This is a genomic window from Streptomyces sp. NPDC018045 (assembly GCF_044327445.1).
Taxonomy (GTDB): Bacteria; Actinomycetota; Actinomycetes; order Streptomycetales; family Streptomycetaceae; genus Streptomyces.
Genome location: NZ_JBIRFL010000029.1, coordinates 1 through 56,651 on the forward strand (window position 1 = coordinate 1; position 56,651 = coordinate 56,651).

General features: G+C 72.6%; 48 protein-coding genes, 1 pseudogene and 3 riboswitches (1 of these 52 running past the window's edge). Of the genes and pseudogenes, 31 read left to right on the top strand and 18 right to left on the bottom strand.

Annotated features, from left to right (window positions below):
- The first annotated feature begins 239 nt into the window (after positions 1–239).
- The 7 genes from ACH4EB_RS33695 to ACH4EB_RS33725 all read left to right on the top strand — a co-directional run bounded on the left by ACH4EB_RS33695 (position 240) and on the right by ACH4EB_RS33725 (position 7,157).
- Positions 240–1,001, top strand: a complete 762-nt coding sequence (locus ACH4EB_RS33695) for a TnsA-like heteromeric transposase endonuclease subunit (protein ID WP_398352057.1) — start codon at positions 240–242, stop codon at positions 999–1,001.
- A complete protein-coding gene (locus tag ACH4EB_RS33700) occupies positions 998–2,152 on the top strand; it encodes a Mu transposase C-terminal domain-containing protein (protein WP_398352058.1) in 1,155 nt (384 codons plus the stop codon). The genes ACH4EB_RS33695 and ACH4EB_RS33700 overlap by 4 nt, the downstream gene beginning before the upstream one ends.
- Before the next feature lie 202 nt (positions 2,153–2,354).
- Entirely contained in the window at positions 2,355–3,437 is a 1,083-nt protein-coding gene (locus ACH4EB_RS33705) for a TniB family NTP-binding protein (protein WP_398352060.1), read from the top strand.
- Positions 3,438–3,684: 247 nt separating this feature from the next.
- Positions 3,685–4,068, top strand: coding sequence for a hypothetical protein (locus ACH4EB_RS33710; RefSeq protein WP_398352061.1), 384 nt, complete (start codon positions 3,685–3,687; stop codon positions 4,066–4,068).
- A gap of 791 nt (positions 4,069–4,859) precedes the next feature.
- A complete protein-coding gene (locus tag ACH4EB_RS33715; protein WP_398352063.1) occupies positions 4,860–6,338 on the top strand; it encodes an MFS transporter in 1,479 nt (492 codons plus the stop codon).
- A gap of 151 nt (positions 6,339–6,489) precedes the next feature.
- Positions 6,490–6,822, top strand: coding sequence for a DUF6545 domain-containing protein (locus tag ACH4EB_RS33720; RefSeq protein ID WP_398352065.1), 333 nt, complete (start codon positions 6,490–6,492; stop codon positions 6,820–6,822).
- A gap of 146 nt (positions 6,823–6,968) precedes the next feature.
- The gene (locus ACH4EB_RS33725; RefSeq protein ID WP_398352066.1) at positions 6,969–7,157 is read left to right on the top strand and encodes a hypothetical protein; all 189 of its coding nucleotides are present in this window, start codon (positions 6,969–6,971) and stop codon (positions 7,155–7,157) included.
- Between the two features lie 382 nt (positions 7,158–7,539).
- Here the strand turns inward: ACH4EB_RS33725 and ACH4EB_RS33730 are convergent, their stop codons facing one another.
- Positions 7,540–8,214, bottom strand: coding sequence for a LysE family translocator (locus ACH4EB_RS33730; RefSeq protein WP_398352067.1), 675 nt, complete (start codon positions 8,212–8,214; stop codon positions 7,540–7,542).
- A 482-nt stretch (positions 8,215–8,696) separates the two neighbouring features.
- Here ACH4EB_RS33730 and ACH4EB_RS33735 point away from each other — a divergent pair, with 482 nt between their 5' ends.
- Positions 8,697–12,734 (top strand): HAMP domain-containing protein, encoded by a 4,038-nt coding sequence (locus ACH4EB_RS33735; RefSeq protein ID WP_398352069.1) that lies wholly within the window; start codon positions 8,697–8,699, stop codon positions 12,732–12,734.
- 78 nt (positions 12,735–12,812) lie between these two features.
- Complete coding sequence (locus tag ACH4EB_RS33740; RefSeq protein WP_398352071.1) at positions 12,813–15,233, top strand: SpoIIE family protein phosphatase; 2,421 nt, start codon at positions 12,813–12,815, stop codon at positions 15,231–15,233.
- 59 nt (positions 15,234–15,292) lie between these two features.
- On the opposite strand, the gene ACH4EB_RS33745 is transcribed toward ACH4EB_RS33740, so the two are convergent.
- The 4 genes from ACH4EB_RS33745 to ACH4EB_RS33760 form a co-directional block, all read right to left on the bottom strand.
- Complete coding sequence (locus ACH4EB_RS33745; protein ID WP_398352072.1) at positions 15,293–16,459, bottom strand: serine hydrolase domain-containing protein; 1,167 nt, start codon at positions 16,457–16,459, stop codon at positions 15,293–15,295.
- A 135-nt stretch (positions 16,460–16,594) separates the two neighbouring features.
- Positions 16,595–19,756: a BTAD domain-containing putative transcriptional regulator gene (locus ACH4EB_RS33750; RefSeq protein WP_398352133.1), complete on the bottom strand. Its 3,162-nt coding sequence runs from the start codon at positions 19,754–19,756 to the stop codon at positions 16,595–16,597.
- Between the two features lie 148 nt (positions 19,757–19,904).
- Positions 19,905–20,837 carry a bacteriocin fulvocin C-related protein gene (locus ACH4EB_RS33755; RefSeq protein ID WP_398352074.1) on the bottom strand — a complete coding sequence of 311 codons (933 nt, stop codon included), beginning with the start codon at positions 20,835–20,837 and terminating at the stop codon, positions 19,905–19,907.
- 82 nt (positions 20,838–20,919) lie between these two features.
- On the bottom strand, positions 20,920–22,251 hold the full coding sequence (locus ACH4EB_RS33760) for a cytochrome P450 (protein ID WP_398352075.1): 1,332 nt from the start codon (positions 22,249–22,251) through the stop codon (positions 20,920–20,922).
- Between the two features lie 468 nt (positions 22,252–22,719).
- Positions 22,720–22,939, top strand: a riboswitch (cobalamin riboswitch).
- A gap of 201 nt (positions 22,940–23,140) precedes the next feature.
- Between ACH4EB_RS33760 and ACH4EB_RS33765 the strand changes: the two genes are divergently transcribed.
- From ACH4EB_RS33765 to ACH4EB_RS33800, 8 genes are all read left to right on the top strand, one after another.
- Positions 23,141–24,031 (top strand): hypothetical protein, encoded by an 891-nt coding sequence (locus ACH4EB_RS33765; protein WP_398352077.1) that lies wholly within the window; start codon positions 23,141–23,143, stop codon positions 24,029–24,031.
- A complete protein-coding gene (locus tag ACH4EB_RS33770) occupies positions 24,028–25,050 on the top strand; it encodes a cysteine synthase family protein (protein WP_398352078.1) in 1,023 nt (340 codons plus the stop codon). Before ACH4EB_RS33765 ends, ACH4EB_RS33770 begins: the two co-directional genes overlap by 4 nt.
- Positions 25,047–26,396: an ATP-grasp domain-containing protein gene (locus ACH4EB_RS33775; RefSeq protein ID WP_398352079.1), complete on the top strand. Its 1,350-nt coding sequence runs from the start codon at positions 25,047–25,049 to the stop codon at positions 26,394–26,396. Before ACH4EB_RS33770 ends, ACH4EB_RS33775 begins: the two co-directional genes overlap by 4 nt.
- Complete coding sequence (locus tag ACH4EB_RS33780; RefSeq protein WP_398352080.1) at positions 26,389–27,672, top strand: MFS transporter; 1,284 nt, start codon at positions 26,389–26,391, stop codon at positions 27,670–27,672. Before ACH4EB_RS33775 ends, ACH4EB_RS33780 begins: the two co-directional genes overlap by 8 nt.
- Positions 27,641–28,390: a class I SAM-dependent methyltransferase gene (locus tag ACH4EB_RS33785; RefSeq protein WP_398352082.1), complete on the top strand. Its 750-nt coding sequence runs from the start codon at positions 27,641–27,643 to the stop codon at positions 28,388–28,390. Before ACH4EB_RS33780 ends, ACH4EB_RS33785 begins: the two co-directional genes overlap by 32 nt.
- 65 nt (positions 28,391–28,455) lie before the next feature.
- Positions 28,456–28,638, top strand: a riboswitch (cobalamin riboswitch).
- A gap of 29 nt (positions 28,639–28,667) precedes the next feature.
- The gene (locus tag ACH4EB_RS33790; RefSeq protein WP_398352083.1) at positions 28,668–29,711 is read left to right on the top strand and encodes an ABC transporter substrate-binding protein; all 1,044 of its coding nucleotides are present in this window, start codon (positions 28,668–28,670) and stop codon (positions 29,709–29,711) included.
- The gene (locus ACH4EB_RS33795) at positions 29,708–30,808 is read left to right on the top strand and encodes a FecCD family ABC transporter permease (protein ID WP_398352084.1); all 1,101 of its coding nucleotides are present in this window, start codon (positions 29,708–29,710) and stop codon (positions 30,806–30,808) included. The genes ACH4EB_RS33790 and ACH4EB_RS33795 overlap by 4 nt, the downstream gene beginning before the upstream one ends.
- Positions 30,805–31,623, top strand: coding sequence for an ABC transporter ATP-binding protein (locus tag ACH4EB_RS33800; protein ID WP_398352085.1), 819 nt, complete (start codon positions 30,805–30,807; stop codon positions 31,621–31,623). Before ACH4EB_RS33795 ends, ACH4EB_RS33800 begins: the two co-directional genes overlap by 4 nt.
- On the opposite strand, the gene ACH4EB_RS33805 is transcribed toward ACH4EB_RS33800, so the two are convergent.
- The 3 genes from ACH4EB_RS33805 to ACH4EB_RS33815 all read right to left on the bottom strand — a co-directional run bounded on the left by ACH4EB_RS33805 (position 31,608) and on the right by ACH4EB_RS33815 (position 33,612).
- On the bottom strand, positions 31,608–32,591 hold the full coding sequence (locus ACH4EB_RS33805; protein ID WP_398352087.1) for a ferric reductase-like transmembrane domain-containing protein: 984 nt from the start codon (positions 32,589–32,591) through the stop codon (positions 31,608–31,610). The genes ACH4EB_RS33800 and ACH4EB_RS33805 overlap by 16 nt on opposite strands.
- Positions 32,592–32,765: 174 nt before the next feature.
- Entirely contained in the window at positions 32,766–33,182 is a 417-nt protein-coding gene (locus tag ACH4EB_RS33810; protein ID WP_398352088.1) for a VOC family protein, read from the bottom strand.
- Positions 33,183–33,192: 10 nt separating this feature from the next.
- Entirely contained in the window at positions 33,193–33,612 is a 420-nt protein-coding gene (locus ACH4EB_RS33815; protein WP_398352090.1) for a helix-turn-helix transcriptional regulator, read from the bottom strand.
- Positions 33,613–34,057: 445 nt separating this feature from the next.
- On the opposite strand from ACH4EB_RS33815, the pseudogene ACH4EB_RS33820 reads away from it, so the two are divergent.
- Both ACH4EB_RS33820 and ACH4EB_RS33825 read left to right on the top strand, forming a co-directional pair.
- Positions 34,058–34,718, top strand: a pseudogene (locus tag ACH4EB_RS33820) (alpha/beta hydrolase family protein); the annotation flags it as partial.
- Between the two features lie 122 nt (positions 34,719–34,840).
- Positions 34,841–35,368: a Rieske (2Fe-2S) protein gene (locus ACH4EB_RS33825; protein ID WP_398352091.1), complete on the top strand. Its 528-nt coding sequence runs from the start codon at positions 34,841–34,843 to the stop codon at positions 35,366–35,368.
- Positions 35,369–35,470: 102 nt separating this feature from the next.
- Here the strand turns inward: ACH4EB_RS33825 and ACH4EB_RS33830 are convergent, their stop codons facing one another.
- Entirely contained in the window at positions 35,471–36,139 is a 669-nt protein-coding gene (locus tag ACH4EB_RS33830) for a cysteine hydrolase (protein ID WP_398352092.1), read from the bottom strand.
- Between the two features lie 146 nt (positions 36,140–36,285).
- Between ACH4EB_RS33830 and ACH4EB_RS33835 the strand changes: the two genes are divergently transcribed.
- The 3 genes from ACH4EB_RS33835 (at position 36,286) to ACH4EB_RS33845 (ending at position 40,130) form a co-directional block, all read left to right on the top strand.
- Positions 36,286–36,765 carry a pyridoxamine 5'-phosphate oxidase family protein gene (locus ACH4EB_RS33835; protein WP_398352094.1) on the top strand — a complete coding sequence of 160 codons (480 nt, stop codon included), beginning with the start codon at positions 36,286–36,288 and terminating at the stop codon, positions 36,763–36,765.
- A 172-nt stretch (positions 36,766–36,937) separates the two neighbouring features.
- Positions 36,938–38,392 carry an acyl-CoA synthetase gene (locus ACH4EB_RS33840; protein WP_398352096.1) on the top strand — a complete coding sequence of 485 codons (1,455 nt, stop codon included), beginning with the start codon at positions 36,938–36,940 and terminating at the stop codon, positions 38,390–38,392.
- 382 nt (positions 38,393–38,774) lie between these two features.
- The gene (locus tag ACH4EB_RS33845; RefSeq protein ID WP_398352098.1) at positions 38,775–40,130 is read left to right on the top strand and encodes a carboxyl transferase domain-containing protein; all 1,356 of its coding nucleotides are present in this window, start codon (positions 38,775–38,777) and stop codon (positions 40,128–40,130) included.
- Between the two features lie 19 nt (positions 40,131–40,149).
- On the opposite strand, the gene ACH4EB_RS33850 is transcribed toward ACH4EB_RS33845, so the two are convergent.
- Together ACH4EB_RS33850 and ACH4EB_RS33855 are read right to left on the bottom strand one after the other, a co-directional pair.
- Positions 40,150–40,377, bottom strand: a complete 228-nt coding sequence (locus ACH4EB_RS33850; RefSeq protein WP_398352099.1) for a hypothetical protein — start codon at positions 40,375–40,377, stop codon at positions 40,150–40,152.
- Between the two features lie 463 nt (positions 40,378–40,840).
- A complete protein-coding gene (locus ACH4EB_RS33855; RefSeq protein ID WP_398352101.1) occupies positions 40,841–41,749 on the bottom strand; it encodes a LysR family transcriptional regulator in 909 nt (302 codons plus the stop codon).
- A gap of 38 nt (positions 41,750–41,787) precedes the next feature.
- Here ACH4EB_RS33855 and ACH4EB_RS33860 point away from each other — a divergent pair, with 38 nt between their 5' ends.
- Positions 41,788–42,897, top strand: a complete 1,110-nt coding sequence (locus tag ACH4EB_RS33860) for a DMT family transporter (protein ID WP_398352103.1) — start codon at positions 41,788–41,790, stop codon at positions 42,895–42,897.
- Positions 42,898–43,338: 441 nt separating this feature from the next.
- Here ACH4EB_RS33860 and ACH4EB_RS33865 read toward each other — a convergent pair whose 3' ends face one another.
- Together ACH4EB_RS33865 and ACH4EB_RS33870 are read right to left on the bottom strand one after the other, a co-directional pair.
- Positions 43,339–43,914: a GNAT family N-acetyltransferase gene (locus ACH4EB_RS33865; protein WP_398352105.1), complete on the bottom strand. Its 576-nt coding sequence runs from the start codon at positions 43,912–43,914 to the stop codon at positions 43,339–43,341.
- A 173-nt stretch (positions 43,915–44,087) separates the two neighbouring features.
- The gene (locus ACH4EB_RS33870; protein ID WP_398352107.1) at positions 44,088–45,419 is read right to left on the bottom strand and encodes an aminotransferase class I/II-fold pyridoxal phosphate-dependent enzyme; all 1,332 of its coding nucleotides are present in this window, start codon (positions 45,417–45,419) and stop codon (positions 44,088–44,090) included.
- A 35-nt stretch (positions 45,420–45,454) separates the two neighbouring features.
- Between ACH4EB_RS33870 and ACH4EB_RS33875 the strand changes: the two genes are divergently transcribed.
- Entirely contained in the window at positions 45,455–46,129 is a 675-nt protein-coding gene (locus ACH4EB_RS33875) for a pyridoxamine 5'-phosphate oxidase family protein (RefSeq protein ID WP_398352108.1), read from the top strand.
- A gap of 11 nt (positions 46,130–46,140) precedes the next feature.
- A complete protein-coding gene (locus ACH4EB_RS33880) occupies positions 46,141–46,782 on the top strand; it encodes an FMN-binding negative transcriptional regulator (RefSeq protein ID WP_398352109.1) in 642 nt (213 codons plus the stop codon).
- A 98-nt stretch (positions 46,783–46,880) separates the two neighbouring features.
- Here ACH4EB_RS33880 and ACH4EB_RS33885 read toward each other — a convergent pair whose 3' ends face one another.
- The 3 genes from ACH4EB_RS33885 to ACH4EB_RS33895 form a co-directional block, all read right to left on the bottom strand.
- Complete coding sequence (locus ACH4EB_RS33885; protein ID WP_398352111.1) at positions 46,881–47,891, bottom strand: DMT family transporter; 1,011 nt, start codon at positions 47,889–47,891, stop codon at positions 46,881–46,883.
- Between the two features lie 689 nt (positions 47,892–48,580).
- Positions 48,581–49,108 (bottom strand): Clp protease N-terminal domain-containing protein, encoded by a 528-nt coding sequence (locus tag ACH4EB_RS33890; protein WP_398352112.1) that lies wholly within the window; start codon positions 49,106–49,108, stop codon positions 48,581–48,583.
- 382 nt (positions 49,109–49,490) lie between these two features.
- On the bottom strand, positions 49,491–50,093 hold the full coding sequence (locus tag ACH4EB_RS33895; protein ID WP_398352113.1) for a PadR family transcriptional regulator: 603 nt from the start codon (positions 50,091–50,093) through the stop codon (positions 49,491–49,493).
- Positions 50,094–50,434: 341 nt separating this feature from the next.
- Here ACH4EB_RS33895 and ACH4EB_RS33900 point away from each other — a divergent pair, with 341 nt between their 5' ends.
- The 3 genes from ACH4EB_RS33900 to ACH4EB_RS33910 all read left to right on the top strand — a co-directional run bounded on the left by ACH4EB_RS33900 (position 50,435) and on the right by ACH4EB_RS33910 (position 52,851).
- Positions 50,435–50,998: a hypothetical protein gene (locus ACH4EB_RS33900; protein ID WP_398352139.1), complete on the top strand. Its 564-nt coding sequence runs from the start codon at positions 50,435–50,437 to the stop codon at positions 50,996–50,998.
- Entirely contained in the window at positions 50,901–51,305 is a 405-nt protein-coding gene (locus tag ACH4EB_RS33905; RefSeq protein ID WP_398352114.1) for a GNAT family N-acetyltransferase, read from the top strand. Before ACH4EB_RS33900 ends, ACH4EB_RS33905 begins: the two co-directional genes overlap by 98 nt.
- Before the next feature lie 85 nt (positions 51,306–51,390).
- Entirely contained in the window at positions 51,391–52,851 is a 1,461-nt protein-coding gene (locus tag ACH4EB_RS33910) for an MFS transporter (RefSeq protein WP_398352134.1), read from the top strand.
- Positions 52,852–52,898: 47 nt separating this feature from the next.
- Here the strand turns inward: ACH4EB_RS33910 and ACH4EB_RS33915 are convergent, their stop codons facing one another.
- Entirely contained in the window at positions 52,899–53,246 is a 348-nt protein-coding gene (locus tag ACH4EB_RS33915; RefSeq protein WP_398352135.1) for a MerR family transcriptional regulator, read from the bottom strand.
- 162 nt (positions 53,247–53,408) lie between these two features.
- Between ACH4EB_RS33915 and ACH4EB_RS33920 the strand changes: the two genes are divergently transcribed.
- On the top strand, positions 53,409–54,212 hold the full coding sequence (locus ACH4EB_RS33920) for an aminotransferase class IV family protein (RefSeq protein ID WP_398352115.1): 804 nt from the start codon (positions 53,409–53,411) through the stop codon (positions 54,210–54,212).
- Positions 54,213–54,422: 210 nt separating this feature from the next.
- Positions 54,423–55,247 (top strand): PhzF family phenazine biosynthesis protein, encoded by an 825-nt coding sequence (locus ACH4EB_RS33925; protein ID WP_398352117.1) that lies wholly within the window; start codon positions 54,423–54,425, stop codon positions 55,245–55,247.
- A 132-nt stretch (positions 55,248–55,379) separates the two neighbouring features.
- Here the strand turns inward: ACH4EB_RS33925 and ACH4EB_RS33930 are convergent, their stop codons facing one another.
- Positions 55,380–56,147: a CPBP family intramembrane glutamic endopeptidase gene (locus tag ACH4EB_RS33930; RefSeq protein WP_398352136.1), complete on the bottom strand. Its 768-nt coding sequence runs from the start codon at positions 56,145–56,147 to the stop codon at positions 55,380–55,382.
- A 253-nt stretch (positions 56,148–56,400) separates the two neighbouring features.
- Positions 56,401–56,488, top strand: a riboswitch (ZMP/ZTP riboswitch).
- A gap of 21 nt (positions 56,489–56,509) precedes the next feature.
- Between ACH4EB_RS33930 and ACH4EB_RS33935 the strand changes: the two genes are divergently transcribed.
- Positions 56,510–56,651 carry the start of a bifunctional 5,10-methylenetetrahydrofolate dehydrogenase/5,10-methenyltetrahydrofolate cyclohydrolase gene (locus tag ACH4EB_RS33935; protein WP_398352118.1) on the top strand. Its footprint extends 719 nt past the window's final position, so the window shows 142 of its 861 coding nt (coding positions 1–142); its start codon is at positions 56,510–56,512; the stop codon falls past the right edge of the window.

Sequence of the window (56,651 nt, forward strand, 5' to 3'; positions counted from 1 at the left end):
CGGCACCCGGGGGCGTCCCTCCACCTGCTTTGGCACCGGCTCGGGCAACAACGGCTCGATGAGTGACCACAGTTCATCCGACACGATCCACGGCCACGACTGACGTTTCCCCACGGCCAGGCCAACGCCTATCCGAACCGAAAGTCACACGACCAACAGCTTCTGTTAGGACCTCAAAGCTGCATCAGGTTTCGCATAGGTCAGCGTGACCTTGCATCGATGGGTGGGGTTAGCCGGACGTGGTGCATGCGTTAGTGGTCCTGCCGGGCGGTTCTGCTGGACCGCCTGCGACTGGGTTGGAGGTCGCGTACGTCGCTCCGGACGGGACGGAGTTGCGGTGCCCTCTGGCGGACGCGTGGGCGGTGTCGTTCGAGCACGCTGCCCCGGTTCGCGCCTTCGCGTCGTACCGTCGGCAGCCCAATCTGCCGGGCCTGTGGTGGTCGGCGACGACGGGCGGGCACGTCGGGTGTGAGTCCTGGCTGGAGCGCGACCACGTCATGCTGCTGGACTTCGACCCGGCGGTGGTGGGGATCTCCTCGCAGCCGTTCTGGCTGTTCTGGGCGGCGGCGAACGGGCGGCCTCTCTCGCACGCGCCAGACTACTTCGCCCGTCGTGACGACGGGACGGCCGTGATCGTCGACTGCCGCCCGGCCGATCGCCGCGGCCCGCGGGGCGTGGTGAAGTTAGAAGCGACGGCGGCGGCCTGCGCCGAGGTGGGGTGGGAGTTCCGGCTGCTGGGTGCCCCTGACCCGGTGGTGGCCCGCAACGTGCGGTGGCTGGCGGGCTACCGGCACCCCCGGCACCGGGTGGAGCCGGCCGCCTCGCGGCTGCGGGAGGTGTTCGCCGAGCCGCTGCCGCTGATGGACGGGGCCGCGGAGGCGGGTGAGCCGCTGGCGGTGCTGCCGGTGCTGTTCCACCTGCTGTGGTCGCACGAGCTGACGGAGGATGTCTCGGTGCCCCTGCACGGCGGCTCCCTGGTCACGCGGGGGACGATCCGATGACCGCGGGCGGGGGTCCGGTGCTGCGGCCGAGCGACTGGCTGATGTTCGACGGTGACGAGCATCAGGTGGTGGCGCTGGCCGGGACGGCGGTGCGGCTGCGGTCGGCCGCAGGGGCGGAATCGGTGGTGCTGGCCTCGTACTTGATGGCGGCGCGGGCGGATCTGACGATCGCGGTCGATGTCGCCACCCGCACGATCTGCGCGGCGGTGCTGCGACCGGTGGGCACCAAGGCGGCGGACGCCTCGCTGCTGCTGCTGGCGCGGATGCTGGTCCTCCCGGAGCCGATGCGGCCGGGCTGTTCCACCTCGCTGCGGATGGCTGCCTCGCGGATGCCGCACCGGCATCTGCTCGACATCGACGCGCGGATGGAGCAGGCCGCCGCGAAACCGGTGATCGCGCCGGACACCGTGGTCATCGACGGCGGGAAGGTGTTCATCTCCGACACCTTCCTGCGGGCCTGCGAACGCCTGGGCATCTCCGTCCAGCGGGCGCGTCCACGCACGCCGACGGACAAGGCGATCGTGAAGGCCACGTTCTCCGCGATCAACACCCTGTTCTGCCAGCACCTGGCCGGCTGCACCGGCCGGGACGTGACCCGCCGCGGCGAGCGCGTCGAGCAGGCCGCCGTCTGGACGATCTCCGAACTCCAGGGCCTGCTGGAGGAGCGGCTGTTGGCCGGGTGGCAGATGCGGCCGCACGACGCCCTACGCGCCCCGTTCCGCCCGAGGAAGGCGATGTCGCCGAACGACAAGTACGCCTCCCTCATCGCGGCGGCCGGCTACCTGCCGCTGGTGCTGCGCGGGGAGGACCACCTGGAGCTCTTGCCGGTGGCCTGGCGGGCGATCAACGACTACGGCGTCCGCATCGGCCACCGCACCTACGACGCGCCCGGGCTCGGGCCGTGGCGGCGCCAGCACTCCGGCCACGCGGCCAAGCGGGGGCTCTGGGAGGTGCACTACGACCCCTACGACCTCTCCCGCGTCTTCGTCCGCACCACGAGCGGCTGGATCACCGCGCCCTGGGTCCACCTGCCGCTGGTGAACGCCCCCTTCGCGGACTTCACCTGGGACCACGCCGGCGCCTGGCCACCGCGGCCGGCCTGGACGACTCCAGCGAGGCCGACATCGCCCGCGTCCTGGACGCACTGCTGACCCGCGCCGAGCACGGACCGGACCTGCGCTCCGCGTGGGTCATCGCCCGCACCCGCACCGCCGCCGCCCTCCCGGCGCCCGCCGCGACACCCGAGACCGAGAACACGCCCGACCGCCCCGAGCCCGACTCCGCCGCAGTGCCGTCCGCGGAGGTGGTGCCCTACGGGGTCTTCGACGCCCACGCCGAAGCCGAAAGGTGGCTATGAGCACGCCCACGACCAGCACACGCCAGCCGGAGTCCGGCGAGCAGGCCTTGCCGGACTCCCCGCTGACGACCAAGGAGGGCTGGCGCCGCTACGTCGAGCACGAGACCGTCCCGCCGAAGCTGCTGCCCGCCGCCGAGCGGGCCGCGCTGAGCGGACAACAGCGGGCGGCGGCCGACGACCGGCGGCGGGAGTATCACGCGGACCTGCCGCTGGTGAACACCCCCACGATCCGGAAGGTGATCTCCACCGCCCGGCTGCTGATCCAGCTCAACCGCCACCAGGTCTCCACCCGCCGCGGCCTGATCCTCTCCGGCGCCTCCGCCACCGGCAAGACAACCGCGCTCACGCAGCTAGGCTGCGCGCACGAGCTGGCCACCCGCAAGCGCCACCCGCACGACCGGGCCCGGCTGCCGGTCGTCTACGTCACTGTCCCGCCCGTGGCCACGCCGAAGATGCTCGCGATGGAGTCCGCCCGCTTCTTCGGGCTGACCTTCCCGGCCCGGGCCACCCACACCGACATCGTCGACGCCGTCTGCGCCACCACCGCACACGTCCACGTCGACCTGGTCCTGGTGGACGAGCTGCACAACCTCAACCTCGGCTCCCGGGCCGGGGCGGAAGCATCCGACCATCTGAAGTACTTCGCCGAGCGGCTGCCGGCCACGTTCGCCTACGCGGGCATCGACATCGAGAACCAGGGCCTGTTCGCCGGAACCCGGGGCCGGCAGATCGCCGGACGGTTCGTCGTCATCCCCGCCGCCCCGTTCCCCTACGCCACCACCGCCGACAAGGACACGTGGCGGGGGCCGGTCGGCACGCTGGAGTCCATGCTCCGCCTCCGCGAGCACGCGCCGGGCACGCTCAGTGCGATGAACGGCTACCTCTTCACCCGCACCGGCGGCATGATCGGCAGCCTGTTCCAACTCGTCCGCGGCGCCGCCGTGCTGGTTATCGAGGACGGCAGCGAGCGGATCAGCGAAGAGCTGCTGGAGATCGTTCCCGTCGACTTCACCGCCGAGCAGTCCGAACAGCTCACCGCCCCGGCCAAGGCGACCGGGCGGCGGAGGCGCGCGGCCTGATGCTCCGCACGCTGCCCGATCCCATCCCGCCCGCCCGGCACGAGATCCCCCCGTCCTATGTCGGCCGCCTGGCCACCCTGCACGGCCTGGACGTCAACGGCCTGTGGTTCCAGGTCACCGAGCCCGCCTATCCGGGGGCCGGTCGCCGCGTCGTCGTCCCCGAACGGCTCGCCGCGCTGACCGGCCGCAGCGTCCACACCCTGGCCGGGGCGATGCCGGAACTGCGCGACCCGGCGCCGACTGGGAGATGTTCCGTCACCAGCCGCAGACCGGCTGCCACCTCTGCGACGCCAGCCATCCCGGCGGCAAGGTGGTCCGGCTCCTGCCCCACCACACCTACGTCTGCCTGCGGCACGGCACCTGGATCGGCCCGCCCGACATCGACCATCCCGCCGTCGACCTCACCCGGCTCCCGGACATCATCGACGCACAGCGGCGCCACCTGCTCCTCCTGCGGCGCTACGGCTGGGCCGCCACCTACGACGCGGTGCCGACCGCCCTCACGCTCTGCGCGCACATCTGGTCCGTGGACGGACTCCCGAAGCCCTTCGGGTCCTGGGACACCTGGGACGACCGCCTCCACCTCCTGATCCCCTTCGACCGGGAGAAACGGGACTACGTCGACCACTGACCACCTACACTCCCGGCCGCGTCAGCGGCACCCTCCCTCCCCCCGCGTCGCGGCGAACCGCCTCTCCCGCCACGAGAAGAGCGCGATGCGGTTCAGCCGCAGCCGCCGGGACCAGGGCCGCACGCTCCTCTTCCATGGCCACCTCAAGCCGGCCCTCCTGCGAGACCGCGAACCTCAGTACGTGAAGCGGGAGGGCACCATCTGGCACAGCACGCGCACCGACGACCAGATGAAGGGACAAGCCGCGAAGGAGCGCCGGGCCCTCGAAGGAACGCCCAGGCCCTCACCTACCGCACTGAAGCGACCGGTTCGGTAGGTGCCGGCGACCGCGCCGGAGCGCGAGCGGCAGGGAGAGGCGAGCTGGGCCCGGCAGCGCGAGCTGGGGTGGCGCTCGACGTCGTCCGCGTCGCTCGGGGAGGCTTCCTACGAGGCTGTCATGCCTCGGATGCTGTCGCAGACGTCTGGATTGCGTCGGGAGCCTGGGATGTCGTATCGTGTCCCAGTTCCTGTGCCGAGGTATCGGTGGCAGCGACCGGATTCCCTGTTTCTTCTGTATCGATCTTGAGGTGTTGACCTATTAACCAGGCCATGTAGTCGTCCGCGTTCCCCGCGTGCTGTTGTGTCGCACGTGTCCGGGGGCGGACGTCGCGCTGGCCTGAGTTGCGTCACCCTTTCCCGCAGTTTTCTTTCCCGGGTGCAGCTCTGCCGTCTGCCCCGGGTTTCGTGCTGTCCGGACCCGGTGCGGCTGTCGGCAGGGCTCCCCGATTCCTTTGGATCAGGAGTTTCCCGTCGTGTCTTCCTCCGCGCTCGACAACGAGCCGAAGCACACCACCCAGCCCCCGACCCAGCCCACACCCGGTCTGTCGAAGATGGGCCTGGCGGCCTGGATCGCCCTCTTGGTGCTCCTGGGCGCCGAGTTGATGGACATGATCGACCAGTCGGTCGTCCTGACCGCCCTGCCCGCGATCCAAGTGTCGACCGGCGCCGGACCGGACACGGTGCAGTGGCTGACCACCGGCTATTCCCTGCCCATCGCCGTCGGACTGATCACCGGCGGACGCCTCGGCGACCTCTGCGGCCGGCGCAGGATCCTGCTCATCGGCACCGTCGTGTTCACCACGGCCTCACTGCTGTGCGGCCTCGCCGCCGGGCCGGGCGTACTGATCGCCGCCCGCGCGCTCCAGGGCGTGGGAGTCGCCGTGATGATCCCGCAGGTCCTGGCCACCCTCCATGTCACCTTCGAGGGCCAGAACCGCAGCAAGGTGTTCGGCCTGTACGGGGCCATCATGTCGCTCGCCAATGTCCTGGGCCCCGTGATGGGCGGTCTGCTGACCGAGTCGGACCTGTTCGGGCTGTCCTGGCGGCCGATCTTCCTGGTCAACGTGCCCGTCGGCCTCGCCGTGATCCTCCTGGGACGCCGGTTCATCCCCGAGTCGACCGTGAAGAAGGCCGACCGGCTCGACCTGACCGGCATGCTGCTGTCCGCGCTGGCCATCGTCCTGATCGTCTTCCCCCTCACCGAGGGGCACCTGCATCACTGGCCGCTGTGGTGCTTCGCCCTGCTCGCCGCGGGCCTGCTCGTCCTCGGCGTCTTCCTGCGCCACCAGAAGCGCAAGCAGGGCAACGCCCCGCTCGTGCCGCTGTCTCTCTTCCGGGGCCGGCAGTTCTCCGGCGGCATGGCCGCGCAGTTGATGCACGGCCTTCTGTGCGGGCTGTTCTTCATGACCTGGACGCTCTACCTCCAGCGCGGACTGGGCATGAGCCCCTTCCACGCGGCCCTGGCCTTCGTGCTGCTCTCCGTCGGAGAGCTGGGCGGTGCGACGGTCGTGGCGAGGAGCGGCGGGCGTTTCGCCCGCCGGCTGCCGCAGGCCGGAGCTCTCATCACGCTCGCCTCGATGGCCGTCCACGGGCTCCAGATCGAAGCAGGCCAGGCGGACCTGACTCTCGCGGCGATGACTGCTCCGGTGGTACTGATCGGATTCGGCCTCGGCATGGTCGGCGGCCCGCTCGCCGACATGTCGCTGGCCAAGGTCCCGCACGAGGACGCCGGGGCCGCCTCGGGTCTGTTCAACACCGTCATGCACCTGGGCATCGCCCTGGGCACCGCGCTGACCGCGCTGGTGTTCTTCGCGACCACCGGCGGCTCATCCGAGGCCGCACTCAACCGCGACGCGTTCATCACCGTGCTGTGGTGGGTCGGCAGCCTCCTGGCCCTGCTGTGGGCCCTGCTGTTCTGCCTGCCCCAGCACACGAAGAACCGGGCCGGGTAGACCGGTTCCCCAGGGCGGCGGCGCCCGGTCCCGTGCCGCCGCCTCGTTCGGGTACGGGAGCGGTAGGGCGGCCGGGCCGAACTGCTCCCGTCGAAAACGCGAGGTGAGTCTTCACAACATCGGCGCATGCTCTGGCGGCACACTCTTCGCCATGCTGATCCTCGCCTCCTACGTTCCGCCGCATCTGCGCGAACAGGCCCACCACCGTGCGGCGCAAATCCTGCAGGACGGTGCGCAACGCACCGCTCTGGCCGAGGGCCTCCGGCTGCGAGCCGCTTGCGAGGCCAAGCGTGCCGGTGCCCAACCGCTGGTCGAGTCCGCGGAAGAGCCCATGGCGTCACGAGAGCACAGGGACATCGACTTCGACTTCGATTTCGACACCGAAGTCGCGCGCATACAGCAGTTGTGCGACGCCTTCCACTCACCCGCAGCCGAAGCCTTTGCGCTGGAACACCGACTGGAACACCGGCTGGATCAAGCATGACAGCACGCTCCACCGCACCAGCACGGCCGACGAATGTCACCTGGTGCGCAGAATGGCCGCACGGACGCCGCCTTTTCGCCGCCGCTGCCCGCTCAACTCCAATGACGCAACCCACATACGTGGCATACGCGGCCCCACTGTGGGCAGTGCGACAGCAGAAGGAGAAGATGGAATGTTCGGAAAAAGAAAAGGCACGCAAGAACAGCGCAGCGTCGCAGCACGACCAGACGCAGCGGAGCGGTACCTCCACCAGCAAGCGTCGCAAGCGCAAGTACGACACGTGGCCGGATGCAGAGAAGGCGGCCGTCATGACCTCCGGGATCCACACCAGCTAACCTCTTGCGCGCTCCGCGCACCGAGGGCGTGGCCGACCCTGGCCACGCCCATCGGCTGTCTGCAGAACGGCGCTGGCCAACAGATTACGGTGCAGGCTCACCCGTGTCCGTTCCCGTGGAGCGCGGACGGTGCCACACCCGGTGTTCATGCCGGCAACGGGTTCTCGGTGCCTGGCATAGGCTTTCCCGTCCCTCTGGCACAAGAGGCTTCCCTGCCTGGGAGCACCAGTATGAGCTGGCTTCAGGGAATGTGCTGACGGCCCCGGCATGGCCTTCCCAGGTCACTCAGCGCGCCCCTCCGCCGTTCCCCGGGGGCCTGGCTCCCCGCGTTTCGGATACCTACGACGAGCGCCGCCTCCGAGACCCCGCGCAGGCACTCTCCTCACCTGTTCTCCATCGCCAGCCAGCCGGCCAGGCCCCACATCGTCACGGCGGTGGCCATGTCGAGGCGTCGCCGGGTGGCGCGGCCGGTTCCTGCCTTTTTCAGCCGGCCGCCGAGTGCGGCGTATCCCCAGGCACAGAAGAATTCCACCGCGATATAGGCAAGGCCGAGAGCCAGCAGTGGAACGGTGACCCGGTGGGCGTCGCGGGACAGGAACTGCGGCAGGAATACCGCGAACAGGATGAGCGCTTTGGGATTGGTCACCGCCACGAGGAACTCCTGCCGCGCCAGCCGCCAGGCCGGGACGTTCCGGCCCGTGTGCTGTTCCCGGGCGGGGCTTTCCGGTTCCTCGTCGCCGGGCTCGGCCCGTCGGTCGTTCTTCGCGCGCAGTGCCGTCCGCAGGGTCTGTAGTCCCAGCCACAGCAGGTAGGCCACCCCGCACCACTTGATGACGTTGAAAACCACCGCTGACCTGGTCAGAACGGCGCCCAGCCCGGCGGCCACGGCGATCACCATCAGGAGGAACGCCGTGAACCGGCCGAGCGAGGCGCCGAGCGCCGGACGTAATCCGTGCCGTACACCGTTGCGCAGGGCCAGGAGTTGATTGGCGCCGGGCGTCGCGGCCAGCAGTACCGCGGAGGGGAAGAAGGCCGCCCATGACACATCGGAAAACATGAAGAACGTATGCCCGTACCGGCTCCCGTCTCTCACCGTCGCGCTTTCGTGGGCCGCGGCGGCGCGGGACTTTTCGCCGCGCCGATCCGGCGTACGAGGTCCCGCGGGTCGGATACCGCGTGGTCGGCGACCGGCGGCCGCCCCGAGCGGACCGCCGGGGGTACGGGTGGCCGGCCTCGGTGAAGTGCGGATTCCGACGTCCTCATGCCGTCCTCTCCCGTGCCCGTGGCCCCGCCGTCCGCCGTCGCGTTCCCGGGCGGCGGCCGCCCCCTGCGCGGCGAGTAGCAGCCGCCGGGCGGGGGCGTATGCCGAAGTGGCTTTGTCAGGACTTCCGTTGTGTGCCTCGCGGTACTCTTCCCCTACTTGCCGTGCGGCGAGGTCACGAGGTGTCGGCGTGAGGCACATGTGCGCGCCTTTGAGGCAGAACCACAGCGCCGTCGTGCCCTGCGCAGGGGGTCCGGTAAGTGGAGCGAGGTCGGGTCATGGCAGCAGAGACGGCGGACGGGACCGCGCGTCCGGTGTCGCGGGCGGGGTCGGGGCATACGGGAGGACGGGGCGGGGAACCGGAGCTGCGGCAGTTGCTCGCGGGGCTGACGGCCGTACGCGACGGGAACTTCGGTATGCGGCTGCCGGACGAGGACGACGGGCTGCTCGGTGAGATCGCGACCGTCTTCAACGGCATGGTCGACCAACTGTCCCGGTTCACCTCGGAAGTGACCCGGGTGGCCCGCGAGGTGGGCAGCGAGGGGCGGCTCGGCGGGCAGGCCGAGGTGCCGGGCGTCTCCGGTACCTGGGCCGACCTGACCGACTCGGTCAACTTCATGGCCGGTAACCTCACTTCACAGGTGCGCTCGATCGCGGCGGTCGCGACCTCGGTGGCGCAGGGCGACCTGTCGCAGAAGATCACCGTCGATGCCCGCGGCGAGATCCTGAAGCTGAAGAACACCATCAACACCATGGTCGACCAGCTCTCCGCCTTCGCCGACGAAGTCACCCGCGTCGCCCGCGAGGTCGGCACCGAAGGGCGGCTCGGCGGACAGGCCGACGTCAAGGGCGTCTCCGGTACGTGGAAGGACCTGACCGAGTCCGTCAACGTGATGGCGGACAACCTCACGGCACAGGTACGGTCCATCGCCGAGGTCACCACCGCCGTGGCACAGGGCGATCTGTCGCAGAAGATCCGCGTGGACGCCCGGGGGGAGATCCTTGAGCTGAAGAACACCATCAACACGATGGTCGACCAGCTCTCGGCCTTCGCCGACGAGGTCACGCGGGTGGCCCGCGAGGTCGGCACCGAAGGCAACCTCGGCGGCCAGGCCACCGTACGGGGCGTGTCGGGCACCTGGAAGGACCTGACCGACAACGTCAACGTGATGGCCTCCAACCTGACCGGCCAGGTGCGCTCCATCGCCCAGGTGGCCGCCGCCGTCGCCAAAGGCGACCTCTCGCAGAAGATCACGGTGGAGGCGAAGGGCGAGGTGGCCGCGCTCGCCGGCGTGATCAACACGATGGTCGACACGCTGTCGGCCTTCGCCGACGAGGTCACGCGGGTGGCCCGCGAGGTCGGCACCGAAGGAATGCTCGGCGGCCAGGCCCGCGTACCGAATGTGGCCGGTACCTGGAAGGACCTGACCGAGAACGTCAACTCGATGGCCAACAACCTCACCGGCCAGGTACGCAACATCGCCCAGGTCACCACGGCCGTGGCCAACGGCGACCTGTCGAAGAAGATCGATGTCGATGCCCGCGGTGAGATCCTGGAGCTGAAGAACACCATCAACACCATGGTCGACCAGCTCTCCTCCTTCGCCTCCGAAGTCACCCGCGTCGCCCGCGAGGTCGGCAGTGCGGGGCGGCTCGGCGGACAGGCCGAGGTCGAGGGGGTGTCGGGCACCTGGAAGCGCCTGACCGAGAACGTCAACGAGCTGGCCGGCAATCTCACCCGGCAGGTACGCGCCATCGCCGAGGTGACCAGCGCGGTCGCCGAGGGCGACCTGACCCGCTCCATCACGGTGGACGCCTCCGGCGAGGTCGCGGAGCTGAAGGACAACATCAACTCCATGGTGCGGTCCCTGCGGGAGACCACCCGGGCCAACCAGGAGCAGGACTGGCTCAAGAGCAACCTGGCGCGCGTCGCCGGGCTGATGCAGGGCCACCGGGACCTTGCGGTCGTCGCCGAGCTGGTCATGGACGAACTGACGCCGCTGGTCTCGGCCCAGTACGGCGCCTTCTACCTGGCCGAGGAGACCGAGCACGGCACCGTGCTGAGGATCGTCGGCGCGTACGGCCGGCCCGCCGGCAGCACGGGGCACGACCGCTTCGGGCTGGGCGAGTCCCTGGTCGGCCAGGCCGCCCGCAGCCGCCGTACGATCGTCGCCGACGGAGTGCCCGCCGACTGCATCAGCATCTCCTGCGGCCTGGGCCGGGCGGCGCCGGGCAGCCTGATCGTGTTGCCGGTCATCGTCGAGGACCAGGTCCTCGGCGTCATCGAGCTGGCGTCCTTCACCGCTTTCACCCCCGTCCACCGGGACTTCCTCGAACAGCTCATGGAGATGGTGGGCGTCAACGTCAACACCATCGTCGCCAACGCGCGTACCGACGAGCTGCTGGAGGAGTCGCAGCGGCTGGCCGGAGAGCTACAGGCCCGTTCCGGGGAGCTGACCCGGCAGCAGGAGGAACTCCAGCGCTCCAACGCGGAACTGGAGGTGAAGGCCGAGCTGCTCGCCTCGCAGAACCACGACATCGAGACCAAGAACCTGGAGATCGAGCAGGCGCGGCAGGAGCTGGAGGACCGGGCGCGGCAGCTCGCGCTGGCGTCGAAGTACAAGTCGGAGTTCCTGGCCAACATGAGCCACGAACTGCGGACCCCGCTCAACAGCCTGCTCATCCTGGCGCAGTTGCTGGCCCAGAACCCGACCCGCAACCTCACCCCCAAGCAGGTCGAGTACGCGGGCATCATCCACTCCGCCGGCTCGGACCTGCTCCAGCTCATCAACGACATCCTCGACCTGTCCAAGGTCGAGGCGGGCAAGATGGACATCACCCCGGAGCGGGTGGCGCTGCGGCAGCTCCTGGACTACGTCGAGGCGACATTCCGGCCGCTGACCACGCAGAAGAGCCTCGACTTCACCATCAGTGCCGCGCCCGGCGTCCCGGTGGATCTGCTGACCGACGACGCGCGGCTGCGGCAGGTTTTGCGCAACCTCCTGTCCAACGCGGTCAAGTTCACCGAGCAGGGCGGCGTCGAGCTGCGGATCGAGCCCGCCGGCGACAGCGAAGTGCCCGACACCGTCCAGCGCGGCGGCCCGGTCGTCGCCTTCCGGGTCGAGGACACCGGTATCGGCATCGCCGAGCAGCAGCTCGATGTGATCTTCGGAGCGTTCCAGCAGGCGGACGGCACCACCAGCCGCAAGTACGGAGGCACCGGCCTCGGCCTGTCCATCAGCCGCGAGATCGCCCACCTCCTGGGCGGCGCCGTGACCGCCGAGAGCACGCCCGGACAGGGCAGCGCCTTCACCCTGTACCTGCCCGTCGCGCGCGCCGACTTCCAGGAGCAGGCCGGCACCGTACCGGCCCTGGAGGCACCGGCGGGCGAGCGGGACGAAGGGCAGGAGGTTCCGCCGCGTACCCCCGTCGTGGCCCCCGCACAGCCCCGCCGGCTGCTGGTGATCGAGGAGCGCGCCCGGGGACTGCTCTCCCATGTGGCCGACAGCGCGGTGGCCGAGTTCACCGGCGGCCAGGACCCGGGCGACCGCGACCGCAGCCGCGCCGAGAGCATCGAAGTCGTCTCCGTGGCCGGCGCCCAGGAAGCCGCCGGCGCGCTGGCCGCCGGGCCGTTCCACTGCGTGGTCCTCGACCTGGACATGGCCGACGGCGAAGCCCTGCGCTTCCTGGACGCGATGGACGGGGACACCGCCGTGCGCACCGTCGCCGTCCTCGCGCACAACAGCAGGCGCCTGGGGGCGGAGCAGGAGCGCGTCCTGCAGGCGCGCGCCGGCGTCCGGCCGCTGGAGCTGCTCTCCAGCCTCGACGAGCTGCGCGAACGCATCGCCCTGCACCTGTCCGCCGAGCAGCCCGGTGACGTACTGCCGCTGGTGCGGCCGGAAGAGCCCGTCCAGCAGGCGCCCCAGCCCGTCGACGACAGTCTCAGCGGCCGCACCGTCCTCGTCGTCGACGACGACGCCCGCAATCTGTACGCGCTCAGCAGCATCCTGGAACTGCACGGCCTGGACGTCCGGCACGCGGAGGACGGACGCAAGGGCATCGAAGCGCTCGTCGAGCATCCGGACATCGACCTCATTCTGATGGACGTGATGATGCCCGAGATGGACGGCTACACCGCGACCGCGCGGATCCGGCAGATGCCGGCCCACGCCCACCTGCCGATCATCGCGGTCACGGCCAAGGCCATGCCCGGAGACCGCGAGAAGAGCCTCGCCTCCGGTGCCAGCGACTACGTCACCAAGCCGGTGGACACCAACGAGCTGATCTCCTGCGTACGCCGATGGCTGACGCCCTGAAGGGGGTGCCCGGGCGGCCGGGCGCCGCCCCGGCCTGCTCACGCAACGCACTTCTCGCATCGAGGAATCGGCAGCATCATGAGCACTTCTGAGCACGCCGGGGCCCCCTCCGGGAACGATGCCTCGCCGGTGCCCGGCCCCGGCACGCCGGACGCCCGGCCGGACGGGACCTCCGCCGTCGGCCGCCTGGCCGCCACGGTCGAACGCCTGCGCGGCGAAGTCCAGGCCGCGCACGCGGCGGCCGACGGACGCGCCTTGATCGAACTCGCCAAGGGCATCATGATCGAGCGGCTCCACTGCGGACCGGCCCAGGCGACCCGGCAGCTCGCCGAACTCGCGGAGAAGGCCACGGTCTCCCCACTGGAGCTGGCCGTGGACCTCATCAACCAGGCGGCCCGTGACCGGGTCGCGGACGTCGCCGACGCCTTCCTGCGGCGCACCCGTACCGGACACACCGGCACGGACCCGGCCGTCGCGGTGCGGCTGCGCACCGCCGAGAGCGCCGCGCTGGCCGCCGACGACACCCAGGCCGTCGCCGACTCCCTGCTACAGCACGCGCTGGCTCCGCTGGGGGCGACGGCCGTGGCCATCTGGTCCGCGGGATCGGACACGTCGCTCACCTTGGCCGGCCACGCGGGGTTTCCCGCCGACGAGGCGGTGCGCTGGCGCTACGTACCCCCCGGTGTGGTCACCGTGGCCCGCCAGGCGCTGACCGAACGGGACACCGTCCGGTTCGCCTCCCTGGCCGAGACCGGCATCCCCTCGATCGGCCGCGCGCACCATCCGCAGGGCGGCCGGGTGGCGCTGCCCGCCGGTACGGGCGGCCGCATCCTGGGCGTCCTGGAAATCTGCTGGCAGCAGCCGCTCCCCCCGCAGCCGCCGGTGATCACGCGCCAGATCGATGCCCTGGCGCAGCTCTGCGCGCACACCCTCGAAGACACCCCCGCGCCGCGGGAGTACGGCCGGTCCCCCGGCCGGCACGGCCCCGCCGTGGCCGAACTCATGGATCTGGCGGACGGGCTCCACGACCCGGCGCTCGTCCTCACCCCCCACCTGGCGGCCGACGGTCACCTGACCGACTTCCGGATCCACCACGTCAACGGGCGCTTCATGGACCCGGCGGGCCGCCCCCGCAGCTTCGTCAACGGCGCCCTGCTGCTTGAGGCCTACCCGATGGCCGCCGACGAGAGCGAACTGTTCGACAAGGTCCAGCGCGTCTACGCCACCGGGGAGCCCTTCCGCGCCCAGCGGATGACCCTGACCGCGCTGGTGGACCAGGTGCCGCTCGCCGCCGTCGCCGACATCAGCATCAGCCGGCACGGGAACAGTGTGCTGCTCATATGGCGTACCGAGGACGAGACCGTTCGGCTCGCCGGCCTTTTGCAGCACGCCCAGCGCCTCGGCCGTATCGGCGGCTTCGAGGAGAACCTGCTGACCGGTGAGATCACCTGGAACAGGCAGCTCTTCACCCTGTACGGGCGGCCGGCCACCGGCGCCCCCGTGTCCCTGTACGACCTGGCCGCCCACGCGCACCCGGACGACGGTGTCGCCATCGGCCGCTTCCTGCGCGCCGTACTGCACCACCAGCGCTCCGCCTCGGCCGCCTTCCGCCTCCGGCGCCCCGACGGCGTCACCCGCCACCTCCGGGGGATCGCCGAGCCCGTGCTCGACGCCGACGGCCGGCTGCTCGCCGTACGCGGCGTCTACCAGGACATCTCCTCCCAGCACTGGACCGAGGTGGCGCTCGCCGCCACCCGCGACCAGCTCGCCCACACCGAGCAGCAGTCGGCCGAGCGCAACCGCCTCGCGCTCCAGCTTCAGCAGGCGATCATGCCGCCGAGCCGCGGCCCCATCGCCGCCCCCGGCCTGCAGATCGCCGTGCGCTACCGGCCCGCGGAGACCGAGTCCCTGGTGGGAGGCGACTGGTACGACGCCGTCGTGCTCCCCTCCCGGCGGGTGCTGCTCTGCGTCGGTGACATCGCGGGCCACGGCATCGAGGCCGCCACCGGGATGGTGGTCCTGCGCAACGCCCTGCGCGGCCTCGCCGTCACCGACGCGGGGCCGGGCCAGTTGCTGTCCTGGCTGAACATCGTGGCCCACCACCTCACCGCCCAGGTGTCCGCGACGGTCGTCTGCGGCGTGTACGACGCCGAGACCCGGGTCCTGCGCTGGGCCAGAGCCGGCCATCTGCCGCCCGTGCTGGTCCGCGGGCAGGAAGCGAGCAGGCTGCCGCTGGCCCGTGGACTGCTGCTGGGAGTGCTGCCGGAAGCCGAGTACGAGGAGGCCGAACTCCAACTGGCCGCGGACGACACCCTCCTGATGTACACGGACGGACTGGTCGAGCGGCGGGACACCGCCATCCACGACTCCCTGGCCCAACTGCTCGCCACCGCACGCACACCCGCGCCCACTCTGGAGCACCGGCTCGACCACCTGCTGACCCACAGCAAGTCCGACACCGACGACGACACCTGCCTCATCGGCGTCCAAGTGGTCTGAAGCGCCGCGCGCGGCGGGGAGGGTCCGGCCCGCCCCCCGGTCCGGGCCGGGCCCCGCCGTCACACCCCTGGGACGGCCGGGATGCCGAACTGGGCCTGGAGGGCCTGGAAGAGGACCTGCCAGGACTTGAACTCGGTGTTGGTGTGGACGGCGATCGTCCGTTCGCCGTCGGGGGTGCCCATGACGAAGAGGTGGGAGCCCTGCATGCTGCCGGCCATGCCGCGCAGCCGCAGGCCGCCGGTCACGGCCGGGTCCAGCCCGAAGACGCCGAGGCCGTACGTGGAGTGGGGCATCCAGTTGCCGCCCTCGGTGGAGACCATCGTCCACATCTCGCGGTGCTGGGCCGACGGCAGCAGGCTGCCGGACGCGAAGGCGTTGAACACCTTGATCATCTCACTGGTCGTGGAGATCACGTTGCCGGCCGACCAGGCCCACGAGCTGTTGAACTCGGTGGTGTCGAGGGGCGGCAGGCCGGGCTCCTCGAACATCGACTCCCAGTTGTCCGCGGTGATGTCCGTCGGGTCGACGCCGTCCTTCATGAACAGTCCCGAGTACGCCCGCGGGTGCGGCTGCGGATAGCCGGTCTCGTCGGCGGGCCGTACGTAGGTGTGGGTCAGGCCGAGGGGCTCGACGATGGTGCGCGCGACCTCCTCCGCGTAGGTGTTGCCGGTGACCTTCTCGATGATCATGCCGGCGAGGTAGAACCCGCCGTTGGAGTAGGCGAAGGCCGTGCCCGGCTCGTGGATCGGGGGCTGAGAGACCGTGAGTTCCAGCAGTTGGTCCGTGGTCCAGATGTCGAAGCGGTGTTCGGCGAGCGCGGAGCGGGTGGCGTAGCGGCGCGTCAGCTCCGGCGCCAGGCCGGTGATGAACAGGCCGCCGGTGTTGCTGAGCAAATGCCTGATGGTGATCTTGTTGCCGTCGTAGCCGTTGACGTCCAGCGCGCCGGGCAGCCACTTCTCGACCGTGTCCTCGATGCTCAGCCTGCCCTCCGCCTCCAGCGCCAGCACGGTGGCGGCCGTGAACGCCTTGCCGGCGCTGCCGACGTGCACATGCTCGCCCTCCTGGCGCGGGCGGCCGGTCTCGATGTCGGCGACGCCGGCCGATCCGAACCAGGTTCCGTCCGCGTCCCGGATCTCGGCGACGATGCCGGGCACGTCCACCTCGGCCACGGTCCGGTCGAGCATCCGCTGGATCTCTTCGCGCCCGGTGTGCTCGGAGTGCGTCATGTCGGTTCCTCCCCGGCGGGCGCCGCGGCCCCTGGTGGGATCCGGCTGTCCGCCCGCTTCTCGGTACGGGGACGACAGTGCCGCCCGGTGCTGACACCGCGCTGATCACGTACTGACAGACCGGGCCGGGCGCTGTCAGCGGCCGGCAGCCGGGCCGTTCCCCGCCGCCCGGCGCAGGTGGTCGAGTGCCTCCTGCCGGGGCATGGCGGCACCCCGGCCGTACGCCCCGTCGTACTCCGCTCGGCCGAGCCGTCGCACGAGTGCGGTGGCGAGTTCGCGTACGTCGGGGTCGCCCCCGTCGAAGGCGCCGCGGATGGCCCGGCTCATTCCGAGCGCGGTGGCCGCGGCTGCCGGGTCTCCTTCCGCCAGCAGCAGCCCGGCCAGGTGCTGGGCGGCCGGAGCGATGTTCTGGTGGGCGAAGGCGGCCCGCACGGCCCGCGGCAGCGACTCGCGGGCCCGCACGGTGTCACCGGCCGCCAGGAGGTGCGCCATCCGCACCGGCGCGACCCAGTCCCCCACCACCTCGTCGGGCAGGCACGCCGCACGGCCGAGCGCCTCCATGCGGTGGAGCTGCCGGTCGGCCCGGTCCAGCTCGCCGGCGCGGCGGTGCAGATCGGCCCGGTAGGCCAGGACCCCGATCCGCAGGAGATCGTCGCCGCGCTTCCGGGCCGCCTGCTCGGCCCGGTCGATGTCGTGCCGCGCGCCCGTCAGATCACCGCCGCGCATCCGCTCGGCGGCGAGCCCGAGCCGGTACTGGATGTCGTCCGGGGGTACGAGGGCGAGCCCGCGCCGGTAGGCGGCGACCGCCGCCTCGTGCTCCCCCCGTACGGAGTGCACCTGTGCCACGCCGGCCAGCGCCATCGCCGTACACCAGCGGTCACCCGCCGCCTCGAACTCCCGGAGGGCACCGGCCGTCGCGCTCGCGCAGCCCTCCCAGTCACCACGGTCGTGACAGGTGAAGGCTTCCACGAGATACGTACAGGCGACGGCCCATCGGTCCGGGCGCCCGCGCGCCTCACGGACCAGGCGTTCGACCAGGTCGTCCAGGCCGAGCAGGCCGCCCTTCAACAGCGTCAGCAGGAGCAGCATCGGGTAGCGCTCCAGCGCGCCGGTGCGCGCGCAGTCCTCGATCACGTCTCGTACCCGCTCGGCGTCGGGGGCCGTTCCGCCACTGCCGGCCAGTAGGTGGAGCGCGGTGAAGGCGGTCCGGGCGACCTCGGGCAGCGCCTGGCCCAGCTCGCACACCCCGGCCACGAGGGCGTCGGCCCGGGCGTCGTGGCGCAGTGTGTGCCAGTACCAGTACAGCGGGCCGAGGATCCGGGCCGCGGCGTCCGCTTCCCGGGTGTCGACGGCCGTCCGCAGCGCGTACACCAGGTTGTCGTACTCGGCCGTGAACAACGCGAACGAGTCCTGCTGCCGGGCGGAGCGCAGCAGCGGCTCGTGTTGCTCGGCCACGTCGGCGAAGTGCCGGACCAGGCGGTCCCGTACCGCTTCCCGCTCGCCGGCCCGGAGGAGCCGCTCCGCCGCGTAGGCCCGTACGGTCTCCAGCATCCGGTAGGCGTCCCCGTTCCGTTCCACGAGGGACTTGTCGACCAGCGAGCCGAGCAGGTAGGGGACCTCTTCGGCCGGCAGGGTCCCGTCCGAGCAGACCGCCTCGACGGCCACGGCCCCGGTCGGCGCCGGGAAGACCGCCAGGCGCCGCGCCAGCGTGCTCTCCTGGCCGGTCAGCAACTCCCAGCTCCACTCGATCACCGCGTGCAGGGTGCGCTGGCGCGGCTGCGCCGCCCTGTTGCCCGTGGACAGCAGCCGGAACCGGTCGTCGAGCCGCCGCGCTATCTGCTCGGCGCTCATCGACCGCAGCCGGGCCGCCGCCAGTTCGAGGGCGAGCGGCAGGCCGTCCAGCCTGCGGACCACCTCGCCCACCGCCTCCATGGCGGGCGCGTCGGGTGTGAAGCCGGGCCGTACGGCTGTCGCCCGGTCGACGAAGAGCCGTACGGCGGCCGACGCGGCGGTCTCGGCCGCATCGGCGCCGCGGGGCGGGAGGGGCAGCGGGCCGAGGCGGCAGAGCGCCTCGCCCATGACCTCCAGCGGCTCCCTGCCGGTGGCCAGGACGGTGAGCCGCGGGAGCCGTTCGAGCGCCCGCTGCGCGAACTCCGCCACGGCGTCGGCGGCCTGCTCGCAGTTGTCCAGGACGAGCACGGCCTCGCCCCCGCCGAGCAGGTCGGCCACCTGGTCCAGCGGATCCGTACGGCTGTCGTCGGACGGCCGTGGCGCGTTCGGTGCGCTGAGCGCGCCCAGCACCGCGTCGGCCACTGCTGCGGGGCCGCGCGCTCCGGCCAACGGGACGAGCCACAGCCGGCCCTGCCGGTGGGCCCGGTGCCTGGAGGCCGCCTCCGCCGCCAGCCGTGTCTTGCCCACGCCGCCGGGACCGACGACGGTGACCAGCCGGGAGGTCTCCAACAGCCGGTCGAGCAGGGCCATCTCGGCGTCCCGGCCGACGAACGAGGTCAGCCGCGCGGGCAGGCGGCCGGGCGCCGGACCGGACCGGACGGCGGCAGGCTTCCCGTCGCCGCGCAGCACGGCGAGGTGGGCCTCCCGGAGCCCTGGCGAGGGGTCGACACCCAGCTCGTCGGCGAGCCTGCCGCGTACGGTCTCGAACACGGCCAGCGCGTCGGACTGCCGGCCCGCCGCGTGCAGGGCACGCATGCGCAGCGCGGCCGGCCGTTCGCGCAGCGGGTGGTCCGCCGACGCCGCCTCCAGATCGGCCAGGACCCCGGCGTGGCGGCCGAGCCGCAGCTCCGCGTCACAGCGGTCCTCGAACGCCGCGAGGCGCAGTTCCTCCAGCCGGGCCGCGGCCGGACCGGCGAACGGGGCCTCCCGTACGTCGGCCAGCGCCGGGCCTCGCCACAGCGCGAGCGCCTCGCCCAGCGAGGAAGCCGCTTCCCCGGGCGCTTCCGCGGCGAGTTCCCGCCCGCCCCGTGCCGCCAGCTCTTCGAAGCGCGTGGCGTCCACGTGCTCCTTCGGCACGGCGAGCCGGTAGCCCGCCCCCGACGACTCCAGCAGCCCGCCGTCGGGCAGGGCCTTGCGCAGCCGGTACACCAGCGCGTGCAGTGAGTTGAGCGCGTGCGCGGGAGGGTGCTCGCCCCACAGGCCGTCGATGAGCGCCGCGGGTGACACCATGTCGCCCGCCGCCAGCGCCAGTCGGCTCAGCAGCATGCGCGGCCGCGCGCCCCCGATGCCGACCGGTGTCCCGTCCCCGTCGAAGACCCGCACCGGCCCGAGTACCGCTATCCGCATTCCCACCCGGCCCAGTATCCCGGACTCGTGGGCACACGGTCCGCTGCGCCTGCCCTCCACCGGTGGCCTCCGGACCGGTGGAGGCGCCGTGGTCACGCCGGTGGCCGGTTCGGACGGCCCTTCGACCGGCTGCCTGTACGGCGGTCCGTCAACCGCCGCACACCCCGTCGCACTTCTGCTGCCACAGCCATCCGCAGCCGGACGCCTGCTCGGTGCAGGGGACGGAGTTGCCGCAGGAACTACATCCGCTGGCTCCCTTGTGGCAGTCGCAGTTCATCGGCAGGCGGGGGCCGGCGGAGGTGGAGGCGGCGGGTGAGTCGGCCGGGCCGAGGACCCCGAGCGCGGCGAACGAGACGCCGGGGCCGAGCACCGCCACCGACTCGTCCCGCAGCCGGGCGACGTCCGCCGCGGGCCACGCGCCGGTTCCGGCGAAGAGGGCGGGTATCGCCGCGGCGACCTTCTCCAGCATCGCCGACCGGGGTCCGGACAGTTCGGGGTGCGCCGCCCGGTAGCGCTGTACGTGCTCCAGCCACAGGCCGGCCTTCGCCCGGTCCGGGAGGCGCGCGTACACGGCCCGGCGCCGCGGCATCGGCAGCGCGGTCACCTCGCGGTAGCCGGTGGGGAGCCGTTCGAGCCCGGCGGCCCACTCCTCGGCGCCGGCGGCCGTCATCCGACGGCCGGGCGAGGCCATGGCCGGCGCGGCGAGCCCACCGGAGACGAGGAACGCGCCCAGCGCCAGGCCCGGCACGGCCTTGAGGAGTCTGCGCCGGTCGCCGTGCACGAGTGCGTCGGTGCGGTTCAGGGCCCGGGCCACCCGCAGCGAGCCGACCGGCCCCAGAAGGCGGCACAGGCGCACCGACAGGGCCGGGCCCGTCCAGGCCCGTACCCGGTCGCCGTCCACGGCCAGCAGCGTCGGCGCGAACGGCGGGTCGTCGCCCAGTGCCCGCCGCCGCAGGGCACGGACGGGTTCCTCCCCGAGTCCCACCATCGTCAGCCGGTGGTGGGCCAGGCCGCCGATTCTCGCGGCCGCATCGCCGCACACGCCGCAGCCCGCGTCGAACGCCAATAACCACTCCGTCATGGCCACTCCCCTGCTCGCACCGGTACTGCCGCCCCATGCATACCCGGCTTCACGGCACAACAGGCCCGTCAGAAGGCGTAGTTCACCGATGGGGCACGGTGTCACGCGGGCTCACGAGCATCTGGATGTCATCGGCCGCCCACAGCACGAACCGTTCGATCGGCGTCACCCGGTGTCCGGGCGCGGGCCGGAAGCGGAAGCGTTTGAGCAGGACGGCGAGGACCAGTTCGGCCTCCACCATGGCGAGTTGGGCGCCCTCGCAGCTTCGCGGCCCGATGCCGAACGGGATGTAGGCCAGCCGCGGCCGCTCGGCCACTTCCCGCGGGGCGAACCTTTCGGGTACGAACTTCTCGGGCTCGGGCCAGTAATCGGGGTTCATGTGGACGGCCCAGAACGGGTAGAAGATCGTCGTCCCGGCGGGGATCTCGTGGTCGCCCAGGACGAGGGGCCCGGTCGTCTCCCGCGCGCCGTAGGGGCCGGGCGGGTAGAGCCGCATCGCCTCTTTCAGGACCATGTCCAGGTAGGTGAGGCGCCGCAGATCGGCGTACTCGGGCACCGTGCGGTCGCCGAGGACCCGGTCCAGTTCGGCGGCGACACGTTCGGCCGCCTCGGGGTGGCGTCCCAGGAGGTGCAGGGTCCAGGAGACGGCCACACCGGTGGTGTGGTGGGCGGCCAGCAGCGTCACCATGACGGTGTCGCGGATCCGCGCCGGGCGCTCACCGGCCTCGACGAGCGCCCCGATCAGATCACTGCGGTCCGTGCGGCCGCCGGAGCGGTGCGCCGCGACCGCCCGGTCCACCGTCTTCCGCAGGTGGGCGAGGGCCCGGGCCGCCCGCTCGGCCCGTTCCTCCGGCGTGCCCGGGACCGGCACCTGGTACAGCCGCCCCAGGTACTCGGTGAGCACCTCCTCGAAGGCCGCGACGACGCCGTCCGGGTCCGCGGCCTCACCGTCCAGCGCATAAGCACAGATCATCCGCAGCGACAGCGCGGTGAGGTCCTTCTGCAGTGCGACGGGCCCGCGGCCCGCCCGCTCGTCCCAGCGGTCCGCGAGGCCGGTCGCCAGCGCGGTGAACCGTGCGCAGTGACGTTCGTGGGACGGGCGCCCGGCCAGCACCGACAGCAGGACGCGTCGCCAGGGCGTGTGCTCCTCGGCCGGCAGCACCTGGAGGTTGCCGGCCTCGCACAGCGGGTCCAGGAACGCGAACAGCCGCTCCGGCCGTTTGTCGATGTGGGCCGTGGCCTCCAGCAGTACGGGGTCGGCGACCGACACGGCCGTCTCCGCGCCCGGAAGCTGGAACCGCACGACGGGCCCGTACTCCGCGTGCAGCCGTAGCTGGTAGGTGTGCAGTCCGCCCGCCGCCGCGACCGCTCCCACGCCGCCGTCCGGCCGGGGCTCGGGACCAGGGATACGCATGGCCAACGCCTCCTGTTCGGCAGCCCGTTGCGCCGTGCGGAGGACCCGCACGGCGGGGGTGCGGCCTCCATCATCATCCGTCCCGGGTTCGCGTGGCAGGAAGGCGGTCAGGACGGTCAGGTGGCCGCAGGGCCGGTCCCGGCCGCCGCCGAACGTCCGGGAAGGAGCCCGATGACGGCCCTGGGCCCGCCTCTCCTCGTCCCGGGGCTCCCACGCGGCACCTCCAGCCGGGGCCGCCGGCTCGAACCGTTCCCCGGGCACGGCGAATGAATCTGCCGCGGGACCGTGCCGACCCGAGCCGAGGTGACATGTTTGAGCCGGGTCACAGGTGGTGTGCTGCACGGCAGGGCCCCAGGTGACAGGCGTCCGCGGGCGGCGATCCCGTACTGCACACATCGCGCGCCCTGTCAGCGGTGCCGATCGAGACAACCACGCAGGTCTCCCTGTTGCGGTGGCCGAAGCGCCTCTACGCTGATGTGCGCAGTCGGTTCGCGCCACCGTGGCGCGTCGTAAGAGGGAAACCCGGTGGGAATCCGGGACTGTCCCGCAGCGGTGAGTGGGAGCGAAGGCCGCCAACAGCACCGGACCCGGCCGAAGGGTGCGGGAGGCGGCGGCCGGAAGGTGTCGCCGGAAGGCCCGGCCGACGTGCCCACGAGTCCGGATACCTGCCGACCGCGCGCGTGCGGGCACGGACGCACGCGCTGTCCACGGTGACCTCGAGGGCTGGGTCGGCGGTGCGGGCGGAGCGGCGCGCGTACGGCGCGCCCGTCCTCTTCACTCACCGGTCATTCCCCGGACCGGGTGCGGCGAGAGAGGGCGTGTTCGTGACCGAGGCATACCTCCGGGGCGGCCGACGGCCTGCCCAGGCACGGCCGTGGTGCGGTGACCGATGCTGACCGCGTCCGGTGGCGCATCGGCGGGGTGCGTCTCCGGCGTCTGCCAGGGGACGCTGGGCGAGCTCTACCAAGGCCCGTCGCACTCCGGTGGGGACGGTGACCGGGACATCGCGATCGTGTCGTTCCCCGTCGACCGCCACTCCTGGGTGTACTTCACGCCGGGCGCCGCCCCCGGGAACGCACCGCCGCTCGGTGAGAAGGCGGCGACGGCCGCGCGGCTCTTCCTGGAGCACTCCGGCCTGACGCTGCCGCCCGGCCGCTGGAGCACCCACTCGGACCTGCGCGTCGGTGTGGGCATGGCCAGTTCGACGGCCGACATCGTGGCGACGCTGCGCTGTCTGTTCCGGGTCTTCTCCCTGCCGTACGACACGGGGGCCGTCCTCCGCGTCCTGTCGGCGATAGAGCGGGCCGACAGTGTGTTCCTCGACGAGTTCGCGCTCTACCTGAGCGGCCGGCACCGCGTCGTACGGCGGCTGGGCACCGGCATCGGCTTCCACACCGCCTTCGTCATGGAGCCGGGCACGGTGGACACCGCCGCGGTCACCCCGCTCCTGCGGCGGCACTACCGGCGCTGCGCCACCGAGTACGAGAAGTGTCTGACCGACCTCCTCAAGGGCTTCGCCTCGGGGGACCCGGCCGCCGTGGCCCGGGCCGCGACCTTCAGCGGAGCGCTGTCCCAGGAGGTGCTGCCCAAGCACAGCTTCGACGCCGTACTGGCCCACCGCGAGGAGTTCGGGGCGGACGGCCTCTTCGTCGCCCACACCGGCTCCCTCATCGGCTACCTCTTCAGCCGCCGTCCGGCGCCGGCCCTGAAGGGCGAGCTGTCCGCCTTCTTCCGGTCGCTCGGCCACCAGTGCTCATTCGCCCAAGGAGGCTACGCGTGACGCACCCCCACATAGCCGATGCCCTGAAGATCCCCGACCTCGTCCGGCTGTCGGACGGCATGGTGCTGCTGCGGTTCGAGTCGATGAAGATCTACTCGGCGCTGGCGGCCGTCCGGCACCTGCTCGACCGGGGCACCATCCGCCCCGGGCAGACCCTGATCGACAGTTCCAGCGGCATCTACGCCTACGCCCTGGCGCTGGCCTGCCACCGCTACGGCCTGCGGTGCCACATCGTGGCCTCGACCACCGTCGACGCCACGACGCTCGCCCAGCTCGAAATCCTCGGCGCGACGGTCGAACAGGTCAGACCGTCCCGGAATCTCAAGCTCGACCAGGAACTGCGGGTCCGGCGGGTACGGGAGATCCTCGCCGAGCGGCCCGGCGTCCACTGGATGCGCCAGTACCACGACGACATCCACTACCTGGGCTACGGGGAGGTCGCGGACCTGGTGGCCACGGCGCTGCCGGACCGGGCGCTGACCGTCGTCGGCGGGGTCGGGTCGGGGGCCTCGACCGGTGGCCTGGTGGCGCATCTGCGGCGCCGTGATCCCGACGTCCGGCTGGTCGGGGTGCAGCCGTTCGGCAGCGTCACCTTCGGGAGCCAGGACCACCACGACCCGGAGGCGATCATCGCCGGTATCGGTTCCTCGATCCCGTTCGACAACGTCCGCCACCAGTTGTACGACGCCGTGCACTGGATGGACTTCACCCACGCCATGTCCGGCGCCGTCGCCCTGCTGCGCGAGCACGCCGTCTTCGCCGGGCTGTCCACCGGCGCCGCGTACCTGACCGCCGCGTACGAGACCCGCCGCCACCCCGACCGGCTCCATCTGGTGATCGGAGCCGACACCGGCCACCGCTACGTGGAACGGGTCTACGCCCGCCACCGGGAGGCCGCGGACCTGACCGCGCTGAAGCCGACCGAGGTCGGCGGTCCCGAGGAGATGTCCATGCCCTGGTCGACGATGGCGTGGAACCGCGCCCCCTGGCCGTTGCCCCGTAAGGAGACCCGCGCATGACCGTGGTCTGCCTGGAATCGCTCACCTTCGGGCTGGGCCGCCTGGCGCGCGCCGCCGGGCGGCTCGGCGAGCCGCTGCGGCTGCTGACCCGCGACCCCGCGTACTACGCGCACGAGCTGGAGAGGCTGCCCGCGGACGCCGTCGAGGTGGTGGAGACCGACACCTTCGACACGGAGCTGGTGGCAGAGCTGCTCGGCCGGACCCCGGACCTGCGGGGCCTGATCAGCTCCACCGACACCTGGATGCTGGTCGGCGCCGCACTCACCGCCCGCTTCGGCCTCCCCGGCCTCGACCCGTCCGTACTGCGGCTGGCCCGGGACAAGGCCGCCGTACGGGACCGGCTGTTCGCGGCCGGCCTGACCCGGTCCCGCGCGGCCGAGGCGGACAGCGGCGACCCGGCGACGGCCGAGCTGCTGGTGAAGGCCGTGGGCCTGCCGGCGATCCTCAAGGACACCGCGGGCACCGGAAGTCAGAACGTCTGGCTGGTACGGGACGAGCGCGAGCTGGACGCGGCGCTGGCCGAGGCCGCCGGGCGGGAGCTGAAGGGCCGCCTCTTCGCCGAGCCGTACTTCTCCGGCCCCGTGTACAGCGCGGAGACGCTGACCTGGGCGGGACGGACCCGACTGCTGGGTGTCTCCAGCCGGCTGATGTCGCCCGAGCCGCACTTCCGGGAGGAGATCACCGCGTTCCCCGTCGCCTTCCCGGAACCGCGCCGGGCCGCTCTGGAGCGGTGGCTGGACGAGGTGCTCGCCGCGATCGGCTACACCGACCGGTTCGCCCATGTGGAGTTCGCCCTGACCACGGCCGGTCCGGAAGTGGTGGAGATCAATCCGCGGATCGGCGGCGCGCTCGTCGGTGAGGGGCTGTGCCGGGCCCTCGGCGTCAACGTGTACGAGGCGATGGTCGAGGCGGCGCTGGGAGTCCGCCCCGGGCTCATGGACGCGGCGCTGCCCGGCGGCCCCGCCTCGGCCTTCGTCCTCGGCTACCCGCAGCAGCCGGGGGTGTTCACCGGCGTCGCCGGACTCGGCCGGCTGCCGGACATGCCGGGCTCCCCCGCCTGGTACCCGGTCAAGCGGGTCGGCGATCGCGTCGAGCACCTGGGGGACAGCCGCGGCTACGCGGGGATCGTCTACGCGGAGGCGGAGACCGCCGAACTGGCCACCCACTGCGCCGTCGCGGCCGCCAACGCCGTACGCGTCCTGACGGAACCGTTCTCTGCGGCGGACGGAGCGGACGGGACGGACGCGTTGGGCGGGACGGACGAGGCGGGTGCGGCGGGTGGGGCGGACGCGGCGGCCCCTGCGGGTACGGCGGTCACAGCGGCGCACCGGGCCTCCGGTGGCTGAACGCGACGGCGGCGGCCGCGGGTTGCGCGCCACACTGTCCACCCTGACCGGGCCGCTGCGCTTCCTGCTGCTCAGCTCCTTCCTGATTCCGCTCGGCAGCTTCATGGTCCTGCCGTTCATGTCGGTCTTCCTGCACGAGCGGCTGGGGATGGGGCTCGGGGCGGTCGGTGTGGTGCTGGCCGCCGCGTCCCTCGTGCAGTTCTCGGGCGGGGTCCTCGGAGGGGCGCTCGCCGACCGGGTGGGGCTGCGGCGCACGATGGTCTGGGCGCTGGTGGTGCGCACGGCGGGCTTCGCGGCGTTCCTGGCGGCGCTGCGCTGGCCCCCGATGGCGGTGGGGGCGCTGATCCTGACCTGCTGTGGCGCCGCGCTGTACCTGCCGGCCAACAAGGCGTACCTGGTGCACGGTGTGGCCGAGGAGCGCAGGCCGGGGTTCCTTTCCGCGGGCAACGCGGCGCTCAACGCGGGGATGGCCGTGGGGCCGGTCGTCGCGGGCCCGTTCGTGCTGTCGTCCCCCGGCCCGCTGTTCGCCGTGGTGACGGCGCTGTTCGCCGTGGTCGCCGTGGGACACGCACGGCTGCCGGCCGTGGGGCGGGAGGAGGAGCGCCGCGTCCACGTTCCCGCGGCCGGCCAGGGGCTGCTGGCCGGGATCGCCGTCCTCCCCTTCGTCGCCAACGGCCTGGCGTTCTACCTGTACTTCCACTTCCAGCACTACCTCGCCGTGTACGCCGTGGCGCGGGCCTCCAGCGAGTTCTACAGCCTCGTGCTCCTGACCTGCTTCGTCCTGGTCATCGTCGTCCAGCCGCTCGCCTCGGACGGCATCCGGCGGATGAGCTACCCCGTCGCCCTGGCGGTCGGATTCGCGGGGCTGGCCGCCGGGATGGCGGTGCTGGCGTCGGGGACGCGGACCGCCCTGCTGGCGGGCGGCGTCCTGATCACGCTCGGCGACATCGTGCTCTTCCTGAAGAACGACCTGGAGGCCCTGCGCCGCAGTCCGCGTTCGGATGCCGTGGTCTTCGGGCAGCAGCGGCTCGCCGCGGGGCTGGGGGCCGGTGCCAGCGGCGTCCTGGGCGGGCAGCTCTACGGCTTCGGCGAACGCGCCGGGCACCCGGGCTGGTTCTGGCTCTTCGCCGCGGCCCAGTGCGTCCTGCTGCCACCGCTCCTGCTCGCGCTGCGGCGCGGACGGAGCGCCCCTCCCCCCGCTCCCACTGTTCACGACGACCTCACGGAAGGACCACTGGTTCCCGATGACGCACACGGGCGGATTCCAGGACGATGACTTCTGGACCGAGTTCCACGACTTCCTCTTCTCCGACCAGCGCCATGCCCAGGCCGAGGAGCTGCTCACCACCTCTCCCCTGCTGTCCTTCCCGACCGGCGCCCGGGTGCTGGACCTGTGCTGCGGGCCGGGGGTGTTCACCGTTCCGCTCGCCCGCAGGGGCTTAGGCGTGACGGGCGTCGACCGCAGCCCGGCCATGCTGGACCGCGCCCGCAAGCGGTCCGCCGACGCCGGGGTCACGGCCCGGTACGTACAGGCCGACATGCGGGAGTTCTGTGAGCCCGGTGCCTTCGACGTGGTCCTCAACATGTTCACGTCGTTTGGCTACTTCGACGACCCGGCCGACAACGCCCGCGTGCTGCGCACCCTGCACACCTGCCTGGTCCCCGGCGGCACGCTGCTCCTGGACCTGGCCGGAAAGGAACTGCTGGCCCGCAAGGTCACCCCGCCCAAAGTCGTGCGGCGCGGCGACGACCTGCTGGTGCAGACCGACACGGTGCTGGACGACTGGGCGCGGCTGCGCAGCGACTGGGTGCTCGTACGGGGCGACCGGGTGACGCGTACGAGCCTGGTGTGGTTCGTCTACAGCGCCGTGGAGCTGCGGCGGATGGCCGAGGAAGCCGGCTTCGAGGACATCGAGATCTTCGGTGGCTTCGACGGCCGTCCGTACGACCAGGACGCCGAGCGGCTGGTACTCCGGGCGGCTCGCGGGGCGTGACCGGGGCGCCTTTCCCAGGCGGAGGGCGCGCGGAGTCCGTCGCGCGCCCTTTGCCCCGAGCCCGGCCAACCGTAATATCACCTGGTCATCACCGCGACGGGAGTCAGGAAGCCGGTGCGATTCCGGCACGGTCCCGCCACTGTGACCGGGGAGTGCACCCCTGCGACAGGCCACTGCGCGCGGCGCGGGAAGGCCGGGGGAACGTCGATCCGGGAGTCAGGACACTGGCCTGTCGCGGGCCCGTTCCGAGGAGCGCGGACTCCGCAGGAGGCTTTACGTGTACGACGGCACGCCCTGTCCCCCCTTCTCTCCCCCCTCCGCCCGGCTGCGCCGGACGCGACGCGCCGCGGCACTGGCCGTGGCCCTCTCCGCCGTACTGCTGACCGGCTGCGGCACGGCGCGGGACACCGCGGGCGGCGCGCGGCCCGCGGCCTCGGCGGCGAAAGGTTTCCCGGTCACCATCGACAACTGCGGCATCCGTACCACTTACAAGAAACCGCCCTCCCGGGTGCTCACCATCCACCAGCACCCCGCCGAGCTGATGCTGGCGCTGGGGCTCCGCGACCGGATGATCGGCACCGCCTTCCCCGACTCCGCCGTCCTGCCGGAACTGCGCGCGGACTACGCGGCCATCCCGCGGCTGGCGAAGAAGGAGCCGTCCTTCGAGACCGTCCTCGAAGCCGATCCGGACTTCGTCTACGGCGGTTACGCCAGCGCGTTCGCCGAGAACGAGGGCCGCTCGCGCAAGGCTTTCGCCGACGCCGGCATCGACACCTACCTCAACCGCGAGTACTGCGGGAAGAAGCAGGTGTCCATCCGGGACACGTACGACGAGATCCGCACCATCGGCAGCATCTTCGGGGTACGGGAGCGGGCCGACAAGCTGGTCGCCGGCCTCCGGGCACGGGTGGACCGGACCACCGAGGCGGTCAAGGGCGCCCCCGCCGTACCGGTCTTCGTGTACGACAGCGGCGACAAGGCGGCTTTCACCGCCGGCGGCAAGAGCCTCGGCACCGAGATCATCCAACTCGCGGGCGGCCGGAACGTCTTCGCGGACCTGGACAAGGTCTTCGGTGACGCGTCCTGGGAGCAGGTCGTCGACCGGAAGCCCGAGGTCATCGCGATCTACGACTACACGGGGGCCGGCAGCGTCGAGCAGAAGAAGAAGTTCCTGCTGTCGCAGCCCTCGCTCGCCGACGTGCCCGCGGTGAGGAACCAGCGGTTCGTCGTCCTGCCGCTGACCGCCACCCTCGTCGGAGTGCGGCCACCGTACGCGGTGGCGGAACTGGCCCGCGCGCTGCACCCCGAGAGGTTCCGGTGACCGCCACCGCCGAGGCGGCGGCCGTACGTGACCGTCGGCCCGAGCCGAGGCCGCGCCGCCGTTCGCTCGTCATCACCCTCGTCGTCCTCACCGTGCTCCTGCTGGTCTCCGCGACGGCGGGCATGGCGATCGGGTCGGTGCACGTGCCGCCGGGCGAGGTGTGGGGCATCGTGACCCACGCGCTGGGCGCCGATTGGTCGGAGCCGGGGTGGTCCGAGGCGCGCGAGACCATCGTGCTGAACGTGCGGGCGCCGCGGGTGATCCTCGGTGCGGTGACGGGCGCGGGGCTCGCGGTGATCGGTACCGCCATGCAGGCCCTGGTACGCAATCCGTTGGCGGAGCCGTATCTGCTCGGCGTCTCCTCGGGCGCGTCCCTGGGCGCCGTCATGGTGATCGTCTTCGGGGTGAGCCTGTTCGGCCCGCTGTCGCTGTCGGCCGCCGCCTTCGCCGGCGCGCTGCTGACCCTGCTGCTCGTCTACACGACGGCCCGCGCCGGCGGCCGCATCACCTCCGTACGGCTGGTGCTGTCGGGCGTGGCGATGGCGGCCGTGCTCACGGCGGTCATGGACGTCCTGCTGCTGACCTCCGACCGGGGCAACGAGGCCCGGGCGGTCCTCGCCTGGACCCTCGGCGGCCTCGGTGGCGTGCAGTGGGGCACGCTCTGGCTGCCGGGCACGGCGCTGCTACTGGGCATCGCCGTCCTCCTGGTCCAGGCCCGGTCGCTCAACCTGCTGCTCGCGGGTGAGGAGTCCGCCACGACGATGGGGCTGGACGTGGCGCGGTTCCGGGCCCGGATGTTCGTCCTCCTCTCGCTCGTCACCGGCGTCCTGGTGGCCGCGGCCGGGCCGATCGGCTTCGTCGGCCTGATGCTGCCGCACATCGTGCGGCTGTTCGTGGGCGGCGACCACCGCCGGGTGCTGCCCGCGGCCGCACTGGCCGGTGCGGTGTTCCTGATCTGGGCCGACATCGCGGCACGGACGGTCGCCGCGCCGATGGAGATCCCCGTCGGGGTGCTGACCGCGCTGTGCGGCGGACCGTTCTTCCTGTGGCTGATGCGCCGCGACGCCCGCCGTACCGTGCGCCGAGGAGTGGCATGAGCGCGACCGAACTGACCGTTGACGGCGTCACGCTCACCGCCGGAGCACACCATCTGGTGCGGGACGTCTCCCTGACCGCCCGGCCCGGCGAGGTGGTCGGCCTGGTCGGACCCAACGGCAGCGGCAAGTCGAGTCTGCTGCGCGCCGTCTACCGGGTGCTGCGGCCCGACGCGGGACACGTCCGCGTGGACGGCGCGGACGCCTGGTCACTGCCGGTACGGCGGCTGGCCCGCACGGTGGCCGCCGTGGTGCAGGAGGCGGGCGCCGACTTCGACCTGACCGTGCGCGAGGTCGTCGCGATGGGCCGCACACCGCACAAGCGGCTGCTCGACGGGGACAGCGCCGAGGACGCCGCCCTGGTGACGTGGGCCCTGGAGTCGGTGGACGCCGCCGCGCTGGCGGACCGGTCCTTCGACCATCTCTCCGGCGGCGAGCGCCAGCGGGTGCTCATCGCCCGCGCCCTGGCCCAGCGGCCCTCCCTGCTGGTCCTCGACGAGCCGACCAACCATCTGGACGTACGGCACCAGTTGACGGTGCTCGGGGCCCTGCGCAGGCTGCCCGCCACGGTCCTGGTGGCCCTGCACGACCTGAACCTCGCCGCGTACTACTGCGACCGCCTGTACGTCCTGCGCGAGGGGGCGGTGACGGCGTCAGGGCCGCCCGTCGAGGTGCTGACCGAGGAGCTGCTGGCGGAGGTGTACGGCGTGACGGCCGAGGTCGCCGTCAACGCGCGGACGGGCGCGCCGCAGGTGTCGTTCCTGCCCGGGGAACACGACCGGCCGGCCGTCGCGATACCGGATCACTCCGGTATCTGAGTGGCCGGGGCGGTCACGGGCGGCCCGTCCGGCCGGGGCCGCCCGCCGTCGTGGCCGGAGAGGACCACGGCCAGCAGCCCGGCGATCACGGCGGCGGCAGCGACCCGGCCCACCGCCCGGGCCGTCCAGCGCAGCGGCGGGACCTCCGCCTGCCGCCCGGGCGCACCCAGGCGCTCGGCCCGGCGCGCGGGACGCAGCAGCCGGAGCAGAAGCAGCACCGCGACGGGCAGTTGCAGCAGCCACAGGGCGGTACGCGGCCACTCGTCGTACCAGACGTTGGTGCCGTACAGCAGCGTGTGCCAGACGCTCAGCACGTACACGACGATCACGAAGCGGTGCAGCCGGCGCCAGGCGGCCGCGCCGATGCGGTGCCGCACGTAGAAGAGCAGGCCCAGCGGGACGGCGAGATACAGGGCGCCCTGGCCGATGGGGATGGCCAGCTTGCCGGTCCCCGAGTCGTACCAGCCCGGTACGAAGGTGTCGGCGAACGCCGACCACAGGCGGGCCGCCCACGCCAGGCCGCCCGCGTCCCGCACCAGTTCGGCCGCGAACATCAGCGCGTGCGCGAACATCAGCGCCATCGTCGTCAGGCTCGTGGTGCGGTGCCAGCGCTCCAGCACGGCCCGGGACACGGGCAGCCGGCCGGGCCGGGGGCCGGACAGCAGCAGCCCGAGCAGCACCGTCCCCCACGACCACAGCAGCCCGGACCAGCCGAACGCCTGGCTGAGCAGGTACATCCAGTAGGTGCCGGGGTCGTCCATGAAGGGCATGACCGCGACCGTCGCGGACGCCCCGGACCGCATCCGCAGGTACAGGAAGACGAAGACGGCGACGGTGACCACCACTGCCGCGCCGGCGTCCGGCAGGGCCGCCTTGAGGTCGGCCCGCAGCGGAACACGGCCGCCGTCGCGCCTGTCCCGCACCGGTGCCGGCGGCGTACTGTCGCGGCCTGTGGTTTCGGGGTGCATTCGGGGCCTTTCGGACAGGTGTCGCCGGCGCGTCGTGCGTTGCCGTACAAGTGTGGCTGGAGAGGCTGGCGTTGCCGAGAAACTATCCGGCCAGAGCAGCCGCCCGGCCCGCTCCGCCCGGCTGCGCGTACGGGGGCGCGGCGGACCACCGTCCTTGCGTGGCGTCTGCCCTGCTCACTTCCCGGAAGCCTGCGTGAAGCGGAGCATGTTGCCGGACGGGTCGCGGAAGGCGCAGTCACGGACGCCGTACGGCTGGTCGACCGGCTCCTGCAACACCTCGCCGCCCGCGGCGCGGATGCGCTCGAAGGTGGCGTCGCAGTCCGCGGTCGAGAAGATCACGGCCCGCAGCAGGCCCTTGGCCAGCAGCTCCGCCATGGCCTCGCGGTCGGCGGGCGAGGCGTTCGGGTCGGCGAGGGGCGGTTCGAGGACGATGTTCACATCGGGCTGCGACGGTGCGCCGACGGTCACCCAGCGCATCCCCTCGAACCCGACGTCGTTGCGCACCTCCAGGCCGAGCACGTCCCGGTAGAAGGCGAGCGCCTTGTCGTGGTCGTCGACGGCGATGAAGCACGTGGAGAGGTTGATGTCCATACGGACCACGCTACGGGCGGGAAGCGGGCCTCGCTTCTCCGTTCCTGACCGGTCGCGTATAAATCTTGGCGTAGCAGGCGGGGATGGCGGCGCCGTCGTCGTGGTCGCGGGCCCGGTACGCGCTCGGGCTCTCGCCCACCAGCTCGGTGAACCGCGAGCTGAACGACCCCAGTGACGTACAGCCGACCTCGAAACAGACCTCGGTCACCGACAGGTCGCCCCGCCGCAGCAGCGCCTTGGCCCGCTCGATGCGGCGGGTCATGAGGTAGCTGTACGGCGTCTCCCCGAAGGCGGCGCGGAAGCTGCGGGAGAAGTGTCCCGTCGACATGAGCGCGGCGCGCGCCAGCGCCGGAACGTCGAGCGGCTTCGCGTACTCGCGGTCCACCAGGTCACGGGCCCGGCGGAGCCGGGTGAGGTCCTCCAGCGTCACTCGGCCATCATCCCATGGGGCCGGGGCCGGGCGTCTGGGCCCGGGGCCGGGGTCGTGGGCGGAGCCCGGGGGCCCGGGCGGAGCCGGGGGCCCGGGCGGGGCCGGGGGCCGGGGGCGTCGAAGGGCTCACGTGGTGCCGTAGACCCCGGGGCGGGGCCCTGAGCCCTACGGAATGGGCGCATAAGCCCCGCAGAAGAGGCGCACCGCCCCCAGTAGGGCATAACACCTGAACACATGTACACTTGTCGAACGAAGCCCCGCGGTTCCCCCGTCCGCGGGGCTTCGTCATGCCGTCGGCCGGTGGCCGACGAGTCACCGCGGGCTCCCACCGATCCGCACCGGGAACCCGGGAACGGCGGAAGCCCGGGAGGGCGAGTGCCAGAGCCTCGTCATGACTGCCGCTGATGACTCTTTCCGATCGTCCGGTGTCGTTTCCGAGACAACTCACGGCGGCCCGGGCATCCAGCTCGCCATACGGGCACGCACTTGGTTCGCCTGTGTGGCGCAGTGGTTCGCCGAGGAAGGCTTCGCCGTACCGGTCGCGGACGGCCGCGGCACCCCCGGCCGGGGCCCGGCCTGGGAGAAGGCCATCCACGGCGACCAGCTCATCCCCGTACCGGCGGACCGGACCGACGCACTGCACGCGGCCGTCGCGCGCTTCGCGGACCTGGACCCGTCACGGGTGGCGATCCGAGGCTGGTCGTTCGGCGGCTTCCTGGCCGCCGCTGCCGTCCTGCACCGTCCCGACGTCTTCCACGCGGCGGTCGCCGACGCCGCGCCCACGGACCAGCGGCTGTACGACACCCACTGGAAGGAGCGCTGTCTCGGCCACCCCCTGGAGGCCCCGGAGAACTACGCACGCTCCTCCCTGGTCGACCACGGCCAACTGCTGCGCTGCCCGCTGCTGCCCGTCCAGGGACTGGCGGACGACAACGTGGCCCCCGGCCCACATCCTGCGCTTCTCCGCCGAACTGCCGGCCGCCGGCCGGCAGCACAGCGTGCTGCCGCTGCCCGGAGCGGGACACGCGCCCACCGACGCGACGGTCAACGAGAATCCGCTCCGCTTCGAACGTGATTTCCTGCGCTCCGCACTCGACAAGAGCTGAACGCCCGCGCCCGCCCACCCGTATGGAACTTCCACAACGCCCAGGGGACGCACACGCCACGCAACCCGCACCACCCGCGGTGCGCGGCGCCCCCGAAGGGCATCCAGAGAGGAAGGCACGCCATGACTGAGCAGGCAACGACAGCGACGGCAGGGCGGACGGGCGCGGGGACGGCACGCCGTACGGTCGTCGCGGCGGCCGGCGCGGCGGGACTGGCCGCCGCGCTCGCGGCATGCGGGAACGGCTCGGACGGGTACGGCGACAGCGCGTCGTCCGCGCCGCCCGACACGTCGGGGGCGTCCGGGGACGACGGGGCGAAGAACGGCGACGGGGCCCCCGGGAGCGCGGGCACCGGCTCGGCCGGAGGCGTGCTGGCCAAGACCGCGGACATCCCCGAAGGCGGCGGCAAGGTCTTCAAGGACCGCAAGATCGTGGTGACGCAGCCCGCCCGGGGCGAGTTCAAGGCGTTCTCGGCGGTCTGCCGGCACCAGGGGTGCCTGGTGAACGAGGTGGCGGACGGCACGATCAACTGTCCCTGCCACGGCAGCACCTACGCCATCGAGGACGGCAGCGTACGCAAGGGCCCCGCCACCCAGGGGCTCACCGCGGCCGAGGTGAGTGTGGAGGGGGACTCGATCAAGTTGGGCTGAGGGGGAGCGTTCTGTGGGTGTCGGTGGGTGGGGCATGCGGTGGGGGGCCTGCGGTGGCGGTCGTTCCGTGGTGGTCGTTCGGTGGCCGCCAGCCGGTGGCGGTCATTCGGGGGCCGTCCGGGGACCGGACGGCCGGGTCCGTGTCCTGTTCCAGCAGGAGAGCAGGTCACCGGTGGTCGTGACAGTGGCGACGAGGGCGAGGGTGTGCCGGACCATCGCCACGGTGTAGTCGGCGGGCACGCCGGCGATGGCGTCGGCGGGCACCACCGCCGTGTACCCGAGGTTGACGGCGTCGAAGACGGCGTTGGGGATCGCCACGTTCGCCGACACCCCGACGATGACGAGGCTGCGGCAGCCGAGGTTGCGCAGCAGCGGGTCCACGTCCGTACCGGCGAGCGGCGACAGGCCGTGCAGCCTGCGGACGATCAGGTCGTCCTCGGAGACCGGTACCGGGTCGGCGATCCGTACCGCGGCCGTACCGGCGAGCTGCTGTACGGGCAGCCGCTCGGCGGCGGCGAACAGGCGCGCGTTGCGGTTGGCGCCGCGGCCGTCCGGGCGGCGCTCGGCGACGGCGTGCAGAACCTGTACGCCCGCGTCGTGCGCGGCCCCGACCAGCCGGGCCACCCGGTCCAGCGCACCGGACGTGCGGGCCGCCTCGGACAGTTCCGGCAGCGCGCCGTCCGGCCCGACGACGCCACGCTGGCACTCGACGGTGAGCAGTGCCGTCGTCACCGGATCGGTCTGTGCAAAGAGGCGGGCGTGCGATGCCATCGTCTCATCCCTTCCCGGGTCGGTCGTGCGCCAGCCGGGCCGCCGTGAGGGTGGGCCGCGTGAGCGTAGCCGCCATTGCGCGGGCGCGGAAGAGACCGGATGATTCCTGACACCCAGTCAGGCCGTACGGCGGAGGTGGACGACGGATGACCGGCACACAGCGGCGCGGGCGCCGCATCATGATGACGCCGCACGAACGGGACACCTTCCTGGCGGAGCAGCGCACGTGCCGGGTGGCCACCGTGGGCGCGGACGGCACGCCGCACGCCGGTGCCCTGTGGTTCGTCTGGGACGGCACCGCGCTCTGGCTGTACTCGGTCACCCGCAGCAAGCGGTGGGCCCAGCTACGCGAGAACCCGCGGATCGCGGTGGTCGTCGACGACGGGCACGACTACGGAGAACTGCGCGGGGTGGAACTGACCGGCAGCGCGGCCGTCGTCGGCGAGGTACCACGAGCGGGTGGCGCCCACCCGGAGCCGGAGGTGCCGGAGCTGGAGGCGCCGGAACGGTTGTTCGCCGCCAAGTATTTCGGCTTGGACCGGATGCCGCACGACGGCCGGCACGCCTGGCTGCGCCTGGTCCCGGAATCCGTCGTGTCCTGGGACTTCCGCAAGATGTCGGGGTGAGCGGGCCGCGCCGGGCGCCGCCGCGCCCCGGTGCGGCGGCCCCGTAGTGCTCCCCGCGCGGCGCCGCGTGATCGCGTTGTCGGTGGTCTCTGCCACAGTGGTGGGGTCGGCCCGTTCCGGCAGGTCCGGGGCGGCGGCACCGACGTGGGACGACGAGGACGAGGGAGACCTGGTGAACGTGCTCTTTCCGGCACTGAGCGACGCGTCGCCGCAGCCCGCGCTGCGCTTCGGCGAGCGTGCGCTCAGCTACCGCCAACTGGCCGCGGCCGCGGGCCGGCTCGCCGGCCGGCTGGACGGCCAGACCCGGGTGGCTGTCTGGGCCACGCCCACCCTGGAGACCGCGGTCGCCGTGGTGGCCGCGCTGCTCGCCGGGGCGCCCGCCGTGCCCGTCAACCCGAAGATCGGCGAGAGCGAGCTGGCGCACATCGTGTCGGACAGCGCGCCGACACTCGTGCTGGCCGAGCCGGACGCCGAACTCCCCGGCGCGCTGGCCGCCCTTCCCCGCCTCGACATCGAGCCCGCCACCGACGGCGAGGAGGTGCCGCCGCTGCCGTACGAGCCGGACGCCGAGTCCGCCGCCCTCGTCGTCTACACCTCCGGCACGACCGGCCCGCCCAAGGGCGTCGTCATCCCCCGCCGGGCGATCATCCACACCCTGGACGCGCTGGCGGAGGCGTGGCAGTGGACCGCCGACGACGTCCTCGTGCACGGCCTGCCGCTGTTCCATGTGCACGGCCTCGTGCTGGGCGTCCTCGGGCCGCTGCGGCGCGGCGGCAGCCTGCACCACCTGGGGCGGTTCAGCACCGAAGGCGTCGTCCGGGAGCTGACCGCGGACGGCACGATGCTCTTCGGCGTACCGACGATGTATCACCGCCTGGCCGTCGAGGCGGGCGAGAATCCGGCGCTGGCCAAGGCGCTGAGCCGGGCCCGTCTCCTGGTGTCCGGCTCGGCGGCGCTGCCCCGCACCGACCACGAGCGGCTCGCCACGGCCGCCGACTGCCGTGTCATCGAGCGGTACGGCATGACCGAGACGCTGATGAACACCAGCGTGCGGGCCGACGGCGAGCCCGCGCCCGGCACCGTCGGCGTACCGCTGCCCGGTGTGTACGTCCGGCTCGTCGACGAGTCCGGCGAGGCCGTCGAGGCCAGCGACGGCGAGACGGTCGGCGAGATCCAGGTCCGCGGCCCCAACCTGTTCGCCGAGTACCTCAACCGCCCGGACGCCACCGCCGCGGCCTTCGACGGCGGCTGGTTCCGTACGGGCGACATGGCGACCCGCGACGCGGCCGGCAACTACCGCATCGTGGGACGCAAGGCCACCGACCTCATCAAGAGCGGCGGCTACAAAATCGGCGCAGGCGAAATCGAGAACGCCCTGCTGGAGCACCCGGGCGTCAGCGAGGCCGCCGTGACGGGCGAGCCGGACGAGGACCTGGGCGAGCGCGTCGTCGCCTGGATCGTCCCGGCCCCGCCGTCCGAAGGCGCCGCCGCGCCGACCGATGCCGACCTCGCCGACCACGTGGCCCGCCGACTCGCACCCCACAAGCGCCCGCGCGTCGTCCACTTCCTCGACGCCCTGCCCCGCAACGACATGGGCAAGGTCCTGAAACGGGACCTCCGTGCGTAGCGAGACGCCGGGCGGCGGTTCCGGGGTCGGTGACGGCTCCGGAGCAGACGGCGGTCCCAGGGCGAGCGGCGGCTCAGGAGCAGACGGCAGTGCCGGGGCAGGTGGCGGGGAGGCGGGGGCCGCCGGTCCGGGTGGGGCCGTGAGGGGCGGATGTGCGGGCGGACCGTCCGCATCCGCCGGGCCCTCCGTGTCCGCCGGCCCATCCGCATCCGCCGGGGCGTCGCCGCGCTGGTCCGCGCGCGAGGCGGTCGCCGTGGTGACGGACGGCTTCACGGAGTTCCCCGCGCCGGGGACGGAACGGGATACGGCGTCCGGGCCCACGGGAGCCGCACCGACGCCTTTCGTGCCCGCTTCTCCCGCGCCTACGGGAGCCGGGCCGTCGGTGCCGGTACCGTCGGCAGCAGCGCCGTATGACGACGGCCCGCTCGGATGGGACGGCTACGGCTCGGCGCGGCAGCGGGCGCGGGAGCGGACCGGTGAGGACGAGTCCGTCATCAGCGGTACCGCCCGGATCGCCGGGGTGCCGACCGTCCTGGTCTCCTTCGAGTTCGGCTTCCTCGGCGGTTCCCTCGGGGAGCGCACGGGTGACCGGCTGGTGGCCGCCTGGACCCGCGCCCGGGAACTGCGCCTGCCGGTCGTGACGCTGATCGCCACGGGCGGCAGCCGGATGCAGGAGGGCATGCGGGCCCTGACCCAGCTCCAGCGGGTGGCCGCGCAGTCCGCGCTGAACCGGGCGGCGGGACTGCCGCAGGTCGCCGTGGTCCGCGATCCGACGACCGGCGGCGGCTGGGCGACGCTCGGCGCGGGCGCCGATGTCGTGCTCGCACTGCCGGGCGCGCAGGTCGGCTTCGCGGGCTCACGCGTACGGCCGGTGGACGCCGACCCGTACGCGTACAGCGCCGAAGGCCAGTTGGCGGCCGGCCAGGTCGACGCCGTCGTCCCGCCGGACGACTTGCGCGCGGTGCTCGGCCGCTGGCTGCGCCTGCTGGCTCCGGGAGGCGGGACGGACGGGGCGACGGAGGCGCCAGGTACGCCGTCCGACCGGGCACCGAGCATGGCAGCGGGCCCCACCGCAGAGGCCGCGCCGCCCCCGTGCGCACTCGGGACAGCCGGCCTCCCGGCGTCCGGCTGGGAGGCGGTGTGCTCGGCCCGTGACGTGCGGCGCCCCCGCGCCACCGCCTATCTGGACGCGTATTTCGACTGGCGCGAGGAGATCAGCGGCGACCGCAGCGGCGGCACCGACCCGGGCATACGCTGCGGGTTCGGCCGACGCGACGGGCGCACGATCGCGTTCGCCGCCCAGTGCGGCACGGCCGTACGTCCTGCGGGGTTCCGTACGGCAGCCCGGCTGATCCGGATGGCGGACCGGCTCGGCATACCGGTGCTCACGCTCATCGACACCCCGGGCGCGGCCAACGACCCGGCAGCCGAACGGGCCGGCGCAGGCGCCGCCATCGCGGACGTCTTCGCCACGCTGGCATCGGTCCGTACGCCTGTGACGTCCCTGTTGATCGGAGAGGGCGGTTCCGGTGGGGCGCTGGCCCTGGCCGCGCCGGGCCGGCTGTGGGCGACGCCGGACAGCTACTTCTCCGTCATCGCCCCGGAAGCGGCCGCCGCCATCCTCAAGCGCGCCACCGACGCGGCACGCGGCACGGCCGACCAACTCCGCGTCCGCCCGCAGGATTTGCTGGAGCTGGGCCTGATCCGGGGCGTCGTTCCGCCGCTCACTGCCGGGTGACTTCCGGAAGCCTCTGGCGTCACAACGACCCATGGAAGCCCTCCTCGTCCGCCCCGTCCGCCCCGTCCGCCCCGTCCGCCCCGTCCGCCCCGTCCGGCCCGTCCGGCCCGTCCGGCCGGGGGAACTCGGTGCCGTCGCCGCGCTCCGGTGGTAGTGGGCGCGGGAGACCGGTGGGCCACCCGTCACCACGCGCGAGGATGTCACGCGTCGTCTCGTGGCGCGGGCGCGGCAGAACGCGTCCTCGCACCACCGCTTGGTCACGGTGCGCGGCGACGCGGTCATCGAAATGGCGTGGCTGAAGGTCACCCGACGCGTACCGCCCCCGCACGCTGGGCCGGGCGTCGGGTGGCGTGCAGTGTGTATACGTGCTTCCACACGAGCGGGACGGCGGCCCGAGCGGACGGCTTACCAACGCGCTCGATCTGCGTGCTCGATCAGCGCGCACGATCTCCGCGTTCGCCCCGGACAGCGCCTAGCGGACGTCCGCGATCACGGCGGCCGCTGCCGCCTACCAAGCTGGACCGGACCAGGCCGAACCAAATCGGGCCGGGCCAGGTCGGGCCGGGCCAGGTCGGACCCCGTCGGACCGGACCGTACGCGACCACTTCGATGATCCACTCGTCCGCATGCGGCCGCAACGCGACCCATACCCGGCCGTACACCGACCGCAGGCGTCATCGCGCCGGTCGAGAGCGCCTGGTTCCCGGGAATCAGCGGCCTTCGACCTCCTGGCCCGCCACACGCAGCGCGGCGACCGCGGCACGGATGGACGGCCGCCGGTCGGCGTCGGCGCGCCAGATCGCGTAGACGTGCCGCCGCATCGTGTGCCGTACGGGCACCACGCTCACCCCGTCCGGTACCGGCCCGCGCCCCAGCCGGGGAGCCACCGCGACACCCAGCCCGGCTCCGATCAGCGCCAGTTGGGTGTGGTGCTCCTCCACCATGTGCGAGATGCGCGGTTCGATCCCCTGGCCGCGCAGGGTGAACATCAGCCAGTCGTGGCAGAACTCGCCCTGAGGCCAGGAGATCCACTCGTCGTCGGCGAGCTCCGCCAGTTCGACCGAGTCGCGGTGCGCCAAGGGGTGGTCGGCGGGCATGGCGACATCGGCGGGGTCATTCAAGATCGGCGCCTTCGCCAGCCCCTCCGGCAGCGAGAGCGGCCGGTTGTGCCAATCCAGGACGACACCCAGGTCGATGTCACCGCGCACCACGCACCGCACCGAGGCGTCCGGCTCCATCTCCCGCAGGTGCGGGCGGAGTTGCGGGTGCTCGGCACGGAGCCCGGCCAAAGCGGCGGGGAACAGCCCACGCGCCGCGGTGGGAAAGGCGCCGAGCCGCAACTCACCGACGGCCTGGCCACGGTGGGCCTCCAGTTCGGCCTGGGCCAGCTCGACCTGCGAGAGGATCCGTACGGCATGATCGGCCAGGAGTCTGCCGGCATCGGTCAGCCGCACGCCACGGCCGTTCTTCGCCAGCAGTTGCTGGCCCGTCTCCCGCTCCAGCTTGGCGAGTTGCTGCGAGACGGCGGAGGTGGTCACATGCAGGCCGTCCGCCGCCGCGCTCACCGAGCCGTGCCGGGCCACCGCGCTCAGCGTCCGCAGGCGATCAAGGTTCAACATGTAAGCAATGCTAAGTGATACCCCCTATGAAAACTCGCTTGTGCTACGAAATTGCGGACCGCATCGTAGTCCCCATGAGCACCGCCGCCCCTTCCGGAACCGACACGGCCCCTGCTCCTCCGGGAGCCACTCCGCCCGTCGATATACCCCCTCCCCCGGCCCGCACCACCCCGGACACCGCCCCGACCCGCAACGCCGCGCGGCCGGCCGTGGTACGCCGCGCCCTCGACTGGCGCCTGCGATTCGGGGCCCTGTGCCTGGTCTGGGGCTTCAGCTTTCTCTTCATCAAGGTCGGCACACAGGCCTACGCTCCTTTGCACGTCACCTTCGGCCGGGTGGCGTTCGGTTCGGTGGTGCTCGTCGCCGTACTGGTCGCCAAGCGTGAGCGACTGCCCCGCTCCGCGCGGACCTGGGGCCATCTGGCGGTCGCCGCGTTCTTCCTCAACGCCCTCCCCTTCTCCCTCTTCGCCTACGCCGAACTGACCATTCCGTCCACCCTGGCCGGCGTCTGCAACGCCAGCTCCCCGCTGTGGGGCATGGCGCTCTCCCTGGTCGCCCTCTCCGAGGACCGGCCCACCCGCCGTCGCGTCGCGGGGCTCGGGCTCGGCTTCCTGGGCGTACTGACCGTGCTCGGCGCCTGGCAGGGTTTCTCCGGTACGGACCCGACGGGCACGGCCATGGCCCTGGGCGCGTCCCTGAGCTACCCCATCGGCTGGATCTACGTCCGGCGTACCCTGGCCGGCGTCAAGGACTCCAACGTGGCCCTCTCCAGCACCCAGATGCTGCTGGCCACCGTCCAGGTCGGCGTGGTGACCGCGCTCTTCACCTCCGCTCCGGTGTCCTACCCGGCCGTCCCCCTCCTCGCCGTCCTCGCGCTCGGCGCCCTGGGCACCGGCTTCGCCTTCCTGTTGCAGTACGGCTTGGTGGCGGAGGTGGGGCCCACCACCGCCCAGATGGTCACCTACTTCGTCCCCGTGATCGCCACCACGGCCGGTGTCACGCTGCTCGGCGAACAGCTCAGTTGGAACACTCCCGTCGGGGCGGTGATCGTCCTGGCCGGCGCCGCCTTGACCCAGAGCCGCCGCCGCGTCGGCCGCCGCCCCGCCCGGCGCGGCGGCGGCCGGCCGGCGGACGAGGCGACGCCATAAGGCCGTACGTCACAGCGGCTACCGACGGACGAGCGACGCAACGCCGGGCAGTGCGGATCGGGCACCCGGGCCGCACCGGTTCCTCAAGCCCGGCCGAGACCGACCCGAGGCGGCCCGAGGCGGCCCTAGGCGGCAAGGCGGCTCGGGCCGACCGGGACCGGCCGCGAGTCGCCTCAGGACCGCTTCAAGATCGGCCTGGGCCCCGGCCCGGAGTCATCTCAGGACCGGCCTAGAACCGACCCTGAGGCGCCTCAGGACCGGCACGAGAACGACCTAGGGCCGACCCGGACTCGGCTCAGGACCGACCCGGGGGCGCCTCAGGACCCGTTCAAGACCGACCTGGATCCGGTTCGGGACCGGCATAGGACCGACCCGACGCGCCCCGGCACCCCGCACCCCCGCCATCGGTCAGGCATATCCCGAGAAGGCCCCGGCAGACGGTCAGCCGCCACCGCCCGAAGAGCCCACCCCACCCCCGTACGCGATCATCTCCGCCGTCACCGCCCAGCGTTCGTGGTCGCGCCACGCACCGTCCACGTACTGGAAGCGCGGGGAGTAGCCCTCCAGCCGGAACCCCAGCCGTTCGACGAGCCGGACGGAAGAGGCGTTGCCGGGCTGGATGTTGGCCTCCAGCCGGTGCAGCCCCAGCTCGGTGAAGGCGTACTCGACGACGAGGCGCACGCCCTCGGTCATATAGCCGTGCCCGGTGGTGGACGCATAGGCGACGTAGCCGAGGGATCCGCTCTGGATGCCGCCCCGCACGATGTGGTTGATATTGACGCCGCCGACGATCGCGCCGCTGTCCCGGAGGCACACCACGAAGCCCTCGTGAGCGGCCTGGTCGAACTTGGCGACGTACGCGCGGAAGGCCTCCTCACCGGTGTCCCTCGCGGGGACCCACGGGTGGTGCAGTGCGGCGCTCTCACGGTCGAGGGCCGCGATCTCCTCCCGGTCCTGGAAGGAGATCCGCCGAACGGCCACCCGTGGGCCACGGACAAGAAAGCTCTGATCAGGCATCGTGCGATGGTAACCAGCATGATTTCCCCCCTCTTCAGGCCAGTTGGCCTGTCGGTCTGCCGCTCCATGGGCGGCGCCGGACGGGCTTGAGGCGCGAGCGGCTTCGAGCGTGCGGCACGCTCCTGACCGGGCACCCCGTGGGGCGCACCGCTGCCGCGGCGCCCGCGATCACTTCAGTCGTAGCGGCGCGCCTCCTTCGGCTCGACGGCGGAGGCGATGGCGTCCGCCAGCGTCAGCAGTTCGTCCTCCGCGAGGCCCGCAACGGTGACGCGTATACCGGGCGGTGAGTGCATACGGAAACGCGCTCCGGGCGCGACGGCCCAGCCCGCGTGCAACAGGCGGGCGACCGCGCCGGTTTCGTCGGGCACCGGAATCCATACGTTCATCCCGCTGCGTCCTCGCGCCCGGATTCCACGGGCCGCCAAGGCGTCGATCAGGGCATCCCGGCGCCTGCCGTAGGCGCTCGCGACGGCCTTCGGGTCGACCGCCCCCTCACGCCACAGGTGCACCATCGCGTCCTGTAGGAGATGGCTCACCCAGCCGGGCCCGAGCCGCTGGCGCCCGCGCACCCGGTCCACGGTCACGGCGTCACCGGTCAGCACGGCCAGCCGCAGGTCGGGACCGTACGCCTTGGCGGCGGAGCGGATGAGCGCCCAGTGGTCCGTGGCACCTGCGAGCGGGTGCAGCGGGGCGTTGACGATGTCGTGTCCGTGGTCGTCCTCCATCAGCAGCACGTCCTGGTGGCCCGCCAGCACCTCGCGCAGTTCCCGGGAGCGCCCGGAGCTGAGCACCGCGCCCGTCGGATTCTGCGCCCGGTCCGTGACGACCAGGGCGCGGGCACCCTCGCGCATCGCCCGGCCGACCTGCTCGGGCAGCGGTCCTTCGTCGTCCACCGCGACCGGCACGGCCCGCAGGCCGAGGCCCGGGATGAGATCCAGCAGGCTCCCCCAGCCCGGGTCCTCGACCGCGACCGCGTCACCGGGACGCAGATGCGCGCCGAGCACGCGCTCCATCGCGTCCAGCGCGCCGGAGGTGACGGCGATGGCACCGCTCGGCACCCCGTCCGCCTCGAAGGCGGCGCGGGCCATCCGTTCGAGCTCCGTACCGACGGCGGGGGCACCGTAGAGCGTGGGCCGCTCCGCGCTGCGGGCGGCGGCCGCGGCCAGCGCCTGCCCGAGGGCGGGCAGCAGCGCGGGGTCGGGATTCCCGGAGGCCGCGTCGCGCACGCCGGGCGGCACGGGACCCAGGGCCGCCTCGCGGGCCGTACTGGCCGGCCGCGGGCGCACCCGGCTGCCGCGGCGGCCCGCCGTCTCGATCACCCCCCGGTCCCGCAGTGTCCGGTACGCGGACGCCACCGTATTGGGATTGACCTCCAGATAGACGGCCAACTCCCGCAGCGGGGGCAGGACTTCGCCCGGTTGGAGCTCGCCCGCACCGACGGCTTGCTCGACACTGGCGGCAATCTCCGATGCGCGCCGCCCTTCGATCCGATACTCTCCTAGCACAAAACCCAGTATGCACTAGTGCAATGGAGAACGCAATGCCCCAGGCGCCCCAGGACCCGTCCTTCGCCCGGACGGAGCGCACCGTACCGACCCGCGCCCGCGAGCGCGCCGTCTATGACCACGAGACCGTGCACGCCATCCTCGACGCCGGTTACCTGTGCCACCTCGGTTTCATCCGCGACGGCGCCCCGGTCGTCCTGCCCACGCTCTACGGCCGGGTCGGCAACCGCCTCTACCTCCACGGCTCGACCGGTTCGCGCCCGCTGCGCATGGCCGGTGAGACGACCGACCCCGGCCTGCCCGTGTGCGTCACGGTCACCCACGTCGACGGCCTGGTCCTGGCCAGGTCCGCCTTCCACCACTCGATCAACTACCGCAGTGTCGTCGTCCACGGCACCGCCCACCAGGTCACCGGCCACGACGAGAAGACGGCCGCACTCGACGCCCTGGTCGACCACGTCCTGCCGGGCCGCGCCGCCGACTCCCGGCCGGCGAACGCCAAGGAACTGGCCGCCACCGCCGTCATCCGCCTCGACCTGGACGAGGTCTCCGCCAAGATCCGCGCCGGCGGCCCGAACGACGAGCCCGAGGACCTTCCGCTTCCCTACTGGACCGGCGTCCTGCCGGTCGCCCCCGTGTACGGGGCCCCGGTCCCGGCCGACGACCTCGCCCCGGGCATCGCCGAACCCTCCTACCTCACCGCACGCTGAAGGAGGAGCGCATGCTGATCCACCCGTGGGACGCCCCCACCGACGACATCGAGTGGCAGGACTGGCTGGCCGGCCACAACTTCGGCCAGCTCGCCGTCAACGGCCCGCCCGGCAGCCCGCCCCTCGTCCAGCCCCTGCACTTCGCCTACGACCCGGCCCGCCGCGAAGCCGTCACCCACCTCGCCCGCCCCAACCCGATATGGCGGGCGCTGGAAGCTGCTCCGGCCGTCCTGCTCAGCGTCGTGGACGACTACGTCTTCATACCGGGGCCGTGGCAGGCCGCCGAGGAGGCTCCGCCCGAGCACGGCGTCCCGACCAGCTTCTACGCCGCCGTACAACTCACCTGCACGGCGCACGTCGTGGACGACCCGAAGGAGAAGGCCGCGCTGCTGGAACGCCAGATGGGCCACTTCCAGCCCGAGGGTGGTTCGGCGCCGGTCGCCGCGGACGGCCCGCCGTACGGACGGCAACTGCCCGGCATCCGGGGGCTGCGGCTGGTCATCACGGACGTACGGGCCAAGTTCAAGTACGCGGGCAAGCGGAGCGAGACCGTGCAGCGCCGGATTTCGGACCGCCTTGCCGAGCGGGCCGCGCCCCGTGACGCGCAGGCCCGCGCCCATCAGCTAAGGCGGCTGGCAGCCGGACGTAGCTGACGGCCCACGGGACACGCGGAGCGGGCGAGGACGCCGACCGCGGGCAGGAGCGGACGGCGGGGGGGCGGACGGCGAGGGCCGCGCCGCCCCCGGGCCGGTCAGCGCGCCGTGGCCGTCCGCGCCCGGCCCGTACGCGCCGCCACCGCGCCCCGCGCCTCGCACACGGCCAGCCCCGCGACGGCCGCGAGCAGCACACACGTACCGACCACCGTGCCCGCCGTCAGCTCCTCCCCCAGGAAGAGCACCGCGATCACCGCCGCGGACACCGGCTCGACCAGCGAGATCACCGACGCCGTCGCCGCGCGCACGGCCGCCAGGCCCGCGAAGTACAGGCCATAGCCCAAGGCCGTCGGCACGGCGGCGATGTAGCCCATCAGCCAGAGGCTGCGGCCCAGTTCGTGCGCCTGCGGCCACAGCCCCTCCGCCGCGGCGAGCGGCAGCAGGCAGACGGCTCCGACGGCAAAGGCGCTGATCGTGGAGCCGTACGGATCGGCGACGGCACCGGCCCGCCCCGGACGGCGCATCGTCAGCGTCATCACGGCGCAGCCCGCGGCGGACAGCAGCGCCAGGGCGACCCCGGAGGGCCGCACCGTACCGGAATCAGCGCCTCCGAGAACCAGTACGGCCAGTCCGGACAGCGCGCCCGCGACCGCCAGGACTCCTCCGGCACCGAGCCGTTCGCCCATGGTCAGCCGCGCGCCGAGGGCGATGAGGACGGGCCCGGCACCCATGGTCACGACCGTGCCCACGGCCAGGCCCGTGCTCTCGACGGCCGCGAAGTACGCGGCCTGGAAGACGGCCAGAGCGATCCCGGTGGCCGTGGTCCGCGCGACCCGGCGCCACAGCGGGCCCTCCGGGGGCACGGGACGTGCAGGCCGAGCAACGGGATCCGGCGCGCTCACCGCCCGGCGGCGCAGCACCGCCCGCACGGCCGACAACAACAGCAGGCCGCCGACAGTGCGCCAGAAGGTGAGCGCGACAGGGCCCAGGCCGCTGCTGCGGTAGAGGAGGGAGGCGGCCGCGCCCGCCGTACCCCAGGCGGTCGCGGCGACGGTCACGTACAACAGGCCCCGGCCCACAGGCAGGGCAGGGGAAGAGACACCATGCATGGCTGTGCTTCTCCGGGAGATCCGGGACGGCGCCGAGCGCCGTGGAATGGTCGCGTGGTCCCGTGTGCGGACAGCAGCAACCGGCCCGGGGCGGGGCATGCCCTTTGGAGCGCCCCAGGACCGGGCCAGGTTCTCTCTCGGAGACCGCCGCCCGCGCTACGCGGCCGGCGGGGGAAGCACAGTCAATCGCATGATCGGCACTCTAAGAGGCGCGTCGGCCGTTCGACAAGCCCCGGCTGTCGCCGAGAGCCGATGTGCCGTCCGTACGGTCGCGATCACCGCCTCCAGGCCCGCCCGCCCCCGCCACCTGCGGAGCCGACCGGGCGCACCGATCAGAACGCCGATGAGGTACGCCGACGCGGTGGCGGCCGACACGAGCCACACGAGCAGCAGTACGGCGAGCACCCGACCCCGTCCAGCAGGCGCGCCCGGCGAGCACCGGCCGCCCCATCTCCCACGGCCACGCCGACGTTTCCCGGGTCCGGCCGGTCTCGCCACCGCTTCCCGGGTGTTTCGCGCTTCCGGAGTCTCCGCATTACCCGGGGCACCCAAGTTCCCGGGGCCCAGGATTCCCCGGAGCCCGGGACGCCCCGGATTTCCGTCGGCCCCCTTGGGCCGCCTGACTCCCCACAAGCCCGCATCGCCCATCACGACAGCAGCCGGCATCAGCCTCACCCCTGACGCGCCGGTCATTCCTGGCCGGAGCGGCCCCCGTCCAACCGGGCCGCCAGCCGTTCCGTGTCGACCGATGCCCGGCGCAGCACCTCGACCGCGCGCGACTCGGGATCGTCCACGAGGGCGGCGAGCAGGTCGAGACAGGCGGCATGGGTCGCGTACCGGGCGTGCGCGCGGTCGAGTGCGCCGTCCAGGGCGGCGGCCGCGGCCGGTGACCAGCCCGGCACCGTCCCCTCGGTCACCATCGGCACCGCGCCGGAGTCCTCGATGGTGCCGTGCCACTGGAGGCCGTACCCGATACTGCGCTGGACGAGATAGCCGAGCAACCGGGCGACCTGCGCCCCGCTGTCGAACGCCGCCCGCACCGACGGGTCCGACTCCAGGAGTCCGTGCAGCAGGTGGGCCGTGTCCACCTGGCGGTCACCGTCCCGCGTGGCACGCCTGCGGGCAGCGGAGACCACCGACGCGAGCTCCACGGTGAGTCGCGTGTCGAGGTCCTCGCGTGGAGGGCCCCCTCCGTTATACGCAGTACGGTTTTGCACAATCCCCACCCCACCAGCAGCCGACGCCCGGAACATCCCCGGCGGGAAGCATTTGCGCATCCGCCCATGGTTGGGCACGCCTTCGCCGCATCTCATCCTTGCGGAGGAGAGGCGACGCGCCGTCCCGGAGGCCGAGTGGGACGCACTCCGACGCCTGGACCTTCCGGGACGACCGCCGCACCGCCGGCTCACCCGGCCCCGCGGAGCGCCCCGCCCCGAGGCGAAGCGCGCCCCACCCCCAAGCAGCACGCAGTCGACCGGAAGACGCCGGCCCGCACGCCCGCCCCCACACAAAGGGGCCGTGACCGGTTCCCCGGCCACGGCCCCATCGAACTCACCCGTCACGTCGCGCCTCAACTCCACGCGGCCGACGGCGGGCGGATCACTCGTCCTCGGCGAGGATCAGGTACAGCTCCTTGCGGGCCTTGTTGACCACCGAGATGGCCTTCTCCCGCTGCTCGGGCGTACCGGTGGACCACACCTGGCGGAACGCATCGATCAGTCCGCCGCCCGCCTTGCGGATCTCGTTCATGGCCTCCCAGTCGACGCCTCGGCCGGCTTCCTCCCAGGGGGCGTCGGCGACGCTCTCCGTCTCCGTACGTCCGGCCTCGGTCAGCGAGAAGAGCTTCTTGCCGCCCTCGCTCGCGCTGCTGATCAGCCCCTCGTCCTCCAGGAGCTGGAGGGTGGGGTACACCGAGCCGGGGCTCGGCTTCCAGGCGCCGCCACTGCGCTCGGCGATCTCCTGGATCATCTCGTAGCCGTGCATCGGCCGGTCCTTCAGCAGAGCCAGGATCGAGGTGCGTACGTCACCGCGCCGCGCCCGGCCGCGCGGCCCGCCACCGCGGCCCCGGCCGCCACCGAACGGCGGCCCGCCGAAGGGCGGCCCGAACGGCCCGAACGCGGCCCGCCGCCCCTCGAACCGTCCTTCGTGGTCTCCTGCGCCGCGCCAGCCGTGGCCGTGGTGCTCGTGTCCATGGGAACGCATGAGGCGCTCCTTTCTCTTCGTGATGGCTTCCTGCGATCACTCACGACATCACTCTGATCGTTCGCGATGCCTCAACGATATATCGGAACTGTTCGGCTGGCAACGCCCCGGGGGCAGCGAGCCTCCATGCCTGCCGTACGACCATGCCCGCCGTACGACGGTGGCGCTTCAGGCGCCGCGCCGTCGGCTGCCCGCGACCGGCGGGCGCCGGAAAACGGTTCGACGGCCTCCCAGGGGCCTGGCACAGTGGCGCACCATGGCGCACAACGAGCTGGTGACCGCCACGGGCGTGCGGCTCATGCAGGGGCTGGCCCAGCGTCACCGCCACCCGTCCGGACCTGGTGAACAGCGAAGCGTCGTTCGGCGAGCCGCCGGCCTGGAACTGGGGCAAGGGGCACGTCGGCAACGGCGCGAGCCGGCGCCGTCGACTGCGGTTCTCCGGCGGGGCCCTGGCGGCGTGGGGCTGGGCCCAACTTCCGCACCAGGTGCGGCGGAACGACGGATCGGTGAAGGACGGCACCGCCGCCCGTCTGGCGTATCAGGTCCATCCCGGCCACGCCGGGGTGGTCGACGAGGTGATCGACTGGTACGACGGTACGGCGGCGGGCATCGAGCGTACGGTGACGCCGTGCGCCGCCGACGCGTTCGCCCCGAAGCGATGGGCGGCGCACGGTCATGAGACCGCCCCGGTCCGATTCGGCGCCACCGGGCCCTGGATTCAGCTCAACGGGCGGGACCTCACCGACCTGGAACAGCCGGTGTTACCGGACGGGTACCGGTTCCGCACCGCCGACGAGGCCGGGGCCGATGGCCGCGGTCCAGGCCCATCTGGACGCCTGGGCTCCCTCGCCGTACCCGGCCGAGAGCCACCAGGGCGTCCGGCAGACCGCGGCGTACCAAAGTGACCTGCACATTCTGGTGGAGGCGCAAGACGGAACGATGGCTGCCTCGACGATCCTGTGGCTCGACGAAGCGAACAGGGCCGCTGCGTTCGAGCCGGTCGGTACGCATCCGGGCCACCGGCGCCGGGGGCCGGCACGAGCGATGCCGCTGCCCGGGATGTGTCTGGCGCGGGCTGAGGGGGCCACTCGTGTGACGGTCGCCTGTCCGGGCGCGCCGGGGCACCCCCGGGCGCGCGGGCTGTACTACGGCGTCGGGTTCCGGGAGTCCACGCGGAACGCGCCGCTCATCAAAACCAGGACCGAGGGCTGAGGACCGGTCGTTCGCACCGTCGTCGGTCAGGCCGTGTCGGCTCGGGCGACGACCTGACGTGGGCGGATGTGGGGGAGTGACGGTTTTGCCTGGTGAGCCGGGGCCACCTGCGGGGTCGGGCCGCGGAGGCCCGGTCTCGCCGGGCCTGTGGCGCGACGCCGACTTCCGTCGGCTCTGGGCAGGTCAGACCGCCTCGCAGTTCGGGGAACGCACCGGCCAGGTGGTGCTGCCGCTCATCGCCGTGCTGGCGCTCGACGCCGGCGCGACGGAACTCGGCGCTCTGCGCGCGCTGGAGCAAGCCCCCGTCCTGCTGCTCTCGCTCCTCGCCGGCGCGTGGGTGGACCGCCGACGGGCCCGCGACGTGATGATGGCGGCGGATCTCGGGCGGGCTCTCGCGCTGGCGGTGCTCCCCTGCGCGTACCTCCTCGGCGTTCTCGGGTTTCCGACGCTGGTCGCTGTCGCGCTTCTCGTCGGCGTGCTCAGTGTGTTCTTCGACGTGGCGTACCAGGCTTCGCTCGTACGGCTGGTACGACGCGACCAGTTGACGCAGGGCAACAGCGCACTCGAAGGCAGCAGGTCGGCAGCGCAGATCGGCGGTCCCGCGCTCGGCGGCGCGTTGGTGTCGCTGCTGTCGGCGCCCGTCGCCGCCGCGGCCGGTGCGTGCTGCTTCGCCCTGTCCTACCTGTCGGTCCGCCGGATCCGCCGACCCGAGTCGATGTCCGAGGGCGCCGACAGCGACGCCACGGCCCCTCGCGTTGGCACCACGAACGTTGCCGAATGTCCTCCGACCGAGGACGATCACGCTGCGAACGCTGACGACCCGGCCACCGGCAGACACGCCACGAACGCGGACGGCCCGGCAGCAGGCGTCGCTGCCAGGGGTCAGCCCTCCCACCTGTGGCAACGGATCGGCGCAGGGCTGCGTTTCGTCGCCGGTGATGCCTCGCTGCGGGCCGTGGGCCTGGCCTCGGCCGCCTTCCAGTTCTCCTTCGCGGCCCTGATGACCGTCTATCTGCTCTTCCTGCCCCGCGAACTGCACCTTTCGGGCACCGGCGTCGGCCTGGCGCTCGCGGCGACGGGCCCGGGCGCGGTCGCGGGCTCGCTGCTGGCCGGGTGGCTGCCGCGCAGGTACGGCTACGGTGTGGTGCTGGTGGCGGCGGCGGTTCTCGCCGATGGTGTGCTGCTCTGCGTCCCCGCGCTGCACGGCTCCACCGCCGCTACGGTCGTCCTGCTCATGGGCATCAACTTTCTCTTCGGCACCTTCAGTCAGTTGGTCAATGTCACCGTCATGGCCGTACGCCAGGCCGTCACACCCGTACCCCTCCAGGCCCGGGTCGTGGCGACGATCAACTGCGCCGGCCTGGGGCTGGCCCCGCTCGGTTCGTTGCTCGGCGGCCGGCTGGCCGACCAGTGGGGGCTGCGCGCCGCTCTGCTGGTGACCGCCGCCGGACTGTCGCTCTCCCCGTTGGTCATGTGTCTGTCCCCGCTGGCCCGCCTGGGCAAGAGCCTCCCAGGGGAGCACTCGCGCCTGTACGAGTACGAGTAGGTCGCCCGCGCCCCCGCCCGGCAGGGCCCAGCACCGCTCACGGGCCGTCAGGGCTTTCGGTCCAAGTAGCCCGCGAGGGCGCTGCGGTTGCGTTGGAGGTCGCCTATGCGTTCGTCGGTGTCCGCCAGCGCCCGGCCCAGGATGGTCCGCACGTCCCCGCACATCTCGAACTCCGGCTGCTCGCCCCGGGCGCACGGCAGCACCGCGCGGATCATCTCGGTGGTCAGGCCCGCGTCCAGCAGGGCACGGACCTGCCGCACGGTGACCACCGTGTCGTCGTCGTAGTAGCGATAGCCGTTCGGGCCGCGCTCGGCGTCCAGCAGGTCCTGCTCCTCGTAGTACCGCAGCAACCGCGCGCTGACCCCGGTCCGCCGGGACAACTCCCCTATCAGCATGTGTCCCATCCCCCTGCCCCGCCCCATTCGAGCTTGACCTTCCCATCGGTGTGAAGCCTTAACGTCGGCCCACGGAGCCGACATCCCGCGCCCGCCGCCCACGGTGCCGGGCGACGGACCACCGCCGTTTCCCTCATGATCCCGTACCGCTGGAGTGACGTCATGACCTCTTTCGTTGTTCAACGTAACGGCCGGACGGCGACGGCCGAGGACTTGACGCCGCTCGCCTTCGCGGGCTATGCCCACTTCACCGCCATGCAGGTGCGCGGGGGCCGGATCCGGGGCCTCGACCTCCACCTGGAGCGGCTCCGGACCGCGTCGGCAGAGATGTTCGGCCGGGCGGTGGCCGACGACCTGGTACGGGCCCACCTGAGGACGGCGCTGGAGGCGGGGCCGGACGATCTCTCGCTGACGGCCACCATGTACTCGCCCGCGGGCGAGTTCACCGTGGCCGGGGCCGACGTGGAACCCGAGACGCTGGTCCGTACGGGCCCGGCCGCCTCCGGGCCGCAGGGGCCGCTGGCCCTGGCGGCGGTCGCGTACGAGAGGCCCCTCCCGGCCGTGAAACACGTGGGCGAGGTGGGCAAGACGTACTTCCTCCGGCAGGCCGCGGACCAGGGCTTCGACGACGCCGCCTTCATCGACCGCCGAGGCCGGCTCAGCGAAGGGACCATCTGGAACCTGGCCTTCTGGGACGGCTCCGCAGTGGTGTGGCCCGCGGCCGAGATGCTGGGCGGCACCACGATGGGCATCCTCCGGCGACAACTGGACGGCCTCGGCGTCCCCCAGCGCGTCCGGGAGGTCACCCGTGCCGACCTGCCCGCGCTGGCCGGCGGCGTGGTCATGAACTCGTGGACACCGGGCGTGGCCGTACACCGGATCGGCTCGGTGCCCCTGCCGGACGCCCCGGACTTCCTGGAACTGCTGCACCGCGCGTACGAGTCCGAGCCGCTGGTCGCTCCCTGAGCTGCCGTGCCCGAATCGCGTCCGGAACGCTTCGGCATCCACGGCGGGGTGTCTGCCCGGCCCCCATGACACCGGCACGGACTGGCCCTACCCCCGTCCGCATCAGAGGCATCCACTTCGCCCACCCTTTCCCACCTCAGACCGAAAATCAGTCCAGTCAATCGCGATTGGCCTTAGGAGTGGACGATGTGGCCTCCTAAGATCCAAGCCATGAGGATTCGTATCGTTGACGCCTTCACCGACCGCCCCTTCGGCGGCAATCCCGCCGGAGTCGTCCTGTTCGACGCCGGTGGCTTTCCCGACGACGCCTGGCTCCAGCGGGTCGCCGCCGAGGTCAACCTCTCCGAGACCGCCTTCGCCCATCCGCTGCCCGCGGGCGGTACTGCCGACTGGGCGCTGCGCTGGCTCACCCCGGCCGCCGAGGTGAACATGTGCGGTCACGCCACACTGGCCACCGCGCACGTCCTGCACACCACCGGGACCGCCCCCGGTACGGTCCGCTTCGCCACCCGCAGCGGGGTGCTGACCACGACGGCCGACGACAGCGGCGCGGTCACCATGGACTTCCCGACCGCTCCGCTGAGGGCGGTCGAGGTGCCGCCGGCCGTCGCCACGGCGCTGGGCGTGGAGATCCGCGGTGCGTACGACACCGGCGAGAACCTCGGTGACCTCCTCGTCGAGTTGGCCGACGAGAAGACCGTACGGGCGCTGGAGCCGGACCTGAGGACCCTCACCTCGCCCGGTGGCCGCGGCGTCATCGCCACCGCGGCGGCCGAAGCCCCCGGCAGCGGTTACGACTTCGTCAGCCGCTGCTTCTTCCCGGCCGTGGGCATCGACGAGGACCCGGTGACGGGCAGCGCGCACACCGCGCTCGCGCCGTTCTGGTCGGCCCGGCTGGGGCGCGACGAACTCACCGGCCTCCAGGGCCCCGCTCGCCGCACGGGTCTCGTACGGACGGCGCTGCGCGACGACCGTACGCTGCTCACCGGCTCGGCCGTCACCGTCATCGAGGGCGAGCTGCTCGCCACCCCCTGAGGCCCGCCGGATATCTGTCCGGAAAGGTGCCAGGGCCTGGGATCAGCCACCGGCCGGCCCCAGGCCCCGCCTTGGCCGGCCTGCTCCCGGGCCCCGCGTCGGACGGGCGGTCCCGCAGTCGGCGGCCGTCCCTCACGCCGTAGGCAGCCATCCCACCTTCCCCGCGAGCAGCGCGTACCCGAGGAACGCCACGATGTCGATCAGCGCGTGCGCGGCGATCAGCGGGCCGACCCGCCCCCAGCGCCGGTACAGCAGGACGAAGATCACGCCCATGACCATGTTCCCGAGGAACCCGCCGACGCCCTGGTAAAGGTGGTACGAACCGCGCAGCACCGCACTCGCCACCAGCGCGGCCACCGGGGTCCACCCCAGTTGCCCCAGCCGCCGCAGCAGATAACCGACGACGATGACCTCCTCGACGACGGCGTTCTGCACCGCCGAGGCGATCAGCACCGGGAATTTCCACCACACGTCGGGCAGCCCTTCCGGGACCACCGTCAGGTTGAAACCGGCCGCCCGCGCCCCGAGGTACAGCAGCAGTCCGCTGCCCCCGATGACCGCCGCCACGCCGGCCCCGCGCCCCAGGTCGGCCCCGGGCCTGCGTCCGTCGAAGCCGACCGCCCGGAGGCCGCCGACCCGCTCCCGGATCAGCAGGTGCGCCACCAGCGCCACGGGGACGAGAGCGGTGGCGATGCCGAACACCTGCCAGGCCAGGTCGAGCCACGGGCGTCCCGGCGCGTGCGAGGAGTTCAGCAGCGCGGCCTGGTCCTTGAGGCCCCCGGGTTTCGTCAGCGACCCGATGAAACTGATGAGCGCGGACACGCCGCTCGCGCCGAGCGAGAGCGCCAGGACCAGCACCGTCTCACCGCGCAGGATCCGTTGCGAGAGTCCGCCGTCCACGCCGTCGTCCCGCCCTTCTCCCGGGCCCGGCCGCTGCCGGCCGGCGGATTCCGCACCGGTCACGGGACTTGTGTCCGACTGCACAGTTGCCTCCAGTTCCGCACTACCGCGACTACCTCACCACGGCTCCGCCGCTCCACTGCCATGGAACGTCATGAGAGGAACGTCCTAGCTTGCCCGACACGGCCTGGGCGAGCCGCACGGGGCGGCGCCCTCAGGGCCTCGCCCCCTTCCCACCCGTTCGCTACAGTGCGGCCCGGGCCGTGACTGGCGCTTGGGTGGAGTACCACCGGGGAGCGGCCCGGCAGCCGTTGCCGATGCCGTGCGCCTGGGCGATTCCTCATGACGCTCAGGAGTGACCCATGACGCAGACGCAGCCGGCCCGCCTGATGGAGGGCACCCATCTCGCCCGCCGGATCATCGGGACCGGAGCCGCGGCGGCCGACCGCCTCCGGCAGCGCACCGGGACGGCGCCCTGCCTGGCGACCGTGCTGGTCGGGGACG

What these genes read in the sequence shown, in the direction of transcription:
- ACH4EB_RS33700 (WP_398352058.1), top strand. Translation starts at nt 998, where the DNA reads ATGACCGCGGGCGGGGGTCCGGTGCTGCGGCCGAGCGACTGGCTGATG.
- ACH4EB_RS33705 (WP_398352060.1), top strand. Translation starts at nt 2,355, where the DNA reads ATGAGCACGCCCACGACCAGCACACGCCAGCCGGAGTCCGGCGAGCAG.
- ACH4EB_RS33710 (WP_398352061.1), top strand. Translation starts at nt 3,685, where the DNA reads ATGTTCCGTCACCAGCCGCAGACCGGCTGCCACCTCTGCGACGCCAGC.
- ACH4EB_RS33720 (WP_398352065.1), top strand. Translation starts at nt 6,490, where the DNA reads ATGCTGATCCTCGCCTCCTACGTTCCGCCGCATCTGCGCGAACAGGCC.
- ACH4EB_RS33730 (WP_398352067.1), bottom strand. Translation starts at nt 8,214, where the DNA reads ATGTTTTCCGATGTGTCATGGGCGGCCTTCTTCCCCTCCGCGGTACTG.
- ACH4EB_RS33735 (WP_398352069.1), top strand. Translation starts at nt 8,697, where the DNA reads ATGGCAGCAGAGACGGCGGACGGGACCGCGCGTCCGGTGTCGCGGGCG.
- ACH4EB_RS33740 (WP_398352071.1), top strand. Translation starts at nt 12,813, where the DNA reads ATGAGCACTTCTGAGCACGCCGGGGCCCCCTCCGGGAACGATGCCTCG.
- ACH4EB_RS33745 (WP_398352072.1), bottom strand. Translation starts at nt 16,459, where the DNA reads ATGACGCACTCCGAGCACACCGGGCGCGAAGAGATCCAGCGGATGCTC.
- ACH4EB_RS33750 (WP_398352133.1), bottom strand. Translation starts at nt 19,756, where the DNA reads ATGCGGATAGCGGTACTCGGGCCGGTGCGGGTCTTCGACGGGGACGGG.
- ACH4EB_RS33755 (WP_398352074.1), bottom strand. Translation starts at nt 20,837, where the DNA reads ATGACGGAGTGGTTATTGGCGTTCGACGCGGGCTGCGGCGTGTGCGGC.
- ACH4EB_RS33760 (WP_398352075.1), bottom strand. Translation starts at nt 22,251, where the DNA reads ATGCGTATCCCTGGTCCCGAGCCCCGGCCGGACGGCGGCGTGGGAGCG.
- ACH4EB_RS33765 (WP_398352077.1), top strand. Translation starts at nt 23,141, where the DNA reads ATGCTGACCGCGTCCGGTGGCGCATCGGCGGGGTGCGTCTCCGGCGTC.
- ACH4EB_RS33775 (WP_398352079.1), top strand. Translation starts at nt 25,047, where the DNA reads ATGACCGTGGTCTGCCTGGAATCGCTCACCTTCGGGCTGGGCCGCCTG.
- ACH4EB_RS33785 (WP_398352082.1), top strand. Translation starts at nt 27,641, where the DNA reads ATGACGCACACGGGCGGATTCCAGGACGATGACTTCTGGACCGAGTTC.
- ACH4EB_RS33800 (WP_398352085.1), top strand. Translation starts at nt 30,805, where the DNA reads ATGAGCGCGACCGAACTGACCGTTGACGGCGTCACGCTCACCGCCGGA.
- ACH4EB_RS33805 (WP_398352087.1), bottom strand. Translation starts at nt 32,591, where the DNA reads ATGCACCCCGAAACCACAGGCCGCGACAGTACGCCGCCGGCACCGGTG.
- ACH4EB_RS33810 (WP_398352088.1), bottom strand. Translation starts at nt 33,182, where the DNA reads ATGGACATCAACCTCTCCACGTGCTTCATCGCCGTCGACGACCACGAC.
- ACH4EB_RS33825 (WP_398352091.1), top strand. Translation starts at nt 34,841, where the DNA reads ATGACTGAGCAGGCAACGACAGCGACGGCAGGGCGGACGGGCGCGGGG.
- ACH4EB_RS33830 (WP_398352092.1), bottom strand. Translation starts at nt 36,139, where the DNA reads ATGGCATCGCACGCCCGCCTCTTTGCACAGACCGATCCGGTGACGACG.
- ACH4EB_RS33835 (WP_398352094.1), top strand. Translation starts at nt 36,286, where the DNA reads ATGACCGGCACACAGCGGCGCGGGCGCCGCATCATGATGACGCCGCAC.
- ACH4EB_RS33855 (WP_398352101.1), bottom strand. Translation starts at nt 41,749, where the DNA reads ATGTTGAACCTTGATCGCCTGCGGACGCTGAGCGCGGTGGCCCGGCAC.
- ACH4EB_RS33865 (WP_398352105.1), bottom strand. Translation starts at nt 43,914, where the DNA reads ATGCCTGATCAGAGCTTTCTTGTCCGTGGCCCACGGGTGGCCGTTCGG.
- ACH4EB_RS33875 (WP_398352108.1), top strand. Translation starts at nt 45,455, where the DNA reads ATGCCCCAGGCGCCCCAGGACCCGTCCTTCGCCCGGACGGAGCGCACC.
- ACH4EB_RS33880 (WP_398352109.1), top strand. Translation starts at nt 46,141, where the DNA reads ATGCTGATCCACCCGTGGGACGCCCCCACCGACGACATCGAGTGGCAG.
- ACH4EB_RS33885 (WP_398352111.1), bottom strand. Translation starts at nt 47,891, where the DNA reads ATGCATGGTGTCTCTTCCCCTGCCCTGCCTGTGGGCCGGGGCCTGTTG.
- ACH4EB_RS33895 (WP_398352113.1), bottom strand. Translation starts at nt 50,093, where the DNA reads ATGCGTTCCCATGGACACGAGCACCACGGCCACGGCTGGCGCGGCGCA.
- ACH4EB_RS33905 (WP_398352114.1), top strand. Translation starts at nt 50,901, where the DNA reads ATGGCCGCGGTCCAGGCCCATCTGGACGCCTGGGCTCCCTCGCCGTAC.
- ACH4EB_RS33915 (WP_398352135.1), bottom strand. Translation starts at nt 53,246, where the DNA reads ATGCTGATAGGGGAGTTGTCCCGGCGGACCGGGGTCAGCGCGCGGTTG.
- ACH4EB_RS33920 (WP_398352115.1), top strand. Translation starts at nt 53,409, where the DNA reads ATGACCTCTTTCGTTGTTCAACGTAACGGCCGGACGGCGACGGCCGAG.
- ACH4EB_RS33925 (WP_398352117.1), top strand. Translation starts at nt 54,423, where the DNA reads ATGAGGATTCGTATCGTTGACGCCTTCACCGACCGCCCCTTCGGCGGC.